Genomic DNA, 45,780 nt, shown 5'->3' on the forward strand with positions numbered 1-45,780 from the left:
GGCCGGGATCAGCTCCTTCGGGCTGACCGGCACCAACGTGCACGTGGTCGTCGAGCAGGCGCCGCCCGTGCCGTCGTCCGAGGGCGACGACCCGGGTGCCGCCGGACCCCACCTGGTCACGCTGTCGGCCAAGACGGCGGCCGCGCTGCGGCGCTGCTGCCGCCGCTGGGCCGGCTTCCTGCGCGAGACCACGCATCCGCTTCCGGTGGTGGCGCAGGTGCTCAACCGCGGCCGCGACGACCACGGCCACCGGCTGGCGTTCGTGGTGGACAGCACCGTTGAATTGGCCGACGCACTGGCCGACGCACTGGGCACGGCGAGCGTGCCGGACCGGCCGTCACCCCCGGCCAGGCCGGTGGTCCTGCTGTTCTCGGGCGAGGAAACCGCTGACTCGTCCACTGTGGACGCGGAAGTGTCCGCTCTGCACGCCCGGTACCGACAGCTCGCCTCGCTGGGTCTGCCCGCCGGCCGGTTCGTGGGCTGCGGCACCGGAAACCGGGTGATCGGCGTCGTCCGCGGCACGCTGACCCTGGCCGAAGCCAGGCAGGCCGGCGGCGCTGCGGAGCCCGGCCACGGCATCGACCCCGGCCGGCTGCGCGCCGCCGTCGCCGGCTTCGAGCGTGACGGCGCGGTCCTGGTCGAACTGGGCGCGGACGCCCGGCTGTCCGAGGCGATCCGCCCGCTGACCGACCTGCCCGTCGTCTCCTGCGGCGACGGAGCAGGACGGCGGTTCCTGCTGGAGCGGCTCGGCAGGCTCTACACCCTCGGCGCCGGCATCGACTGGGCACGCCACTACGCGGGCACCGCCCTGCCGCGCATCCCGGCGCCGACGTACCCCTTCGAGCCCGTCTCCTGCTGGTACCGCCCGGCCGCGGACACCCGCGGCACGGAACCCGCCACGGAACCCACTCCGGAATTCGCCCCGGAACTCACTCCGGAACCCGCCCGGCCCCGCACTGCCCCCGGTGCCGGCCACGCCGACGTCGAGCGCCGGCTGGCCGCCGTGTGGTCGCGGACGCTGAAGGTCCCGGACGTGGACCGCGACGCGGACTACTTCGCCCTGGGCGGCACGTCGATCGCCGGCATCACCGTGCTGCGGGGCATCGAGCGGGAGTTCGGGGTCGAGCTGGGCTTCACCGACCTCTACGAGCACCCCACGCTCGCGCGGCTGGCCGGGCGGATCCGCGAGCACCTGCCCGCGGCGGAACGCAGCCCCCTCCTGACGCCCATCACGCCGGTCCCCCGCGGCGGCGACCTGCCGCTGTCGTTCGGGCAGGAGCAGCTGTGGTACCTCGACCGGCTCGTCCCGCAGAGCCCGCTCTACAACATCCCGGTCGACCTGCGCTTCACCGGACCGCTGGACGTGGCCGCCCTCACCGGCGCGGTGCGGGACCTGGCCGGACGGCACGAGGTCCTGCGCAGCCGCCTGCCCAGCCGCGACGGCGAGCCCTTCGCCCTCGACTCGGCGCCGCCGCCCGGTCTGCCGGTCACCGATCTCAGCAGCCTGCCCGAAGCCGAGCGCACCCGGCGGGTCGCCGAACTGGTCACGGAGGCCGCGACCCGCCCGTTCGACCTGGCCTCCGGGCCGCTGTGGCGCAGCCGGCTGCTGACACTGGCCCCGGACGACCACGTGCTGCTGCTGACCTGGCACCACATCGTCTTCGACGGCTGGTCGCCGTCGATCTTCTTCCCCGAACTGGCCGAGCTGTACCAGGCCCGCCGCAGCGGCCGCCCGGACACGCTGGCGCCGCTGCCCATCCAGTACGCCGATTACGCGGCCTGGCAACGCGCCCGCTGGTCCAGCGCTTCGGGACCGGGGCTGGACTACTGGCGGCAGCGGCTCGCCGGGCTCCGGCGGGCCGAACTGCCGCTCGACCGTCCCCGGCCGCCGGTGCGCGAGTTCGACGGCGACTTCGTCGAGTTCACCGTGGACGCCGCGCTGGCCGAACAGGTCCGCGAGTTCGGCCGGCGTCACGGCGTCACGTCGTTCATCACCATGCTCGCCGCGCTGACCGCCCTGCTGCACCGCTGGGCGGGCTGGGAGGACGTGGCGATCGGCGTGGCGACGTCCGGGCGCAACCACCCCGACACCCAGGGCCTGATCGGCTACTTCAACAACGCGCTGCCCTTCCGCACCGAGGTCACCGGCGAGCTGTCGTTCACCGACCTCGTCGCCCGCTGCGCCCGCACCGCCGCCGGGGTGCTCGACCACGACATCCCGTTCGAGAAGATCGTCTCCGCGCTCGGCGGACGGCGGGACCCGGCCCGCCATCCCGTCTTCGACGTCGCCTACACCCACCAGAACGCCCCGTCCCAGGTCGCGGAGCTGCCCGGGCTGGACAGCGACCGGCAGTCCGGCGGCATCCTGTCCGGCGTCGCGCCCGGCACGGCGAAGTTCGACCTCACCCTCGGCGTCGTCGAGCAGGGGCACGGCGCCATGCACGGCTACGTCGAGTACGCCGTGGCGCTGTTCGACCGGAGTACCGCCACCGGGCTCGCCGGCCGCTTCACCGCCCTGCTGGCGGAGGTGCTGGCCGACCCCGGCCGCCGGCTCGGCCGGTCGCACCCGGTGCGGGCGCGTGCCGCCGCGGAGCCGGTGCCGTTCTGGCGCCGGGTCGCGCGGCACGCCACCGGACGCCCGCACCACCCGGCGGTCGTCGACGAGCACGGCAGCCTCACCTACCGCGAGCTCAACCGGCGGGCCAACCGGCTCGCCCGGCGGCTCGTGGCGGCCGGCGTCACCGGCGAAGTCCCGGTGCCCGTGCTCGCCCACCGCGACGCCGACCTGGTCACCGGCTGGCTGGCCGTGGCCAAGGCCGGCGGCGCCTTCGTCCCGGTCGACCCGGCCTCCCCGCGGCCCCGCGTCGACGCGATCCTGGCCGACATCGGCGCTTCCGCCGTCGTGCTCGGCCGGAGCGTCGACAGCGCGCCGGCGGGCGCGGAACCCTTCGTCGTCGACGCCGTCACCACCGAAGCCGACGACGAAGACCTGAACCCGGCCTTCGTCCCGCGCGCGCTGGCCTACGTCTGCTACACCTCCGGCTCGAGCGGCCGTCCCCATGGCTGCGCCACCGAGCACGGCCAGCTCGAAGGCGTCATCCGGTGGTACCGCGACGAGCTGGGGCTGACCGGCGCGGACCGGGTCCTGCAGGGCGCCTGGCCCAGCTTCGACACCACCATCATGGAGGTCTTCGCCGCCCTCGATCCCGGCGCCACCCTGCAGCTCGCCGACAGCGCGATCCGCGACCCCGGCCACCTGCTGGACTGGATGGCCGGGCACGGCACCACCGCGGCGTTCCTGCCGACCCCGCTGGCGGACGTGCTGCTCACCGAGGTCGACCCGCCCGCCGGGCTGCGGCTGCGGGTGCTCACCACCGGCGGCGACCAGCTGCGGGTGCGCCCCGGCCCACGGCTGCCGTTCCGGCTGCTGAACATGTACGGCCCCACGGAGTGCACGATCGTGGCGACCGCGGGCGACGTGGCGCCCGCGGCGGGCGGCGCGCTGCCGGACATCGGGGTGCCGATCAGCGACACCGTCGTGCACCTGCTCGACGCGGACGGCCGTCCCGTTCCCGACGGCGAGCTGGGCGAGATCCACATCGGCGGGGCCGTGGTCGGCCGCGGGTACCACGCACTGCCCGGACTGACCGCTTCCCGGTTCGTCGCCGACCCGTTCGCCGGACCGCCGGGGGCGCGCATGTACCGCACCGGCGACCTCGGGCGGCGCCTGCCCGGCGGGGCACTGGAGTTCCACGGGCGCGCCGACGACCAGGTGGAGATCCGCGGCTACCGCGTCGAACCGGCCGAAGTGGAGCAGGTGCTCAGGCGGCACCCGGCCGTCGCGGAAGCGCTGGTGGTCGGCGCGCCCACCGCCACCGGCGGCCACCGCCTGGTCGCCCACGTCGTGCCCCGCGGACCCGCCCCGGAGCCTGCCGAGGTGGCCGCGTGGGCCGCCGCCGCGCTCCCGGCCTACCTGGTGCCCGACCACGTGCTGGTCACCGGAAGCCTGCCCACCACCGTCAACGGCAAGCTGGACCGCAAACGCGCGCGGCAGGCCGTGGGCACGCTCCCGGCGCGGCCGGCCGGCCCGGCCGGCCGGCTCGGCGTGGCCGAGCAGGTCGTCGCCGGCCTCTGCGCCGAGCTGCTCGGCCTGGACGACGTCAGCCCGCAGGACAACTTCTTCGAGCTCGGCGGGGACTCCCTGCTGGGCATCCGCTTCGGCACGCGCGCGGCGAAGGCGGGTATCCGGTTCAGCCCCCAGGACCTGCTGCGTCACCGCACCCTGCGGGACCTGGTGGCCCAGTCCGCCCCGCCGGACCCGGCCACCGGCACGCCACCGGCCACGTCCGTGCCGCTGAGCCCGATCATGCACCAGTTCCTCGACGTCGTGCCCGGCTTCGTCCAGGCACACGTCCTGGAGGCCACCGGGGACCTGGATCACGGCACGCTGCGGACGGCCTTCCAGGAGCTGGCCGCGCTGCACGAGCCACTGCGCTTCCGCCTGCGGCACAACGCTTTCGGGCCGTACTTCGCCTGCGTCGCGGCGGAAGAGAACGAACTGCTCGACGTCCGGCCCCTGGCGGAGGAGGACGAGCACGCGGCCATCGAGCGCGGTTGCGCGGAGCTGAGCGCGGCCATCGACCTGGCGGCCGGGCCGGTGCTGCGCGCTCGGCTCTACGACCGGGGACCCGGCCGGGTCCCGCTGGTCCTGCTGGTCCTGCACCACTTCGTCTCCGACAGCATGTCCGCCGTGGTGCTGTTCGACGACCTGGACGCCGCCGTGCGCCGGTCACCCGGCGCCCCGCCGCCCGCCGGACGCCCACCGGCCTGGCGACAGTGGGCGGGGCACCTGCGGGCCATGGCCGGGTCAGACACGGCGGCGGCCGAGCTGCCCCACTGGACCGCCACCCTGCGGGCCGGCGCCTCGGCGCCGGTGCGCGAACCGGCCCGTGCCGGGGACGGCGGGTCGGTGCACCGGCAGGTCGCGATGCCGCCGGGCTTCGCCGGCGAGGAAGCGGCGATCTGCGCACTGGCGTGCGGAGTGGCCCGGTGGCAGCACACCTCGCAGGTCGCCGCGATGGTCGAAGGCGCCGCGACGCCGAACCCCTACCGGCCGGCCGAACGCGGCGCCACCGTCGGCTGGTACACGAGCCTGCACCCGGTGGTGCTGCCGGTCGATCCGGCCGGCGGCCCCGCGGCCAGCCTGCCCGCGGTGGCCGCCGCGCTCCGCGCCGTCCCGCACGACGGCGTCGGCTACGGCGTCCTGCGGCACCTGAGCCCCGCGTCGACGGCGACCACCGAGCTGCGGTCGCTGCCGGAACCGGCGATCATGCTCGGCCACCAGGGCAACGACGGCAGCGGGCTGGACTCGGGGCTCACCGCCTTCACCGTCCGCGGCGACCTCTATCCCGAACCGCCGCGGTCGGTCACCGACCGGTTTTCGCTGGTGCTGATCTCCGCCGTCCGGGAGGGCTGCCTGGCCGTGTCGGTCTTCTACGACGCCCGCTTCACCCGCGAGGAGATCGAAGTGCTGGCCGACGACGTGGCGGCGGCTTTCGCCGGCCTGGGTCAGTCGTGCCGGCCGTAGCGATCCGGGCGACCGGCTGGTGCCTGCCGGAACAGCGGATCGCCGTCGCCGATCTTCCCGAACTGCGCGAACTGTCCGAGCCGGAGCGGCAGTTCTGCGCGGAGCTGGGCATCGAGCGGGTCCCGGCCGACGACGAGGCGGACAGCCGCACCCTCGCGGTGCAGGCCGCGCGGCGGGCCTTGGCCCGGGCCGGCCTGACGGCGGCGGAGCTGGACGCCCTGATCCTCATCGAGCCCCGGGTGCCGGGAACGCTGCTGGCCTCCGACGTCACCGCGGTGCAGGCCGCGCTGGGCGCGACGCGCGCGTTGTCGTTCTCGGTGGGCGGTCTGGGCTGCGCGTCGATCGCCCCGGCCGTGCTGACCGCCCGCGGCCTGTTGTGCGCCGACGCCGGTCTTTCGACGGTGCTGGTGGCCCACGGCAGCAAGCCCCCGACGACCCGGCGCTACCGCCACCCGGTGACCGTGCAGGGCGACGGCGGCTTCGCGGCGGTCCTGTCCCGGCACGGACCCGTCCGCATCCTCGACGCGGTCCTGGAAACCGACGGCGACTACGCGGACCTGTTCCACGTCGACTACCGGGACGTGCCGGTCTCGCGCTGGCGCGAAGAATGCGCCGACGTCCCGAAGTACAGCTTCCGGCTGGCCCTGCACACCCGCGACCGGCTCCGCGCCATACACGGCCGTCTGCTCGAGCGCAGCGGCCTGCGCGAGCAGGACATCGCCGGCTACGTGTGCCAGAACCTCTCCCTCGCCACGCTGCGTTTCTACGAGGAAGCTCTCGGCGTGGCGATGGAAGACGCCTGCGCGCGGAACCTCCGGAGCCACGGCCACCTGGGTCCGGCGGACGCGGTGCTGAACCTGGACACGACCCTGGCCGCGAACCGCTGGCGAACCGGAGATCACGTGGTGTTGTTCACGGTCAGCCCCGTCGCCGCCTGGAGCGCAATGCTGGTCGAAGTCACCACCGGCGACGACATCCTCCTGTAGTGGCGGCGCCGGCGCGGGGCCATCAGGGGATCAGGACCGTCCTGATCCCCTGCTGGTCGAGATTCCAGACCTCCCGGACCTGTGCCAGCGGGACCCGCCGGACGTCGATCCGCAGGTCGCCACTTGCCACCAGGTCCATGACCTGACCGCGCAGACGGTCGAGTTCGGCCGCCGGAGGTGCGTTACCGGTGCCGAACCCGGCAATCTCCAGTCCGCTGCTGCGCAACAGGTCCGCCGAGAGGGAGACGTCGGCTCCGGCCGTCGAGCCGACCTGGACGAAGCGGGTGCAGGCGGACCTGAGCACCATGTCGGTGTGGCCCAGCGTGCTGATGAAGACCTCGGCCGGCCGGCCCCACAGGTAGTCCAGGACGACATCGAAGCTTCCTTCGGCGCGGAACGCCGCCCGCAGCTCGTCGTCGGGTCGGTCGAGTCGGATGGTCGCGTCCGCGCCGATGCCCGGAAGAGCGGCCAGGACACCGGCGTTGCGTCCGGCGGCGACGACCCGGCCGGCGCCGAGGCGTCGGGCAAGTTGCACTGCCATCCGGCCGGCGACTCCGGTCGCGCCGAGGACCAGCACTCGCTCGCCCGGCCGCAGCTTGGCCCGCCATTCCAGGGCGGCCCATGTCGACACGCCAGGGTTCTGGACCGCGGCGGCCAGGTCGTCGGCCAAGCCTTCCGGGATGGGCGTGCACAACGCGCGGTCCGCCACCGCCTGCTCGGCCATGGCGCCGCCCGGCGACCGGAACAGCACCCGGGTGCCGTCCGAGAACCTGCCCGCCGCGAGGGTGCCGCAGACCGCCGGGAGGTTCGCGGACGACGCGAAATGCGTACCCGCGGCGAGCATCCGGTCCAGGTTGGTCAGTGGGCAGGCCGTCACCTGCAGGACTTCCTGTCCCTCCCCCGGTTCCGGCTCGGGGACGTCCTCGAAGTGGGGGGCGTCCCCGGGCGCGTGCAGGACGGCAGCCTTCATGGTCGCTCCTGGGAAGTGTCGATGTACTCAGGCCAAGCCGGTTTCGGGGCCGTCCTTGAACAGGGTCTGCGGGTCGAGCGGCGCGCCGTAGGTGTAGTGCCGGTGCTCGCCCCATGGCTCGATATGGCTGCGTCCGAGGGAGTCGATGGTGACGTGCCGGGACGTGACGGGCCGGCCGGCGGCGCGGTCGGCGAGCCAGTCGGCGACGGCGAGGAACACGGCCGGGCCGAGCCTGCCTGCGGTGCGGGTGACCGGTGCGTGGTGCTCGCCGATGTAGAACAGCAGCTCCTTGGGACCGGAGACCTCGTTGAGGTGGTCGTAGGTGTCCACCGGGTCGCACAGCGGATCGTCCTCGCCCATGACGACCAGGTACGGCATGGAGATGCGCGCGCCGAGGCCGGCGACGGTCATGGTGGCCAGCTTCGCCTCGAGCTCCGCCACACTCGACGTGCCGGTCATGTACATGAAACGCTGCCGGAACGTGGGCGAATGGGTCGTGAGCATGGTGGCGTTACCCGGGTCGAAGCAGGTGAACATCACCGCGCACGCGCAGTAGCGCGGTTCGGCGGCCGCCATCTGGGTGGCCCAGAACGACCCCTGGCTGACCCCGCACAGCATGACCCGGCCGGGATCGATCTCCGGCCGAGCCGCGACGAGATCGTAGGCGGCGGTGCCGACCTGCCCGTAGTCGTCCGGGTCGTACCAGATCTCCCGCACCAGCGACGTGCCCTGTCCCGGGCCGTCGAAGGACAGCACCGCCATGCCCCGGCGGAGATAGCGGTCGGCGGACGCGAAGACGTTCATCTCCTTGAAACCGTCCATTCCGGACAGCATCACCACGCAGGGCAGCGAGCCGGGCCGGCCGGCCGATCCCGCCGGCAGGTGCAGCCAGCCGGCCAGCGACTGCTCCCCGTACGGGATCTCGACCGGTTCGACGTGGTGGTCCGCACCTGCGGTGTAGGCGGTGTAGCAGTCGGATTTCTTCTGTTCCAGCACGACGTTGAGTTCGGTGTTCGTGAAGATCGGCCACTGCGCGCCGCCGTAGAGGATCGCGGCGGTGAAGTAGTCGTCGCTCGCCGAAACGGGATGACCGGACCGCTGCTGCCCGGCGCCACGGCGTTCGAAGTGACGGGCGAGCTTGACCATCTCGCGGGTGAAGTCGTCCAGCTTGCGGATCGAATTCCGAAGACCGAGGACGGCGCCCTTGTGGTCCGCGCTGACCGGAGCGGAGAGGTAGTGCAACCGGTCCTGGTCCCATTCCGGGCCGAGCAGTTCGATGACCAGGTCCAGCAGCCACCGCTGATCGGCGAACCGGGGATCGCGGTGGGCCAGCGCGTGCGGATTCAGCGGCATGTGTCCTCACTCCAGTCCTTCAGTCCTCGGTGTTGACCGAGACGGCCCGATAGGGAAACTTCCGCTGCCACTTGCGGACGAACTGGGCGACGGGCGGGTGCGAGAGGTACTCGCGCAGTGAGTCCAGATCGGGGTATTTCATCTGCGCCATGTCCGTCGGGACGAATGCGGGGGCCACCTGGGTCGGCAGCGGGATGGCCGGCCTGTACACATAGGACTCGACCAGACCCGATCCCAGCGCCATCGCGCTGCCTTCGCGGAAGAACTCCGCGCGATCGGCCTCGGTCATCTGGTCGGGGAACGCGAAGAAGATCGTGTGCGTCACCATGTCGTCCTCGCCCACAGGTCGGCGACGAACAGGTGGTACGCCCCGGACTGCAGCACGATCATCAGGTCGAGCAGCTTCGCCTTGTCACCGGTGACCGCGAACTGCCCGGTCACGAACGCCGTGGCGGCGTGCAGTTCGCCGGACTGGAAGTCGACCAGGTCGCGGTAGGTGGCCGTGATGGTGAGGTCGCTGTCCTCGATCCAGCCGCGACTCACCTTGACGATGGTGCCCCTCTCGATCACCAAGGAGAAGCCCACGGTCGACTCGGGCGTGTCCGTCACCCGGAACTGGACCCGGACGTTGACGTGCGGGATCGGTTTCTGGTTCGCCGAGGCCAGGGTTTCCATCTCGGCCAGGTACTCCTCGGACAGGAACCGGACTCGGGTCTGTGCGGCGCCCATCACGCTTCCTCGGCCTTGGTGAATCGGATCGGAAGGGATTCGAGCTGGGGGAACGCCACCCGCGCCCGGTGGCGCAGCGGCTCGGTGATCTCCAGGCCGGTGAACCGGGTGAGCATCGCCGGGAAGACGACCTCGGCCTGCAGGTTGGCCAGCCGCCAGCCGAGGCAGAAGTGGATTCCCAGCCCGTAGGCCAGCGGCGCGGTGTCCTTGCGGGTCACGTCGAACCGATCCGGGTCGGGGAAGTGCTCCGGATCGCGGTTGGCCGCCGCGATCCACACCATGACCCGCGAGCCGGCCGGGATCTCGACGTCACCGAGCCGTACCGGCCCGGTCGTCGTCCGCGGGATCATGTGCGCCGAAGGGGCGTAGCGCAACACCTCGTTGATCGCTTGGCCGACCAGCCCCGGGTCCTTGCGCACCAGCTCCGCCTGGTCCGGGTGCTCGATGAACAGCCGGATGCCGTTGGTCATGAAGAACGTGGTGGTTTCGCTGCCCGCGGCGATGATCATGTGGCACATCTGGACGAGCTCGTAGAAGCTCAGGCGCTCACCGTCCTCGTCGACGGCGTCGATCAACGCCGACAGCAGGTCGTCCCGCCGCTCACGTTGCCGTTCGCGCACCAGCTCGCCGAAGTAGTCGTCCAGGAACACCGCCGCCTCATCGGCCGTGCGGAATTCGGAAGCGGTGATCCCCGGCTCGAACACCCGTTGGAAGTCACGGATCTTGTCACGGAGCAACGGAGCCTGTTCCTGCGGGACACCGACGAGATGGGCCATCACGCTGAGCGCGAGCGGGAAGCAGACGTCGTTGGAGAAGTCGCCGCCGCCCGCTTCGGCGAGCGGCGCGATGAGCTCGTCGAACCGCTGCTCGATGTAGACCCGGTGCTGCATCACCCGCTTCACCGTGAAGGCGCGGTTGACGATCCGGCGCAGCCGGGAGTGGTCGGGCGGGTTGGCCCACAACATGTTCGCGGCCAGCTTTCGCAGTGCCGGGTGCTGGTCCCACTGGCCGGCGAACCGACCGGCCATGTAGACCTGGATGTCCTTGTTGACCTCCTTGCTGCGCAGGAACTCCTCGACGTCGTCGTAGCGGGTGAGCACCCAGGTTCCCAGCGTGCTGCGGTGCACCGGGACGGCCTCGCGGAGCCGGTGGTAGCGCGAGTACGGGTCGGCCAGCCCCTCCGGGGAGAACAGGAGCTCCGCGAACGCCTCGTTCGCGGCGTGCTCGGCCGCAGCGTCCGGAGGGGCGATGTGGGTGGTCATCGACGACTCCTCGATCGTGTGTGTGCAGGCCGTGTCACGAGCCGGAAAAATCTGTCGAAGTTATTGATGACGTCCCGAATTAAAGCCGTACTCAAGCCCGGCTCGATGGTCGATCAATTCTCCGGATTCGTTTCCTGACGAGAGACGCTGTGCTAACTTCGAGGAACGTTCCTTTCTTTCACACCAGTATGGGAGATGCGCGGTGGAATCCCTGCTTCTGCGTAACGGGTTGGTCATTGACACCGAACCGGCACCAATCGCGCACCACAATTGCGACGTACTGATCGAAGACGGCCGTATCGCCGCAGTCGGCCCGAACCTGCCCGTCCCGGCCGGGACGACCCTGCTGGACGCGAGCCACAGCATCGTGCTGCCGGGATTCGTGGACACCCACCGCCACGTGTGGCAGGCCGTGCTGCGTTCCATCGCGGTGGACATGGATCTCCCGGAGTACTTCGCCCTCGTGCGCCAGCACCTCGGTCCCCGGTTCCGACCGGAGGACGTGCGTGCGGCGAACACGCTCGGCGCGCTGGAGTGCCTCGACGGAGGTGTGACCACCGTGCAGGACTTCGCCTACGCCCGCGCGGATCGCATCACGCCTGACGGCTACGTGGCCGGCGAGTCGGATTACGACTACGCCGAAGCGGCCTTCGACGGGTTGCGCACGGCCGGTGTCCGCGCGGTCTTCGGCTACCTGCTCACCCCGCAGGACACGGCCGCGGTCCGCCGGGCGCACGCCTTGTTCACCGCGGACAGCCCCCTGCTGACCATGGTGGCGGCCTCGCTCGGCCCGTCGAACCAGCACGCGGAGTCGATCGTCGCGGACTGGCGCCTGGCCGACGAGCTGGGCCTGTCGCTGGTGACGCACATCGGCAGCGGCCCGGTCAACGAACGGCCCGTCGAGCTGCTGCGCGAACACGGCCTGCTCCGCCCGGACATCCTGTACGTGCACGGCAACGACCTGTCCGACGACGAGCTGAAGATGATCGGCGATTCGGGTGCCGCGGTGTCCGTCACCCCCGCGGTGGAGGCCCGGCTGGGCCACGGCGGCCCGCTGATCGGCAGGCTGCGCACGGCCGGCGCGACCACCGCGCTCGGCGTGGACGTGGTCACCACGGTCGGCGGCGACATGTTCTCCGTGATGCGCGCCGCCCTGCTGAGCACGTACCTCGTCCCGGGCCCGCACGTGACCCCCGGCGACATCCTGCGCATGGCCACCTTGGACGGGGCGGTCGCGCTCGGCCTCGCCGACCGGGTCGGCTCGCTCAAGGTCGGCAAGCAGGCCGACATCGTGATGCTGCGGACCGACGACGTGAACCTGGCGTGCGCGCACGACCCCATCGGCGCCGTCGTCACGGCCGCGCACCCCGGCAACGTCGACACGGTGCTGGTGGCCGGCAAGGTGGTCAAGCAGAACGGCAAGCTGGTGGGCCATGACCTGACCGACGTGCGCGCCAACGCACTACAGGCCGCCGAGTACGTCACCGCCACCTCGGTTTCCACCGCTTGAGCGTCGCTCTAACAGAAGACGCCACAATTTGTTCATACCGACACCTGAGAAGCAGGAAAGAATGTCTCGGTCCGCGCAGCTCAATTCGGATGAGGCATTCGAGTGCCGGGCTGGATCGGCGCGGATCCGGCCCGGGCGCCCCGCCGACGATGGTTGACCGCGCTCCGCCATCAGCGCCGCCGGGTGCCGGCGACCGACGCGAAGGGATCTGCGCACATGTCCGCAAACGCAACCTTGAACCGGTTCACGGACTTCATGGTGGGGCCCGCGAGGTTCGCCAACCTGTTGAGCTGCTTCGAGCTTGGGCTGATCGACGTGCTCAGGAAATGTGGCGGCCAGACCGCGGTCCAGCTCAGTGAGACCGTCGGCGCCACACCGGACGCCGTGGAGCAGCTCCTGCTCCTGCTCGTGAAGGAAGGCTTCGTCGCCCAGGACGAAACGACCGGTGGTTACCGCCTCGACGCGCTCGCCGAGGTCGCCCCGGCCGATCTGCAGCGGGTGCTCACCCTGATGGACATGATCAAGATGACCATGCTCCGCCAGGTCTTCTACCTGACCGAAAGCGTGCAGACCGGAACCCTCGTCGGGCTGAGCGAGCTCTACGGGTTCCAAGGCGGCACGCTGTACGACGCCGTCGCCGTCCACCAGGACCTGCGGATGTCCTGGTCGACGTTGATGGACAACGTCACCGCCCACATCGACCCGTGGTTCTTCGAGAACATCTCGATCCCGGCCGGCGCGCGCGTGCTCGACGTCGCGGGCAACACGGGCCTCGGCGCGATCCTGACCCACAAGCTGAAGGGGTCGGACGGTCTGCACGTGACCACGTTCGACCTGCCCGAGAAGGAACAGGAAAGCCTGGCGAACTTCGCCTCGCACGGTCTGGAGGACCGGTGCTCGTTCGTCGGCGGCGACGTCTTCAAGACCCTCCCGACCGGCTACGACGTCGTGCTGATCAAACACTTCCTGGACATGTGGGACAAGACCGAGGTGCGCAAGATCCTGCGTGCGGTCCATGATTCGCTGAAGCCCGGCGGACAGGTCCACATCCTCGTGCCGGTGTACCCGGAGAACACCAGGGAATCCGCCTCCGTCGACATCGACTTCTTCCCCGCGTTCTTCCTCGGCTGCACCATGGGCCAAGGCGGCCCGCAGAAGCTGTCGACCTACCGCGGCCTGTTGCGGGAGTGCGGGTTCGAGGTCACCGGCACCGTCACCCAGGATCCCGCCAAACTGCTGCCGGGCACCTTCGTCGTCCACGGCATCCTCTCGGCGAAGAAGACGGCATGACCAGGCCCGTCCGTGCCGCCGCACACATCTGGCCCGGCGGTGCCCCGGACTACCGGACGTGGCGAGCGGCGGTGCTGCGGGCGGAGGAACTCGGCGCCGACATCGTCTTCGGGTACGACCACTTCCACAAGCCCGCGGTCCGCCGGACCGCCAACGGGATCGAGCTGGAGCCGGTTCAGCCGGATGTGCCGAACTTCGAGGCCTGGACCGCGCTGGCGTCCTGGGCCGAGATCACCACCACCGCCGAGATCGGGGTGCTGGTCACGGGGATCGGCTACCGCAACCCCGACCTGCTCGCTGACATGGCGCGCACGGTCGACTACATCAGCGGCGGCAGGCTGATCCTCGGCGTCGGCGCCGGCTGGTTCGAAAAGGACTATGCGGTCTACGGCTACGACTACGGGACGCTACGCTCGCGGATGGACCTGTTCGCCGAAGGCCTGCGGCGGATCGAGCACCGGCTGGCGAACCTGACACCGAAACCGTTGCGGCAGATCCCGATCCTCATCGGCGGTGCCGGAGAGCGGCGCACGCTCCCGCTCGTCGGCAGGCATGCCGACATCTGGCACAGCGGGCTGGACCGCGAGACCTTCCGCCGCAAGAACGACATCGTCAAGCAGCACGCGGCCGCGGCGGGGCGTGACGACAGCGTCATCGAGCGGGCCACCAACTGGACCACGGCCGGCCAAGCGGACGTCCTGCTGGCCGAGGGCATCACGTTGCACGTCACGGAACTCAAGCCCACGGACGAGGGCTACGACTTCACGACGCTGACCGGCCTGCTGGCGTGGCGGGACGCCAATCGGTAGCCGGCAGCAGGTCGAGGTTGAGGTCGACGACATCACAAGGATGGACGGGATGGAGTATCGGCAGCTGGGCAGGTCCGGAATCCGGGTGTCCGCCCTGTCCATGGGCGCACTGACGTTCGGCGGGCGCGGCGTGTTCGCCAAGGTGGGTACCACCGACCCGGCCGACGCGGCCCGTCAGGTCGACCAGGCGGTCGACGCCGGCGTCAACCTCTTCGACACCGCCGACGCCTACTCCGGTGGAGCGTCGGAGGAAATCCTCGGTCAGGCCCTGAAGGGGCGGTGGGACAGGGTGCTGATCGCCACGAAAGCGAGGATGCCGACCGGCGACGGACCCAACGACGCGGGCCTTTCGCGGCACCACCTGATCACCGCGTGCGAGGCGAGCCTGCGCCGGCTGGGCACCGATCACATCGACCTGTATCAGGTACACCAGTGGGACGGTGCGACGCCGCTCGAGGAAACCCTGTCCGCGCTGGACGATCTGGTGCGTGCGGGCAAGATCCGTTACGTGGGCTGTTCGAACTATTCCGGCTGGCACCTGATGAAAGCCCTGGCGACCGCCGACCGCCTCGGCGTGACCCGGTTCGCCGGCCAGCAGATCCACTATTCCCTGCAGGCCAGGGAGGCCGAGCACGAGCTCATCCCGGCGGCGGTGGACCAGGGCGTCGGTGTGCTGGTGTGGAGCCCGCTGGCGGGCGGGCTGCTGTCGGGCAAGTACCGGCGGGGGGAGCGGGCACCGGAGGGGTCGCGGCGGTTCGCCGGATGGGACGAACCACCGGTTCGCGACGAGCGGAAACTGTACGACATCGTCGATGTCCTGGTCCGGATCGCCGGTGATCGTGGCGTCTCGCCGGCCCAGGTCGCCCTTTCCTGGCTCCTGGGCAGGCCCGCCGTGACCTCGCTCGTGCTCGGCGCCCGAACCGGCGAACAGCTGGCGGACAACCTCCGCGCCACCGATCTCGTGCTCGCGGCGGACGAACGAGCCAGGCTCGACGAGGTGAGCGGTTCGCCGCTCCCCTACCCGTACTGGCACCAGGCGAAGCTGGCGAAAGACCGGCTCAGCCCGGCCGACGAAACGTTGCTCGGCCCCCAGACAGGAACTCGGTGAGGAGAAGGGCCATGACGAACGTGTCCGAAGCGGTGGAAACACCGTCCCTCTACGAACGTCTCGGCGGCGTCTTCGGGATCGCCGCCGTCATGGACGTTCTCGTCGACCGGCTCTTCGCGAACGTCTGGGCCAACCGCAATCCCTACGTCGCCGCGATGCACGAGCGCAACGGGCGTCCCGGGTTCAAGTTCATGGTCACCGCGTGGTCGGTCGAGCAGACCGGCGGCCCGAAATGCTACCCCGGCCGGGACATGCACTACGCCCATGTCGACATGATCGCGACCGAGCACGACTTCGACGTCGTGGCGTTGGAAATCGCCGCCACGCTGAGCTTCTGCGGCGTGGGTCTGCAGGAGCAGAAGGAATACCTGGAGATCATCGAGAGCTACCGGCGCGTAGTGCTGGATGCTCCGGCGAACGAGCAAGCGAAGCAAACGAAAGCAGCGGACCGAAAAGCCGGTTGAGAAGTCCCGACCACCGAGAGGAAGTCAGCAACGATGATCACCGAGGACCAGTACTTTCTTGGCTACCGGAGCGCGGAGTGGCAGCGGCTGCGGGAACAGGCGGAGGACTTCGAGCCCGAGGCGGCCTGGCTGTTCGACCAGTTCGGGAGGCTCGACGGCAAGAGCGTCGTGGAACTCGGCGTGGGACCCCGTGGCTGCCTGGACGAGCTGGCCGCACGGGTCGGGCCGGACGGAACCGTCATCGGCGTCGAGCGCGACGCGGAGTCGGTCGAGCTCGCGCGCAAGTTCGTGGTGGACCGCACGCTGGACAACGTCGACGTCCGGCACGGCGACGCGCGAGCGACCGGCCTTCCCGGCGACAGCTTCGACCTCGTCACCGAGCGGCTGATCCTGCACAACGTGCCGAGGCCTGAGGAGATCGTCGCCGAGGCGGTACGGCTGGCCCGCCCGGGAGGGTGGGTCGCGTTCCACGAAGGCGATCGGGTGGGGCAGGTGTGCGACCCGCCCGCCGAGTCGTGGGACCGGCTCATGGAGGTCACCCAGCGGTACGCGGACCGCAACCACATCAACGTGTTCATGGGCAGGCGGCTGCCCGGCCTGCTTCGCCGCGCGGGCCTCGTCGACGTCCGGGTTCGGCCCGTCCTCTACATCGACCACGAGGCCGGGCACCCGCGGCGTCTGGTCCTCGCCGACTTCGCCGAGAACCTGCGTGACCGGCTCATCGCGAGCGAGCTGATCACCCGGGAAGAGTTCGACGAGCTTCACGCGGCGCTGAGCCGCCACCTCGCCGATCCGGGCACCACCGTGGTCTCCCACCTGTACGTCCAGGCCTGGGGCCGCAAGCCCGAGTGATCGCGCCGTGGTCGAACGTCGAAACGGCGAGAGGAGCCACCACCATGACCACGTCGCTGGAGAATCTCTCCACCGAGACGCGAACGTTCGCACCACCGCCCGAGCTGGCCGCCGCGGCCAACGTCACGGCGGACACCTACGACGACGCCGCCGCCGACGCGCCGGCGTTCTGGGCACGGCAGGCAGAGCGGCTCACGTGGACGAAGAAATGGGATCAGGTCCTCGACTGGAGCAATCCGCCGTTCGCCAAGTGGTTCGTCGGCGGCGAGCTGAACATCGCCTACAACTGCGTGGACCGCCACGTCGAGGCGGGCAAGGGCGAAAGGGTCGCCATCCACTGGGAGGGCGAGCCCGGCGACACCCGGACGATCACGTATGCGGACCTGCTCAAGAGCGTCAGCCAGGCGGCGAACACGCTGACCGAGCTCGGCGTGACGGCCGGTGACCGGGTGGCGATCTACCTGCCGATGATCCCCGAGGCGGCAGTCGCGATGCTGGCCTGCGCCCGCATCGGCGCCGTGCACAGCGTCGTCTTCGGCGGGTACTCGGTGGACGCGCTCGCCACCCGGATCCAGGACGCGAGCGCGAAAGTCGTCATCACCGCGGATGGCGGCTACCGGCGCGGCAAACCGTCGGCGCTCAAACCCACCGTCGACGACGCCGTCGCACGGTGTCCGAGCGTCGAGCACGTGCTGGTCGTCCGCCGCACCGGCGAGGACGTCACCTGGGCCGAGAAGGACCTGTGGTGGCACGAGACCGTCGAGCGGGCGAACGACCGGCACGAGCCGCGGGCGTTCGACTCCGAGCATCCGCTCTTCATCCTCTACACCTCGGGCACGACCGGTAAGCCGAAGGGCATTCTGCACACCACCGGCGGCTACCTGACCCAGGTCTCCTACACCCACTGGTCCGTCTTCGACCTCAAAGCCGAAACCGACGTGCACTGGTGCGCGGCCGACATCGGCTGGGTCACCGGGCACTCGCACATCGTCTACGGTCCACTGTCGAACGGCGCGACCGAGGTCATGTACGAGGGTGCGCCGGACACCCCGCACCACGGCCGGTTCTGGGAGATCGTCGACAAGTACCAGGTCAGCATCCTGTACACCGCGCCCACCCTCATCCGCACCATGATGAAGTGGGGCGACGACATCCCGGCCGAGTACGACCTGTCGTCGCTACGCATCCTCGGCAGCGTCGGCGAGCCGATCAACCCCGAGGCCTGGATGTGGTACCGCGAGCACGTCGGCCACGACCGTACCCCGGTCGTCGACACGTGGTGGCAGACCGAGACCGGCGGGATGATGATCTCGCCGCTCCCCGGCGTGACCGCCACGAAGCCCGGCTCGGCGATGACGCCGCTGCCGGGCGTCTCCGCCGACGTGGTCGACGAGAAGGCCGAGTCGGTGCCGAACGGCGGCGGCGGCTTCCTCGTGCTACGCGAGCCGTGGCCCGCGATGCTGCGTACCATCTGGGGCGACGACCAACGCTTCGTCGACACTTACTGGTCCCGGTTCGGCGCCGGCGCCGGGGTCGGTGACGAATGGATCTACTTCGCCGGCGACGGCGCGAAACGGGACGAAGACGGCGCCCTGTGGCTGCTCGGCCGGGTCGACGACATCATGGTCATCTCCGGTCACAACATCTCCACCACCGAAGTCGAATCCGCACTGGTATCGCACCCTTCGGTCGCCGAGGCGGCCGTGGTGGGCGCGTCCGACCCGACCACCGGCCAGGCCATTGCCGCATTCGTCATCGCCCGCGGCAACGTGGACACCGCCGGCGGGACCGGGGACCAGCTCAAGGCCGACCTGCGCGACCACGTGGCCAAGACCCTCGGCCCCATCGCGAAACCCCGCCGGATCGTGTTCGTAGCCGAACTGCCCAAGACCCGCTCCGGCAAAATCATGCGGCGCCTGCTGAAGGACGTCGCCGAGAACCGCACGCTGGGCGACGTCAGCACGCTTCAGGATTCGGCGGTCATGGACCTGATCAAGGCGGGGTCCGGAACGGCGGAAGACTGAGCCCGGGGGCCTCGCCTCAGCGAGGCCCCCCGGCGACGGCCGTGGTGAAAGGGCCCCTTCCTCACGCTAGCGTGAGGAAGGGGCCCTTCGGCATTCTCGATCGGATCGTACTTCCAACGGCTATCGAAGGAGGGCCGATCGGTCACTTCCGGTCCGACCGGCCCTCCAGGCGTTGACGGCGCCATCACGACCGGCACGGGCCGCCGTGGTCACGCCTCGTCGACGATGGCGACCACCCGGGTCCAGCCCGCACCGAGCCCGGCGAGCTTGACCGGGAAACAGGCCACGGTGAAGCCGGCGGCTCCGGGAAGCGCGTCGAGGTTCGTCAGCTTTTCCAGTTGGCAGTACGGCTTCTCGCGGCCGTAGAGATGCGCGGGCCAGAGCACCCGGTTGTCCTGGTTTTCCCGGTAGTCGCCGAGCATCGAGGCGAACGGCCGGTCGAAACCCCAGGCGTCGATACCGATCACGTTGACCCCGCGCTCGACGAGGTAGGCCGTCGACTCTCGGGTCATCCCGGGATGGTCGGTGCGGTAGGCCTCGGACCCCCACAGCCGATCCGCCCCGGTCCACAGCAGGACGACGTTTCCCGGCTCGAGTTCGACCGGCGCCTTCGCCAGCGCGTCCTCGATGTCGGCCGCGGTGATCCCCACTCCGGGCGGGATGTGCCGCAGGTCGAGCCGGATGCCGGGGGCGAAGCACCAGTCCAGCGGGATCTCGTCGATGGCAGCCGCCGGACGTTCGCCGCTTCGCAGACCATAGTGCAGCGGCGCGTCCATGTGGGTGCCCGTGTGTGTGGTGAGCGTGACCGTCTCGTTGGAGATCGCCTCACCTTCCGGGAAGTCCTCCGGCCGCAGGCCCAGTGCGGCCGGCGCCGACTTGTGGTCGATGACCGAGACCTCGACCGGCGTGGCCTCGCTCGGGCCGTCCAGCACCGGAACGCTGAGGTCGATCAGGCGGCTCACGCCGGACTGCCGACGGCCTGCGCGCGCCGCTCGGACTCCTTGCGCACCGCGTCCAGGTCCGCGTCACTGTTGCGGTCCACGGCGGCCCGCAGCAACTCGGTGGCCTTTTCCCGGGACGGAACGGCTTCGGTCGGCCGAGCGGCGAAGTCGTGGGTGATGACGAGTTGGGTGCGTCCCTCGTCCAGCGGGAGCGCGCGCCACTCACCACCCATGAATTCGATCATGGGAGCGTTCTCCAGCTGCCGGTAGGCGATGACGCGGTGCTCGCGATCGATGTCACGGCGGGTCACCCAGCTCTGCACCTGCCCGCTCACGTCGACCACCAGCCGGGCGATCTGGTGGGTCTCGCTCTCCTCCAGGAGCGTCGACTCCCGGGTGGGCGGGAACAGGTCCGCGTACCCCTCGATGTCGGCCAGCACGGCGAAGACGACGTCCGCCGGCGCCTCGACGGTCACGGTGTGTTCGGTGTGGAACATGGTGTTCACCTTTCCGCCGCCCGGCGGCAGCATTTCCTCGTGGTTGGCGTACGCGGCCTCGTAGTTCAACTCCGCACGCCATTTGGCGATGAACTCGTGCACGGCGGGCATCTCGGAGAACTTCCGCAGAGTCGCCCCGTCTCGGCAGGAGAACTGCGCGATGTGGGTCGCGGTCATCCCCTTGGCGTGCTCGTCGATCGGAAACCGCACGTGCGGCCGCCAGCCGAAGGCCGATACCAGACCGGATTCGACCGTGATCTCGTGCAGCCCGTCGAAGAAGCTCCGGACCTTGTCCTCGCCGGCCTCCGGGGGAAACCGGTAGATGAGCGTGTGCACGATCATGGGACTTCCTTCGAAAGTGAACCGCACGGGGGAATGAGCCGACGCTATGAACGAGATCTGGAGCCGCTCTCAACCGGCACTGAACCTCGGGGACCGCAGAACGGGCTGATTTCTGGCGGCAAGCGGATTTTGTGAATCAGAAGGAGACCACGACGGCTTTAGCACGCGTTGAGATCGTCGCGGCACAGTCGCCTCAAGGTGTTCTGTCTGCACACTGTTCCATGATGCCGGGAGCGCGGATGCTTTCTGAGAACGACCTCATCGGAAGCTGGCGGCTGGCGGCCCATTACTACTTGGACGACGACGGATCCACCAGCGAGGGACCGATGGGTGACCAGGCGGATGGGCTGCTGATCTACCACGAGGACGGCTACATGGCGGCCAGTCTGATGCGCACCAACCTGTCGACGACCACGAACGGCACCCTGCCACCGCCCTACCTCGGGTCCAGGGACGACTACCTCGGTTACGCCGGTCGCTGGCACGTGCGCGACGACACCGTCGTGCACGAGGTCATCATCGGCTCGCACCATCGGGTGGTGCGGACCGAACAGGCCCGGCAGGCCCAGGTGGGCGAAGCCGGTCTGCGACTGACGCGCCGCCTCGACGGACCGCACGACTACGTCGTCATGGACTGGCGGCGCGCACGAGGTGTTGCCTCGTGAACCGCCGGGTCGTGATCACCGGAATGGGAGTTCGCGCACCGGGATCGCTGGGCAAAGAACAGTTCTGGGAAATGTTGTCCGCTGGGCGGACGGCGACCAGACGCATCTCTCTCTTCGACCCGGCGCCGTACCGGTCGCAGGTCGCCGCGGAGGTGGACTTCGACGCCGAGGCGGAAGGACTGAGCCCCCGGGAAGTCCGGCGGATGGACCGGGCGGCCCAGTTCGCGGTGGTGTGCGCCCGCGAGGCGCTCGCCGACAGCGGGATCGACCTCGTCGAACGTTCACCGCATCGGGTGGGGGTGAGCTTGGGCAGCGCGGTGGCGGCGGCGACCAGCCTCGAGCAGGAGTACCTCGTGCTGTCCGACTCGGGCCGCTCCTGGGAGATGTCGCCGGATCACCTGTCACCGCACATGTTCGACTACATGGTCCCGAGCAGCATGCCGGCCGAGGTCGCCTGGGCGGTCGGCGCGGAGGGCCCGGTCGCGATGGTGTCGGACGGCTGCACGTCCGGGATCGACGCCGTCGGGCACGCGGCCGCACTGATCCGGGAAGGCAGCGCGGACGTCGTGATCGCGGGCGCCACGGACACTCCGATCACGCCGATCGTGGTCGCCTGTTTCGACGCGATCAAGGCGACCACCACTTACAACGACGACCCGGCGCACGCTTCCCGGCCGTTCGACGGCACCCGCAACGGTTTCGTTCTCGCCGAAGGCGCGGCCATGTTCGTGCTGGAGGAGCTGACCTCGGCGGTGGCGCGGGGTGCGCGCGTCTACGGCGAAGTGAGTGGTTTCACCAATCGGTGCAACGCCTACCACATGACCGGCCTGAAGGCCGACGGCCGGGAAATGGCCGAGGCGATCCGGGTCGCTCTCGACCAGGCCCGGGCCAACCCCTCGGACATCGACTACATCAACGCGCACGGCTCAGGAACGAAGCAGAACGACCGGCACGAAACCGCCGCGTTCAAACGCAGTCTCGGCGACCACGCCTACCGGACGCCGGTCAGTTCGCTCAAGTCCATGGTCGGTCACTCCCTCGGCGCCATCGGCTCGGTGGAGATCGCCGCGTCGCTGCTGGCCATGGTGAACCACGTGGTGCCACCCACGGCGAACCTGCACGTCGCCGATCCGGAATGCGATCTGGACTACGTGCCGAACGTGGCTCGCGAACACCGGGTCGACACCGTGCTCACCGTGGGCAGTGGCTTCGGCGGCTTCCAAAGCGCCATGGTCCTCACTCGGCCGAAGCAGGCGAACGCATGAGCGTGATCACCGGGCTCGGCGTCGTTGCGCCGAACGGCATCGGCGTCAAGGCGTTCTGGGCCGCCACCCTGGCGGGCCGCAGCGGCATCGCTGTGCTGGACCGATTCGACACCACCGGGTACCCCGCGCGGCTGGCCGGGCTGGTCGGCACCGTCGACCCGGCCGAACACCTGCCCGCCAGGCTCCTCCCGCAGACCGACGTGTCGACCCGGCTGGCCCTGATCGCCGCCGAGGCCGCCCTGAACGACGCGGGCGTGGACACCGAGGCCATGTCCGAATACGACATGGGCATCGTCACGGCCAATGCCTCCGGTGGGTTCGAGTTCACCCACCGGGAGTTCAGGAAACTCTGGAGCCAGGGCCCGGAGCACGTCAGCGTGTACGAGTCCTTCGCCTGGTTCTATGCGGTGAACACCGGGCAGATCTCGATCAGGCACGGTATGCGCGGGCCGTCGACGGCACTGGTCGCCGAACAGGCGGGCGGCCTGGACGCCCTGGGCCACGCCAGGCGCACCGTCCGGGCGGGCACTCCGCTCGTGGTGTGCGGCGGCGTCGACTCCGCGTTCGACCCCTGGGGCTGGGCCGCCCACCTGGCCAGCGGCCGGGTCAGCCTCGTCCCGGACCCCGCCACCGCGTACCGGCCGTTCGACACACGGGCGGCCGGCTACCTTCCCGGTGAGGGCGGCGCCATCTGCGTGGTGGAGGACGTCGACGCCGCGCGGGTCCGTGGCGCCAGGGTGTACGGCGAGATCGCCGGCTACGCGGCCACTTTCGATCCGGCCCCGGACAGCGGACGGCCGCCAGGGCTGCGGCGGGCCGCGGAAGCCGCCCTGGCCGACGCGGGCGTCCTACCTCAGGACGTCGATGTGGTGTTCGCCGACGCGACGGGGGTGCCGGAATTGGATCGCTCCGAAGCGGAGGCGCTGCGCGGAATTTTCGGCGAGTTCGGGGTCCCGGTCACCTCTCCCAAAGCGCTGACCGGCCGGCTGCTGTCCGGCGGCGGGGTGCTCGACGTCGTCTGCGCCCTGATGAGCATCCGGGAAGACACCGTCCCACCGACCTTCGGCACCACCGAGGTACCGGCCGGCTACGGCATCGACCTCGTGCTCGGAGAGCCTCGCCGGATGCGGGTGGACACCGCGCTGGTGCTCGCCCGTGGCCGCTGGGGCTTCAACGCGGTCACCGTTATCCGCAACCACTGGAAGAGAGACTGACATGGCCATGAGCGTCGAAGACCTGCGTGACGTCATCATCAAGTGCGCGGGCGGCGATGCCGACGCTCTGCCCGTCGACCGGATGAGCGTCTCGTTCGAGGAGCTCGGATACGACTCGCTGGTTCTCATCGAGACCTCGGCCACGCTCAAACGGGAGTACGGCGTGGTCATTCCGGACGAGCAGCTCACCGAGCTGCGGACACCCGCGGAACTGCTCCTGCTGATCAACGACCAGCTCGCGCCCGCCGCCGTCGCGGGCCGGCCGGACACCGGTATCTGACTCGGACTGGGGACTGCGAATGGCTGTTGTGGCGAACACTTCATCAGGTGCCGGCGACGACCGGATCGCGCCGGTGACGACCCTGCGCGAACTCGCGTTGGCGGCGGCCGCGCCCGCCGCGCTGCGGGCCGCTGTCCGGATCGGCGTGGCCGAAGCGCTCGGGGACACGCCGGTCCCCGTGGACCAACTGGCGAAGAAGCTCGAGGTCGACGTGGGCGTGCTCGAACGCCTGCTGCGCAACCTGAGCTGCTACGGGATCTTCACGGACACCGCCGACGGCGTGGTACACACTCCGACGTCAGCGTTGCTGCACGAAGAGCACCCGCAGAGCCTCAAGTACTGGGTGCTGTGGGTGACCGAGCCGTGGACGTGGGAGCTGTGGCCACACCTCGAACACGCGGTGCGCCACGGTGGGCAGGGCCTGTTCGAGGACCTCCACGGCTCGGAGTTCTTCGCGCACCTGCACAGGGTGTGGCCGGAGTCGACCGAGGTGTTCAACCGGTCCCAGACCGAGCTGAGCCGGATCACGTCCGCGAGCATCGCGAACACGCTGAACCTGCGCGACGTCAAGACGATTGCCGACGTCGGTGGCGGCCGCGGCTACAACCTGGCCGTCCTGCTGGAAACGAACCCGCACCTGGAAGGGGTGCTGGTCGATCTCCCCGCGGTGGTGGCCAACCCGGATCCCCGGCTGCGCCCCGGTGGTGCACTCTCCTCGCGTGTCCGGGTGATGGCGGGTGACTGTCTCGAAGGGATTCCTGTCGAGGCGGACGTGTACCTGTTCAAGAGCATCCTCGAATGGGACGACGAGCGGACGGTCACCGCGTTGCGCAACGCCGTGGCGGCGGGGCGTCCCGGTGGCAAGGTGCTTGTCGTCACGAACCTCGTCGACGACAGCCCGGAAGTCCGCTACGCCACCGGGATCGATCTGCTGTTCCTGCTCAACACCAACGGCAAGCGACACACGATGAAGGGGATCACGCGGCTCGTCGAGCGGTCGGGCCTGCGCCTGGAGAGCGTCCGTCCGATCAAGCCGCTGCTCCATCTGGTCGAGGCATCCATCCCGCGATGACGGCAACGAAGAAGGGTTCGCCTGCTCTGTGACACAAAGCGGGCGAACCCTGTCTCGCCGGTCAGTCGCTGTTGAGGATCTCGCATTGCATCTGTCTCGCCTCACCGGAGGGCTCGAGCCCCAGGTCCTGATCGAGGATCCTGCGGAGCTGGTGGTAGGCACCCAGCGCCTCGCCACGGCGCCCGGACCGGTGCAACGCCTGCATGAGCCGGATGTGGAACGGCTCGTGCAGCCGGTGCGAGGCCACCAGCCGACGCAGTTCACCGACGAGTTCACCATGCCGGTTGTTGGCCAGATCGGCGTCGATCCGCGCGGACACGGCTTCCAGCCGCTGCTCCTCCAGGTACACCGACAGCCCCTTGAGAACGGGTCCCATGTCGACATCCGGAAGGATGGGGCCGCGCCAGAGCGCCAGCGACTGGCCGAGCAGTTCGGCGGCGTGGTCGGGCCTGCCGTGCCGCAGTGCGGCTCTGCCGCGCCCCATCAGCTCCTGGAACTGAAAGATGTCCACGTTCTCCGGCGGAACAGTCAGCAGATAGCCGCCGGGATGGGTGGTGAGCAGGGTGGCGCCGTTCGCGGAACGCAGACGCTCCCCGAACAGCTTGCGTAACTGGTAGACGTAGGTGTGCACAATGGTCTTGACGGAGCTGGGTGGATCGCTTGACCAGAGTTCGTCGATCAACTGGTCCGTGCTGACCGTTGTGTTCGCGTTCGCTGCCAGCATCGCCAGTACCTGACGCTGCTTCGCCGCGGTGATCTGCAATGAGCTGTGACGTACCCCGTCGGAGGTATAGGTCACCTTGAGTGGTCCCAGAAGGCCGATCCGAATCTGCTCGCTTCGCATAAGAGAGTCTCCGGTGAAAGCCGATACTACAAAGTTTTCCTTTCGGACAACATTGACCTGTGTCGCCGGCTGCGACCGGGACGCGCATATGCCGGTCTGCGTGAGCAGTTCTGAGAGACGGCCGCGATTTCTCGCCGAAATACTTCCGAATGAATCGCGACCTCGACGAACTGCTGCAACAGGTAATACCCTGGATGCGCTTCGCGTTCCGCGAGCCGAGCGCCCATCAGAGCATACGAATTTCGGTAATCACAAACCGACGACGGTTGTTCCACCCAGTCAACGCCCGCCCAGCCAACGTCCACCCGGTCCAGTGGACCGGGGGCACCTCCCCAGTTGCTAGTTGAATCGATTGGACTGCCAGTTGAACAGTCTACCCCAAGCTCGAGGTGCTTTGTCAATATCCAACCAGAGAGCAACCGTGTGACCCGGCACTTCGCTCGGGGTCGCGTACCCCTCCCCCGCGCGCGTCCTGAGCCGGCCGCGGCATCCGGATCCACATCCGGCCCGTGTCCGCAAAGTCCGAATTTTCCCGGGTAGCCCTGCCGCCGATACATCGGATTCGACTTCGTCCCGGGTGGTCGAGGTGTGATGCGGGGTCCGAACAACGATTATTCAGACTTGAGCGGCAGTTTAACTCCACGCGGCAACGTCCTCATGCGGCAGGACCGTCCGATCAGAAATGAGGAGTGCTGTGGGCGAGGCCGTTCGACTGGTTCACACCCCGTTCAATGACCAGGCCGAGGACGCCGTCATTCTGACGGATGCCATCATGCAGGACCAGGTCACCGTGATCAACGTGTTCAGTGTGCCGGTGGAGAACCGGGACGATTTCCTGCCCCGATGGAAAATCGGGGTCGGGGTCATGGCCGCACAGCCGGGATTCATCCAGGCGCAGATGTTCCGGTCGCTGGACCCGGCTGCCGAGTTCGGTTTCGTCACCGTGGCTCGTTGGGCCAGCGGAGCGGCGCTGGCCGAGGCGCGCAAGAACCCGGAGTGGCGGGCGTCCGTGCAGCGGCTGCTGGACAACGTGGGCGCGGCGCCGAAGCCGATGATCTACGAGACCGCGTTGGTCGTGAACTCCGGCGAGAAGCCGTGACGGCACTGGGCACGAGGGACCCGGCACGGGACGCGAGTGCCATCGCCGCTCGGTGACGCCGTACTGGCAGGTGAAAGACCCGACGAGATGACGGCGCCCTTGGCGAAGGAGATCGACATGGAGACACGACAGTTGGGCAAGGCCGGCCCTGTGGTTTCGGCGCTGGGCCTCGGCTGCCTGGGAATGTCCGACAACTACGGCCCCGCGGACGAGGCGGAGAGCGTGGCCACCATCCACGCGGCACTGGACGCCGGGATCACCCTGCTGGACACCGGCGACGTCTACGGCATGGGCCACAACGAACTGCTCATCCACGAGGCGCTGCGCTCCCACAACCGCGACGACGTGAAAATCAGCGTCAAGACCGGCGGGCTGCGCAAACCCGACGGCCACTGGAGCGGCTTCGACTGCCGTCCCGAGGCGCTCTGGAACTTCCTGTCCTACACGCTCAAGCGGCTGCGCACGGACTACGTCGACGTGTACCGGCCCGCTCGTGTCGACCCCAACGTGCCGATCGAGGAAACGGTCGGGGCGATGGCCGAAATGGTGCAGGCCGGGTACGTGCGGGCCATCGGCCTGTCCGAGGTCGGCGTCGAGACGCTGCGCCGCGCGCACGCGGTGCACCCGATCGCCGACCTGCAGATCGAGTACTCCGTCATCTCGCGGGGCATCGAGCGGTCCATCCTGGGGGCGTGCCGCGAACTCGGGGTGGCCATCACCGCCTACGGGGTGTTGTCGCGTGGGCTGCTGTCCGGGCACTGGACGCCGCAGCGGCGGACCACCGAACGGGATTTCCGCAGCCGGGCACCTCGTTTCCAGCCGGAGAACCTGCCCAAGAACCTCGAGCTCGTGGAGCGGTTGCGCCGTCTGGCCGAGAAGCGCGAGACCACCGTCGCCGCACTCGCGATCGCTTGGGTGGCCGCCCAGGGACCGGACATCATCCCGGTCATCGGCGCACGGACCCGCGCCCAGCTCGCCGAGTCGCTGGCTGCGGCCGACCTGAAGCTGGGACCCGGCGACCTGGCGGCCATCGAGCGTGCCGTGCCGGCCGACTCGGCTGCGGGAGGACGCTACGCCGACTGGCAGATCGCGTTCCTGGACAGTGAACGATGACCCGCGCGGAGGAGTCCGGGACGACGCCGGTCCCCGGACCGCAGCGGCCGGAACCGGCCGTGGCCGAGCACCGCCGAGACCGCGGCGGCGATCGGGTGACCGGAGCCGGGGCAGGCGAGCAACCGGGCCGTCCCGGCAAACACGGACCGGTGAGCTTCCGCCCCGATGTCCAAGCGCTGCGCGCGCTGGCGGTCTCGGTGACCATCGTGAACCACCTGTGGCCGAATTCGCCGCTCACCGGCGGCTATGTCGGTGTCGACGTGTTCTTCGTGATCTCCGGTTATCTGATCAGCTCCCAGCTGATCCGCGAGATCGACGGCACCGGGCACCTGCGGCTGGCGCAGTTCTACGCACGGCGGGTGCGCCGCCTGTTGCCGGCGGCGTTCCTGGTCCTGCTGTTCGTCGCGATCGCCGCGTACCTGTTCGTCCCCCGTCCACAGTGGACGGGCTACGGCCGCGAGATCACCGCCGGCGCCCTGTACTGGCAGAACTGGCTGGTCGCCACGAAACCCGCCGACCCCACCCTGTTCACCGCGTTGCAGCACTACTGGTCGCTGTCGGTCGAGGAACAGTTCTACCTGTGCTGGCCGTTGTTGCTGCTGGTCCTGTTCAAGATGCCGGCGAAGCTCCGGTTCACCGGGATCGCCGTCGTCGGGCTCGCTTCGCTCGCGTACAGCGTGTACCTCACCGGGGCCAACCAGTACATGGCCTACCTGATCACGCCGGTCCGGGTGTGGGAGCTCGCGCTCGGCGCGGTGGTCGCGATGGCCGGGACGAAGCTCGAGCTGCCCAGGATCGCGGCGAACCTGGCATCGCTGGCCGGCCTGGCCGCGATCGTGTTCGCCGTGCTGGTGTTCAACGACTACAGCGAGTTCCCCGGGGCGCTGGCCCTGGTCCCCGCGGTGGGCGCCGCTCTGGTCGTCGTGGGCGGCACGAACCCGCACCGGCAGTGGCACTCCCCGGTGACCTCGTCGGCTCCCGTGCAACTGATCGGCGATCTCAGCTATTCGCTGTACCTGTGGCACTGGCCGTTGATCGTGCTGACACCGTACGCCTTTCCCGCCGCCGTGGCCGGCGGGAAACTCTCCACCTCGGCGTCTCTCGCGATCGTGGCGGCGTCGTTGGTGCTGGCGTACCTGTCGAAACGGTTCGTCGAGGATCCGATCCGGTTCTGGCCGCCCCTGGTCCGCAATCTCCGGCTGACGTTCACCGGCATGGTCGCCGGCATCGTCGTCGTGTGCGCGGTGGCGAGCGGACTGCTCCTGGCCTGAATCCGTCGGAATGCGACGACAAGACCGGCGTGGGTGTCCCACGCCGGTCTCCGTCATGCGCGGGCGATCCGGGTCGTCAGTGCTTGTCCGCCATCCGCGTCGGCGCCCAGATCCGGTCCGCGTCACCGGCGGCGAGCCGCCCGCGGTACACGTCGATCTTGTGGTCGATGAGTTCGAGGTTCTCGCGCAACTCCGCGAGTCTGGCCAGCACCTCGGCGCGGTGGGCCTCCAGGAGGGCGAGGCGCGCGTCCTCGTTGCCGATCCCGGCCGCGACGAGCTCGGCATAGCGCCGGATCGTCTTGATGGGCATGCCGGTGGCGCGCAACTTGGTGCAGACGACGATCCATTCGATGTCGAGCTGGTGGTAGCGCCGCCTGCCGCTGTGGGTGCGATCGAGGGGCGTGACCACCAGCTGGGCGCGTTCGTAGTAGCGCAGGGTGTGTGCGCTGACCCCGGTGCGACGGGAGGCCTCGGCGATACTCACACCCTCCGGCGGGATGGCGGGAAGGGCCTCGGCTGCCGACTTGACTTCGAGCACGCTCTAAATTCTAGCATCGATGTCATGACTCATTCAACAGCGCCAGACACCAAGAGTGACGGGATCGGCCGGCGCCGGCGGTCCTTGGTGTTCGCGATCTGCTGCGTCGCGGTGATGGTCGCGATGATGGACATCTCCATCGTCAACATCGCGCTGCCGTCCATTCGCCGTGACCTGGACACCACGATCTCCGGCCTGCAGTGGACGGTCGACGCGTACACACTGGTACTGGCCAGCTTCGTGGTGCTGGCCGGGTCCATCGCCGACCGGGTCGGCCGTCGCCGGATCTTCCTGGTCGGCCTGACCCTGTTCGGGATCGGCTCCGTACTGTGCGGTCTCGCACCGAGCATCGAAGGGCTGGTCGCGGCCCGCGCGCTGCAGGCCGTCGGCGCCACGATGCTGACCCCGGTGGCATTGGCGATCATCACCACCACCTACCCCGACCCGGGCGAACGGGCCAAAGCCATCGGCACGTTCGGCTCGATCACCGGCCTGGCCCTGGCGGCGGGACCGATCCTGGGCGGCGTCCTGGTCGACAGCCTGAGCTGGCGCGCCATCTTCTGGATCAACGTGCCGATCCTGGCCGTCGCGATCCTCGGCACGGTGCTCTACGTACCCGAGTCCCGCGCCGCGAGGACACGCCGGTTCGACCCGGTCGGCCAGGTCCTGTCGATCGTGCTGCTGGGCAGCCTCGTCTACGCGATCATCGAATCCCGCTGGCTGGGCTGGACCTCGCCGGTCATCCTCGCCCTGCTCGCCGTCGCCGTGCTCAGCCTGCTGGGCATCCTGCTCTACGAACCGCGCCGGACCGACCCGTTGTTCGAGCTGCGCCTGTTCCGCAGCGCACCGTTCAGCGGAGCGCTGCTGATGGCCCTGCTCGCGTTGTGCGCCTTCCAGGGGTTCCTGTTCGTCACCACCCAATACCTGCAGGATGTACGAGGCCTGGCGGCGTTGGCGGCCGGGCTGTGCCTGCTCCCGGTCGGCGGCCTGATCGCGCTGCTCTCCCCGTTCGCGGGCAAGCTGGTCGCCTCGCGTGGTCCCCGGCTGCCCCTGGTGATCGCCGGCGCCGCACTCATACTGGGCGGCGCCGCATCACTCTGGCTCGAACCGGACACCCCGCTCGTCGCCGTGCTCGCGACCTACCTGCTGTTCGGTGCGTTCCTGGGTCTTGTCAACCCGCCGATCACCAACACGGCGGTCGCCGGGATGCCACGTTCGATGGCCGGTGTGGCCGCGTCGCTGATCTCCACCGGACGACAGACCGGCACCACGCTCGGCGTGGCGATCGCCGGCACCATCGTGGGCTCGTCCCTGGCCAACGGACGGCATGCCTACACGATCGCGGAACACGGCGTATGGTGGCTGATCCTGGTGCTCGGCATCGGCATCGTCGTCCTCGGGCTGGTAGCCAACGGGCGTTGGGCCAAGGGCACCGCCGAGCGCGCGGTGGAGCTGTTCGAGGAAGTCGACCGGGGCGCCGATGTCCGCCCGGCCGAGGTGCGCCGCTGACCCACCACCGGACGGCGGGCGCGGCACTCGATCCCTGCCGTCCGGTTCGCGGGAGAAGCGCGGCTTCGTGGCTCAGTCGTCTATCTCCGGCAGTCCTTGCAGCTTGCGGATCTCGTCCAGTACGGCGCGGACGGGTGCGAGGCTCTCCGGTGGCAGCCCGACGGCACGCAAAGCGATCGAGCGAACGCCGGCCTGGTGCAGCTCGTCCAGCATGGCAAGCTGCTTGACGGCCTGATCGGCGTGATCACGATCGAAGAAGTACGCCGTTGTCACGCCGAAGAACTTCGCGAGCGCTTCCAGCAGGTCGTAGGACGGCCGTTCACGTTTGCCGGTGCGCAGCGCCGACAGGTAGGCGCCACTGACCCGCAGCCCCGGGTTCCGCTTCTTGAGTTCCACGGCAACTTCGTCATTGGTCCAGGAACGTCCCTGTGGGCGGCTCGACCGGAACAACGAGTCTAGTTGCTCGGCGAGTACGGACTCGCCGTCATCGTGAACCATTTGCGGCCTTCATTTCGAGTGCGTACCAGGAGGTGGATCCTATCAACTGACAGTCCAACGATATGCCGTATATGTCACATTCGTCTAGTGCCGCGGTCACCGTTCGACTGGTCGGCCGCCGCCGGAAGGAGTCCAGCGTGTCGTCCCGCCCGATCGTACTGACCTGCGTCGCCGTCGCCGGTCTCGCGCTCCTGACCGGAGACGGGACAGGGGTCCCCTTCCCCGCACTAGAGGCCGCCATGGACGGGCTGGTCACGCAGGTGAGGCTGAGCGGCGGGTTCACCGTCGATCCACGCGACGGAACCCAGCCGGTCACCGGCTTCGTGGCGGCGACCGGTCGCGCGGGCGCCCTGGCAGAACCGGCCGTGACGTTCTTCGGCGGCCGCGGCACGTCCGTCCTGCGCCGCTACCTGTCCGACCACGCGGCCGAGCTGCGGATGTATCCGTCCCGCCTGCTCGGCGCCTACTACAACCGGCGGGGGCAACGGGTCGTGCTGAGCACGGTCGACGTGATCGACGACCGCACCACGGCGATCGCGCTGGGCGCGGCCCGCCGGCAGGTGACGATCTACGACCTGGCGTCCCGCCGGGAGATTCCGACCGGGTACTCCGCCGAAGACCCCGATCGCCGCCAACCCCGTCGGTAGGCGGCCACCTCGTCGGCGAGTTCGATCAGCCACGTGACGTCATCGTCAGGTCCACGGTCCCGAGCCGCCATCGGCGGACCGTCGTCACCAGCCCGCGCGACGGCCCCGGCGATCACGGCCGGCACGCCCTCGCTCGACCGGTCGTCCGTCCGCAGCCGCAGCGCGCGTAGTGCGTCGTGAACCTCGATGATCCTGCGGTGCAGCCAGAAACTCACGTCACGAAGCCGCAGTACATCGCCGAGCCACGTCCGCGACGGCCTCAGCGCGACCTCGGGCACCTGCTGGTGGAGCGTTCGCCACAGGGGATAGAGGCGACGGTAGGTGCGGTAGTCCCGAAGCCACCGCTTCGTCGCGGAAAGCCGCGGTCCCAGCACCGGCACCACCCAGCCGAGCAACTCGAGTAGCGCGCCGGCGTCACCCAAGGTCCACGCGACCGGTTCAAGCGCGCGCAAATCGAGGCCCATGGGCGCGGCGACCAGGTCGACGACCCGGATCGTGCCGTACATCAGGATGAGCACCCCACCGGCCGCCATGGTCAGCATGCCGCATCGCAGCCAGAAACGGTCGGCGATCTTCGCGAAACGCCGGCAGTGGTGCACCACGTCCGCCTGGCCGACGACACAGGCAAGGGCGTAGATCACGAGGTAGGGTGCTTGCCACAGCTTGTGGGCGTTCTCCAGATAGAAGTACTGAAACCGCTGGTTCCCCGGCGTGAAGACGAGATACGTTCCCACGTAGGCGACAAGAGCGAGAACCCAGCACGAGCACCGGCGGCGCATCTTGTGCCGAGCCAGTTCGGGCGAGTAGGTCCAGTGAACGAGGAGATACTGCTGGGCCGCGGTCAGGCCCAGCACGCAAACCCCGCTGAGCAGCCCGGCGGTTTGCGGTACGCCGGTCCACCCGTCGAGGCGCGCCGCGATCGGCGGCACCAACACCAGATAGCTCAGTGCCGACAGGCCGACGTAGAGGCAGAAGACCACCGTGGCGCGGTCCCGCCGGCCGCGTGCCACGCCGACCAGCTTGTACAGCAGGATGGCGCAACCGAACGCCAGACAGACCGTGCGCAGATCCGTCTTCACGAGCCGTCTCCGTCAGTGGAAAACGTTTTCTCCAGTCGAGCCAGCACCTCCTGGTCCTCTTCGGGCGGCGTCGGGCCGGATCGCTCCGGCCGTGCGTTCATCCGCCGCAGGATCACCGAGGCCATGATCTCGGCTTCCAGTTCATGCTCGTCGCCGTAGTCCGCGCGGTTGAGCATGTCCCGGACCAGACCGGGATCCAGGTTCGGGAAGACCAGCCGGGCGACGTTTCCGTCGATCGGGACGATGCCGGTGTGACCGCACATGATGTGCGCCAGTTCATGGGCGATGATGTGGTCCTGATGGGTCCTGCTGGTTTCCGCCTCGTAGGCGACGACGTCCATGGTGGGCAGTGTCAGCGAGAGCCCGGACGGTTGGTCGGCGCCCAAAGCCAGCGGAATGAGGTGGATCGGCCGTCCCCGGCGCCGGCTCAGCTCCTGGGCGACGGTGGTGATGGTGGAAGACGGCGGTAGCTGCCACTCGGCGAACCGGGATTCACAGTGCCTGAGCAGGCGCCTGATCTCCCGGGTCGTACCTGGGGTGCGCCGCCTCAGCAGCTTGATGACGGCCCGGGCATGGGTATACCTCACGTCGTTCCCCCAAACGATGGACGGTCGCCCTATGAAGCGCAATGGTCCCAAACCAGGTCAAGCTTGACAAGTACGCCCGAGGTTACGCCGCCCCAGCCGAGATCTGTGCGCTCTGGCCGAGCGGGTACCGCTCGAGCGGTTCGGTGGTCTTTCTTCTGGTCGTAGTGCTCCAGAATGTAGTCGACGATCTGGCGCGACCGTTGCGGTGCGGGCAAGGCCGGCGTAGCTCATGCCTGACTGTCCATTGTGGTATGACCGGTCACTGAACCGGTGTCTTGCGGGACACCCGAGGCACAAGCCTTTCGGCCGCCCACCTCCCCTGGTCGACTCCTCGCCGCCCGAACGGACGCAGCGAAGGAGACCCAGTGGACCAGTACCGAACGGAGCAGATGGAAGACGACGAGCCCCCGACAGGCGTACGCCTCGACGCCGGGCCAACCGCCACGCCCCGGCGGTCGCCCGCCGGCTGATCACCTGGCTCGCTCCCGGTGATCAGCTGGCCCCAACCGCGGGCTCTGCAAGTCCAATTCGCGTTCGGCGCGGTGGTGACATAGCCGTCCCGCCCGATACTGCCCCGGCCTGGTTACCGACACACCACGGCAACCACAGCGCGGACCGATCAGTTGCCGCTGCCGCTGCCGCCGTCGGCGATGGAACCGGACGCGCAGTTGTAGGGACTCGCCCCGGCCGCGCCGTGTCCGTCGCTGCCACCGTCCTCATCGCCGGCGTCGCCCTGGCTCGGCGACAAGATCGGCACGCCGATACCGTTGAGCGAGTCCTGGATCGGAACCTGCACGATGAGAACGTTGACTTCGAGACCGCAGACGCCCGGGGTGACGTTGACGTTGTGCAGAAGATCGGTGTTGTTCAAGTTGAGCAGACCGGCCTGGCTGCCGAAGCCGCCGCCGTGGTGGTGACCGGGCGGCGTGTCGGCGGACGCGACACCACCGGCGAGGAACGCACCCGCAGCCACCCCAGCCACGAGAAAACCGGCCTTCTTCACCATCACGTTTCTCCTCCACAACTCATCCAGCGAAAGACACGGGCAAAGGCAAGTACTTCGCCCACGCGACGGAACGCTATCCGGAAACCCCGGCTCGTCTCCATCCGTAGCCACCATCGAGTAGACCTCGAAGCCGCTGAACACGAAGCACGACCCCCATTCGAGTCAATCGCGCTCATCCACGTCCGTCCCGGCCACACCGCTGTAATGCTGTGTCCGCGGCATTGCCGGTGTGGGTGGCACCGAGATCGCGCCCATGCGAGCTTCCGCTCGTCGATCGCGATGGTCGCGGTCGCCCCGGCCAGGGCCGCGCCGGCGATCGCGGCGTCGCCGACACCGCCGCAGCCCAGCAGGCCTGCCAACGCGGGGCCCGCCACCGGATCGACCTTCGTGCACGGTCAACGTCATCTTCTGCGCCGCGTTGAACGTGTCGAAGCAGTACCGCGGTCAGCCAAGCTTGCACGCGCGGCGTCGCCCGCACACCGCACGCCAGTTCAGGCGACGTAGTCGCCGCGTTGCCCCGATTCGGCGCCCTCGCAAACGTTCTCCACCATGCCCGCCGCCTCAGGACGATCGCGTGCACCCGGCGAGCGAGCGCCGTGAGCAGCGTCTCGGCTTCGAGGCGGGCGAACATCAGAACTTCCTGACCCTCAGGGACGGAGACGTCGCCGATGCCGACCTCGATGGTCGTGGAGCGGAAGAACGTCTGCACCGGAGATTCCCAGCGCATTGCCTCGTCGAATGCGACTCTCACCAGGCCGGGGCTCTCGCGCAGCCGCTATTCCGGGTGGGTGGCGAACGCGTCAGCACAGCGGAAAGTGTGGTGGCGGCCCCAGTCCGACGGCTCCCGGGACCCGGGGCGTTCCGCGGCGACGAGGTCGTTCACGAGCCACCCGGTGTAGCGGCCGCTGCCGCGGGTGCCCGCCGGTGGCGCGACCCCGGCGGGCACCCGTTCCTCACACCGGGGCGACTATGTCTTCCGACAACGGCGCGATGGCGCCGATGATCGTCTCCGTGGTTTCTTCCGGCACCCCCGCGGACAAGAGGGAATCCGTCAGGTATTTGGCTACGAGGTCGAAGTGGTGCTGGGCGATGCCCCGGCCACGGTGGACGTCCTTCATGGTCCGCCCACGGTACTCGTCCGGACCGCCGAGGGCCGCCGTGAAGAATTCGACCTGCATCCCCTTCAGGCGCGACATGTTCGTCCCGCTGAAGAACGGGGCCAGCTCCGCGTCGGCCAGGACGCGTTCGTAGAAGTCGTCGACCACGGCCGCCAGCGCGTCCTGGCCGCCGATCTGCTCGTAGATGCTCGTCACGTCGCCTCCCGATCGTGGTGGTCACCGCAGTGACCAGAAAACCGCCGGGAGGTTTCTCGCGGGTAAGAACGCGATCAACCGCGCGTTAGGTGATTCTCACCGCGGCATTCGCGACCGGCCTCCTTCAGCAGCCGGGGAAAGCAGCGGCTCGGTGTCGTAGAGGAAGTCAGTAGGCAGGGCTCTTTCGCCCCTTCACGGGGATGCCGATGCTCGTGCTCCTCCATCGCCGGGCTGTCCATCGTCCACCTGGTAGGACGGATGCCCGTACGTGCCGCCCTGCATCGCGCTCGTGGCCGCTTCGCCATGGACGAGCAGCCGATCACGCGCTCGGCGCACTGGACGACCCACCGCAGTGCGGCATACACACCACATCCGCCACGCCCGGCACCCGCGCGACTCGGCGCTGCGCGCAGCCCATCGCCACGGCGGGGCGATGGGCGCGACGGAACGCGACCAGGTCCGGCCCGCGCGCCGGGGGCCGCTGCGGCCGGGCGGTCCTCAGGCGCGCGGCCCCTGCCGCCGGCCTACCGAGCGGCCGATGAAGTAGCCGAGCAGCAGACCGATGACCAATCCGATCGCTATGAAGAAGACCACCGTGGCCGCGGCGATTTTGCCGACGGTGCCGAGAAAGCCCTTAGCTTCGAGCTCCTGCGCTGTCACCAAGGCGTGGACGAGCAAGTGGTGTGTCATGATCCCAGAGTGGCACCAGGCACCGCGGCCTGCACAGCGGGAGACGGGCCGGCCGAGGCACGACGACACGGCGGCCCCTCGGCAGGTTCGGGGCCACGCCCTGCCGGGACCCCGACACCCGCGCCGCGCCCATCTCGGTGATCACACACCCGAGGCGTCATTCCGGCCCGAACCGATCGCGCAGCGGATCGGAGTGATCAATGCGTGCTCCCCCGACTCGCCTCAACGGACCGTGCGCTCCGCCGCGGAGCTGACGCGGAATTCCATGCTCACCGGCACCGTTTCCAGCTCGAGTGCCTGCCGAAGCCGGGGCAGGCCGTCGGTCGTCAGGCGGTCGCGGACCTGTCCCGGATCGCCGTCCTGAGACAGGGTCACCACCAGCGCCAGCGTCGGATCGTCGCGGGTTCCGGCCAGTGTGGCGCGCGCGTGGTGCACACCGGGGTAGGTCCTCAGTTCCTCGGTGAAGGGCGCGACCGCGGCGTCGGCGGACAGTTCGGTGCGGCCACGGTCCGGGTCGGTGTCGAAGCGCCACGTCCGCGTCGGCGGGCGGCGGGCCAGCTGGGCGAGCACCCAGCGCAGCACCAGCAACCCGACGAGCACGGCCGCCGTGGCGGTGACGTACAGCCCCCAGGTCGGTGGCCGGGTCGTTCCCGGCACCAGCGGCGAATCCGGATCGAGCAGCCGCAGCTGCCCGAAATGGGTCGCGAGCGCGAATCCGCCGGCGGCCAGCAAAACCAGCCCAAGCAGGCCGAGGACCGTGCGGTTGAGCCGCGCGGGGCGGTTGAGGTCGGTCATGCCGTCCTCCTGGGGGCGCGGACCCGCACCGCCACCGCTGGCCGGGTAGCCGGGCCGATCCGGTCGAGCCGGTCCGTGACCGCCGCGCGGACGGCGTCGGCCAGGCCGTCGGGCCGGGTCCGCGTGGTGGTGACCCGGACCTTCACCCGCCGCGAACGCAGCTTCACCCGGGCACCGGAGACACCGTCGACGCCGGCCACAGCCGCACGCAGGGCCGAGCGGTAGCTGCCGCGGGCGACGCCGGAGTGGAACGGGCCGTCCACCGGCAGCACGGTGGCGGCCCCGGGCATGACCGCGGCCAGCAGCAGAACCAAGCCGGCCACGGCGAGAAAACCGCCGGCGAGGGCGGGTTGCACGTCGGTCCACCGCAGGTTGTGCAGGGTGGCGGCGACGGTTTCGTAGCTGATCCACGGGCGTTCGCCGAGGATCAGCTGGACGGCGCTCACGCAGACGAGCACGCACGCGGCCAGCAACACGAGCGCGGTCAGCAGCGCCGGGACACTGCGGCGTGGTCGGCGTTTCATTCGACCCTCCGGCGCTGGGCAACGGTGGTGCGCAGGGCGGTGACGGTGATGTCGACGCGGGTCACGACGAGTCCGGTCAGTTCTTCGACGCGGCGCTCGAGGTGCTCGCGAGCGCGTTCCGTCGTGCGCGTGACGGAGGCGGGATAGGTGATCGAGAGGCGGATGTCCAGCGTCACCTCGCTGCCGGTGACGTGCGCGGTGACCCTGGCGGAGCGGTCGAGGTCTTCGGCGCCGAGGCTGACGCCGAGGAACCGGCCGGCGGTGCCGCCGACGTCGTCGAGTTCCCGTGCCGCGTGGGCGGCGAGGCGTTGCACCGCCTGCTCGGCGATGGTGAGCGTCCCGCGGTCCGGGGCGGTCAGCGTGGTGGTCATGGCGTTCAGCCCCGGTCGCGGCCGGACAGTTGCGACAAGTCGAGCTTCCCGTCGAGGACGCGGCCGACGAGGAAGCCGATCGCGCCGAGGACCGCGACGGCGGCGAAGGCGCCGAAGCCGCCGAAGGCGACGGCCAGGCCGAGGACGAGGCCGGTGAGCAGGCCGAGCTGGGTGGATGTCACGAGACCTTCTCCTTCAGTTGTTCGTGCGTAATGGGTGGTTCGACGATGTCCGCGACCACGACGTGCACCTCTCGCCCGGTGTCGCCCGCCGCGCTCCGTACGGCCGCGGCGAGCTCGGTGGCCACCAGGGGGTAGCGAGCGGTGACGGCGATGGTGACGTCTCCGTCGCGGACTCGGACGCCCGCGACCCGCTGCGGCGGAACAAGGGTGGCGATCTCCCCGAACCGGCCGCCGTGCAGGCCGGCCACGCCGGGCACGGCCAGCACGGCGGCGGCGATCCGGGCGGCGTCGGGCTCGGCGGTCACTGCACCCGGCCGGTGTCGGTGGGCTCGCCCTCCTCGTCGGAGGGCAGGTGCAGGTCGCCGACGTGGATGTTCACCTCGACCACTTGCAGGCCGGTCATCTGCTCGACCGCGGTGATCACGTTGCGGCGCACCGAGCGGGCCAGGTCGGCGATGGAGACGCCGTACTCGACGACCAGCTGCAGGTCGACGGCGGCCTGCGTCTCCCCGACCTCCACCGACACGCCTTGGCCCGCCGAAGCGGTCGCGCCCGGGATGCGCTCTCGGATCGCCGAGAAGGCCCGCACGGCACCACCACCGAGGGCGTGGACGCCGGGAACCTCACGGGTGGCCAGGCCGGCGATCTTCTGGACCACGACATCGGAAATCGACGTCGAGCCCTGGGCGCTGACCAGTGCGCCATCGGTCTTCGTGGCGGGCTGCGCCGAACTGGTCTGCGCGGGCACCTTGGCAGCGGCGGTCGTCATGGTTGTCTCCTTCGCACGGAACGGATATGCCTTGCGGTGGCGGAAGAAGCAGCCTTGTTGTTTCTTCCACACCGGATCGACACCCCGCTCGAGCGATCGTCACGACCCGATCGTGTGAAGCACACCACTTTGCACGACGGCGTTGTTCTCCACGCGAGAGAAGACCGCAGCCGCGTTGGGGGTCGGCAGGCCAACCCGGTTGCCGGCGCGGTGGAGCGTGTCGTCGACGAGCGACTGGGCCACGACGTGGAGCTTGGTGTTCGTGTGCTGGGACAATTCAACGAGCAACGCGAACGCCTCGTCTGGTGTGCAGCCCCGCTGTCCGATCGAAATGCCACATCGGCAGCGTCCCCGGTGTTGGCACGTCGTAACGCAGGTTGGCCGTCCCGCGCTTCCGGACGGGGTCAACCGGGTCATTGTTCGACGTGGATCAGCGAGGTCAGGCCGCTGAAGGCCAGCACCGGTTCGAGCACCGGGTTGATGATGAGGCTGAGCTGGCCGGCGTGGGCGAACAGGGCGTTGATCGCGCCGCTGTCGAGGTAGCCCACCGCGCGCAGGTCGACGATGAGGGGGCCGACGGCCGTGGCGTCGTCGAGGGCGCGGCTGAAGGCGGTGATGTTGCTGAGATCGATCTCCCCGGTCGCGATCAGCACGCGTTTTCCGTCGTGGCGACGGGACATTTCCAGAGCGAGCGGTGTCATGCAGTGATCCTCGCGTGCAGGTGGACGGTGGTGCCGCCGGTGGTCGGGTGCACGCTGACTTCGTTCACCAGTTCCCGCATCATGGTCATGCCGCGGCCGCGCCGGGAGTTCGCGGAGGGCTGCGGGGGCTGCCACGTCCCGGTGTCGGTGATGGTCACGTGCACCTGGTCGACGAAGGCGGCCGCGTTCAGCCGGATCGCACCTCCAGGGGTGTCCCGGTGGCCGTGTTCGATGGCGTTGGCCACGGCTTCGCCCGTGGCGACCAGGACGTTCTGGATCTGTTCCGTGTCCAGTCCGCATCGCTCGAGCCAGCCGCGCAGGGCCTGACGGGTGGGAGCCAGCTGCCCGGCGTCGGCCGGGAACCCGATCGCCAGCGGGCCGGGCTGGCGGTACAGGAGCACCGCGACGTCGTCCTCATAGCCGGCCGCTGGGGCCAGCTCCGTCATCAGCTTGTCGGCGAGTTCGTCCGGTGTCGCGGTGGTGCTGTTCTCGACCAGCTCGGCGACGCGGGCGATGCCCTCGTCGAGCGGGTGCCGTCGGCGTTCCACGAGACCGTCGGTGTAGAGCAGCAGGGTGCCGCGGGGCGGGATGACCACCCGGGCTTCGGGCCGGGTGTGGTCGGCGAGGATGCCCAGTGGGATGGAGTGGCCGTCCTCCAGCAGCTGCGTGGTGCGGTCGGCGTGGACCAGGACCGGGGGCGGGTGGCCCGCGCTGGAGTAGGTCAGTTCGCCGGTTTCGGGGGTGAGTACGGCGCAGAAGGCCGTGGTGCAGGTGGCGCCGGGCAGCCTGGCGGCGAATCGGTCCAGCGCGGCCAAGGCCGCGGCCGGGGTCGGGTGTTCGAGGAGCAGGGCGCGGCAGGCGCTGCGCACCTGTCCCATGACGGTGGCCGCCGCCAGGCCGTGCCCGACGCAGTCGCCGACGACGAGGGCAATCCGTCCGCCGTCGAGGTCCACCAGGTCGTACCAGTCACCGCCGACCTGCAGGGGACGGGTCGCCGGCTGGTACCGCACGGCGAAGCCACCCGGCAGCTGCTGCGGACCGAGGATGGCGTGCTGCAGCGCCAGCGCGGTCTCGCGCTGCTGGTCGTGCTGGTGGACGCGCGAGAGCCCCTGGCCGAGCCGTCCGGCGAGCACGGTCAGCAGCGTCTCGTCTTCGGAGGTGACCCGCCGTCGCTCGGCCAGCTCCAGCCACAGGACCAGGATCCCCGCGGGGTGTTGCAGGGCGATGCCGACGGCCTCGGGGTCACCCGTGATGGGAGTGAGCGGGTCACCTGCACGCAACGCCTCGATCGTCGCCCGCACTTCCGGCGCGAGCTCGTTCCACGGGATCGGCTCACCGGCGCACACCAGCTGCGGCTCTGCCCCCTCCGGGAACGTCACCGCCAGCGCGCGGCGTGCCTTCCACACGTGGCACAGCTCCTCGACCGACGCCGTCACCGCCTCGGTCACGGTGTCGGCTTGGGCGAGCTGCTGGTTGAGCGCCGCCAGCGCGGCTTGGCGCTGCACCGTGTAGTGCTCGGCGGTGACGTCGCGGAACGTCCCGACCGTGACCTGGCGGCCGGTTTCCGGATCGTCGACCCGGGTGAAGGTGGCCGTGACCCACACCCGGTGCCCGGCGCGGTGGATGACGGGAACGGTAAGGCTGCCATGGGGGTTGCCGAGCAGTGCGGCATACGCTTCGGTGGCCTGTTGGCGGGCGTCGGGATCGGTGGCTGCGTCGGGCCACCACGGGTGGCTCGGTTCGTACGGCAGGCCTTCCGGGCCGAACCCGAGGATGTCGGTGAAGGTCTTGTTGATCTCGATGACCGAGCCGTTCTCGTCGCAGACGAAGAACGCCTCCTGCAGCGAGTCCACCAGGGCGGTGCGCCAGCGGGCGTGGTGGTTGCGCAGGCGCGCGAGTTCGACGTTGGCCCGGACGCGGGCCAGCAGTTCGGCGGCGGCGAACGGCTTGACGAGGTAGTCATCGGCCCCGGCCTGCAGTCCTTCGATGGAAGCTTCCTGCCCGGCGCGGGCCGACAGCAGCAGGACCGGCACCGCGACGGTGCGGGCATCCCCGCGCAGCTCGCCCACCAGGGCGAGGCCGTCCAAGCCTGGCATCATCACGTCGCTGATCACCAGGTCCGGTGGATCGGTGCGGGCGATGTCGAGTGCCTGTCCGCCGTCGACGGCGGTGGTGACCCGGTAATCGGCGTCGGTCAGCAGGCGCGTCAGGTATTCGCGCATGTCGGCGTTGTCGTCAGCGACCAGGACTCGGGCGGGAACAGCAGCGCTGCTCCGCACCGGGCTCGCGGCGTCCCCCGTGCGAGTTCCTTCCGGCAGCCAACGCAGCGCTTCTTGGATGTACTGCTCGGCGGTGGCGGAGGTGGCGACGCTGGTCACGGCCGGTGCCAGGGCGTCGGCCGGGAGGTGGGTGGAGCCGAACGGTAGCCGGATGACGAATGCGGTGCCCGCGCCCTCGACGCTGTCAGCGGCGATGGTGCCACCGTGCAGCTCGACCAGCTCCCGGACCAGCGCCAGCCCGATGCCGCTGCCCTCGCCGGATCGGGCGCGGGTGTTCTCGATGCGGTGAAACCGCTCGAACAGGCGCGGCATCTCCGCGGCGGGAACGCCGACGCCGGTGTCGGCGACGGTGACGACCGCGCGATCGTCGTCGCGGCCGACGGTGACGGCGATGGACCCGTCGAAGGTGAACTTGAGCGCGTTGCTGAGGAGGTTGAACACCACCCGCTCCCACATGCCGCGGTCCAGGTGCACCGGCTCGCCCAAGGACGGGCAATCCACCCTGAACGTCAGCCCGGCCTTCTCGATGGCCGACCGGAACACGCTGGCGAGCTCGGCGGTGACCGCAGCCAGGTCAACCGGCTCGTACCTCGCCTGCATGCGGCCGGCTTCGATGCGGGAGAAGTCCAGCAGCGTGTTGACCAGCTTGCTCAGCCGGAGGCTGTTGCGGTGGACAACCTCGAGTTCCTCGCGGGCCCGCTGGTCCCCGTCGGCCCAGCGGCCACGCAATTCCTGGACCGGGCCGAGGATCAGGGTCAGGGGCGTGCGGAATTCGTGGCTGATGTTGGAGAAGAACGTGGTTTTCGCCTGGTCCAGCTCTGCCAGTTCTTCGGCGCGTCGCTGCTGGGCCTGGTAACTGCGGGCGCTGGCGATGCCCGCGGCGAGGTGCCCGGCCACCAGGTCGATGAACCCGCGGTAGCCGTCATCGAGTTCGCGGTACCGGTTCAACGCCGCCACCAGGAACCCGTACGGGGCGCTGCCCTGCTGCCGGAGCGGCACGACCAGCGCGTGCGTGGGTGGTTCCGGCCACGACCCGGCCGGCGGGTCCGGGAAGACCGCGCCGTCCAGCTCGACCAGCACCGACTCTCCCCCGGCGACGGTGTCGACCGGCCACGCGGTGGCTGGGGGCGCGGCCTCGATGCCGGTCGTCCCGGCGAGCACCGCGCCCGGACCGTCGAAGAGGTAGGTCAGGGTGAATGGGAGGTCACGCAGGTCCTGGCCGAGTTGCCGGCCGGCGAAGCCGAGCACCTGCTGTTCAGTCTGCACGACGCTCGGGTCCGAGCCGAGGTCTCGCAGCATCGCCATCCGGCGCTCGCCGATGACCCGCTCGGTTTCCTCGGTGACGACGCAGAGCATGCCGACCACCTGGCCCGTGTCGTCGCGCAGCGGGCTGTAGGAGAACGTGTGGTAGGTCTCCTCCGGGTAGCCGGAGCGCTCCAGGAACAGCAGCAGTGCTTCGTCCCAGGTGGCTTTGCCGGTGGCGAGCACCGTCTGGATCCGGGGGCCGATGTCGTCCCAGATCTCCGCCCACACCTCGCTCGCCGGCCGGCCCAGCGCCCACGGGTACTTGCGGCCCAACGTGTCCCGGCGGTAGGCGGCGTTGCAGAAGAACGTCAGCTCCGGGCCCCAGGCCATCCACATCGAAAACCGCGACGACAGCAGGATGCTCACGGCGGTCCGCAGGCTCTGCGGCCAGCTCGCCGGCGCCCCCAGCGGGGTCGACGTCCAGTCCACCCGGGCCAGGTCGCGTCCGATCTCGTCGTCGGCGGCGAACACCCCGGTCAACGGGCTGCCTCCAGCAGCTTCAGAGCGCACTCAGGACCTTTCATGCTCGCCTGCCCGGCGTCAGCCTTCTGCCGTGATCCGCTGCTCTCAGCACTCCACACGATGTGGTGTTCGGAGCCGGCCGCCCGCCGGATTGCCCGGGTGGAGATGGAGACGGCCCTGCCGGCCCTGCGTTTAGACCCGGCAGGGCCTAGACCCGAAGAAGCCCGTACGGGAGATCCGGATCCACGATCCCCTTACCCTCCTGTCGCGCACCGAAACACGAATCGCTCTCGGCGCTCGGTTCTGTCCCGGCGCACAGGTGTGACGGGCTCGTAGCGACCCGGCGCCCCGGCGGGTTACGTTGGTCGCTGCGATGGTTGAGAACGCAGCCGTCTTCCACAGCAACTCAGGGAGACCGGCATGGGCAATGATCAGGACTGGCAACGCGACAAGGAAACCTTCGTCGCCGACGGCGAACCCGCTCCCGGCCCCCTGGCCGAACAGTTCGCCCGGCTGACCCGCACCCTGGTCACCGCCCCGACCGTCGAAGACGTCCTCCAACGCGTCCTCGAAGCCACGACCGCGATGGTCCCCGCCGCCGACCTGGCCAGCTTCACCCTGCTCGACGCCGACGGCCACTTCCACACCCCCGCCGAGACCGACGAGGTCGCCACCGAGCTCGACCGGCTGCAGTACCGCTTCCGGGAAGGCCCCTGCGTCGAAGCCGCCGACCCCGGCGGCCCGGCGGTGGCAATCGCCCCGGACCTCGCGGCCGAGCCACGCTGGCCCCGGTGGGCCCCGGCCGCCACCCAACTCGGAATGGGATCCGTCCTGTCCACCGCGCTCATCACCGGACCCCCCACCGGCGAATCCAGCGGCGCCCTCAACGTCTACTCACGATCCCGGCACGGACTGGACACCGCCGACCGCGACGTCCTGCTGCTCCTGGCCACCCACGCCTCCCTCGCCCTGGCCACC

At 69.6% G+C, this 45,780-nt stretch carries 45 protein-coding genes and 1 pseudogene (1 of these 46 only partly in view); 20 read left to right on the top strand and 26 right to left on the bottom strand.

What is annotated here, in order from left to right; genetic code table 11:
• On the top strand, window positions 1-5,587 hold the 3' portion of the coding sequence (locus tag ACLJOU_RS14535; protein ID WP_410567497.1) for an amino acid adenylation domain-containing protein. Its footprint begins 1,202 nt before the window's first position; the window shows 5,587 of its 6,789 coding nt (coding positions 1,203-6,789); the start codon falls outside the window, past its left edge; its stop codon occupies window positions 5,585-5,587.
• The gene (locus tag ACLJOU_RS14540; protein ID WP_410567499.1) at window positions 5,575-6,573 is read left to right on the top strand and encodes a 3-oxoacyl-[acyl-carrier-protein] synthase III C-terminal domain-containing protein; all 999 of its coding nucleotides are present in this window, start codon (window positions 5,575-5,577) and stop codon (window positions 6,571-6,573) included. The genes ACLJOU_RS14535 and ACLJOU_RS14540 overlap by 13 nt, the downstream gene beginning before the upstream one ends.
• A 22-nt stretch (window positions 6,574-6,595) precedes the next feature.
• Here ACLJOU_RS14540 and ACLJOU_RS14545 read toward each other — a convergent pair whose 3' ends face one another.
• Genes ACLJOU_RS14545 through ACLJOU_RS14565 form a run of 5 tightly spaced genes read right to left on the bottom strand, consistent with a single transcriptional unit; the run spans window position 6,596 to window position 10,887 of the window.
• Window positions 6,596-7,543: a quinone oxidoreductase family protein gene (locus tag ACLJOU_RS14545; RefSeq protein ID WP_410567500.1), complete on the bottom strand. Its 948-nt coding sequence runs from the start codon at window positions 7,541-7,543 to the stop codon at window positions 6,596-6,598.
• A 27-nt stretch (window positions 7,544-7,570) separates the two neighbouring features.
• Window positions 7,571-8,896 (bottom strand): alpha/beta hydrolase family protein, encoded by a 1,326-nt coding sequence (locus ACLJOU_RS14550; RefSeq protein ID WP_410567502.1) that lies wholly within the window; start codon window positions 8,894-8,896, stop codon window positions 7,571-7,573.
• A 19-nt stretch (window positions 8,897-8,915) separates the two neighbouring features.
• Entirely contained in the window at window positions 8,916-9,221 is a 306-nt protein-coding gene (locus ACLJOU_RS14555) for a hypothetical protein (RefSeq protein ID WP_410567504.1), read from the bottom strand.
• Window positions 9,218-9,625, bottom strand: a complete 408-nt coding sequence (locus tag ACLJOU_RS14560) for an SCP2 sterol-binding domain-containing protein (protein WP_410567506.1) — start codon at window positions 9,623-9,625, stop codon at window positions 9,218-9,220. The genes ACLJOU_RS14555 and ACLJOU_RS14560 overlap by 4 nt, the downstream gene beginning before the upstream one ends.
• Entirely contained in the window at window positions 9,625-10,887 is a 1,263-nt protein-coding gene (locus ACLJOU_RS14565; protein ID WP_410567508.1) for a cytochrome P450, read from the bottom strand. The genes ACLJOU_RS14560 and ACLJOU_RS14565 overlap by 1 nt, the downstream gene beginning before the upstream one ends.
• A 202-nt stretch (window positions 10,888-11,089) precedes the next feature.
• Between ACLJOU_RS14565 and ACLJOU_RS14570 the strand changes: the two genes are divergently transcribed.
• The 7 genes from ACLJOU_RS14570 (at window position 11,090) to acs (ending at window position 18,944) form a co-directional block, all read left to right on the top strand.
• On the top strand, window positions 11,090-12,397 hold the full coding sequence (locus ACLJOU_RS14570; RefSeq protein ID WP_410567510.1) for an amidohydrolase family protein: 1,308 nt from the start codon (window positions 11,090-11,092) through the stop codon (window positions 12,395-12,397).
• Between the two features lie 216 nt (window positions 12,398-12,613).
• Window positions 12,614-13,687, top strand: coding sequence for a methyltransferase (locus tag ACLJOU_RS14575; RefSeq protein WP_410567512.1), 1,074 nt, complete (start codon window positions 12,614-12,616; stop codon window positions 13,685-13,687).
• Window positions 13,684-14,496 carry an LLM class F420-dependent oxidoreductase gene (locus tag ACLJOU_RS14580; protein WP_410567514.1) on the top strand — a complete coding sequence of 271 codons (813 nt, stop codon included), beginning with the start codon at window positions 13,684-13,686 and terminating at the stop codon, window positions 14,494-14,496. Before ACLJOU_RS14575 ends, ACLJOU_RS14580 begins: the two co-directional genes overlap by 4 nt.
• A gap of 49 nt (window positions 14,497-14,545) precedes the next feature.
• A complete protein-coding gene (locus tag ACLJOU_RS14585) occupies window positions 14,546-15,604 on the top strand; it encodes an aldo/keto reductase (RefSeq protein WP_410567516.1) in 1,059 nt (352 codons plus the stop codon).
• 11 nt (window positions 15,605-15,615) lie between these two features.
• On the top strand, window positions 15,616-16,068 hold the full coding sequence (locus ACLJOU_RS14590; RefSeq protein ID WP_410567518.1) for a group I truncated hemoglobin: 453 nt from the start codon (window positions 15,616-15,618) through the stop codon (window positions 16,066-16,068).
• A gap of 33 nt (window positions 16,069-16,101) precedes the next feature.
• Window positions 16,102-16,920 carry a methyltransferase domain-containing protein gene (locus ACLJOU_RS14595; protein ID WP_410567520.1) on the top strand — a complete coding sequence of 273 codons (819 nt, stop codon included), beginning with the start codon at window positions 16,102-16,104 and terminating at the stop codon, window positions 16,918-16,920.
• Window positions 16,921-16,964: 44 nt separating this feature from the next.
• Window positions 16,965-18,944: an acetate--CoA ligase gene (gene acs, locus ACLJOU_RS14600; RefSeq protein ID WP_410567522.1), complete on the top strand. Its 1,980-nt coding sequence runs from the start codon at window positions 16,965-16,967 to the stop codon at window positions 18,942-18,944.
• A gap of 209 nt (window positions 18,945-19,153) precedes the next feature.
• On the opposite strand, the gene ACLJOU_RS14605 is transcribed toward acs, so the two are convergent.
• Window positions 19,154-19,906 carry a cyclase family protein gene (locus ACLJOU_RS14605; protein WP_410567524.1) on the bottom strand — a complete coding sequence of 251 codons (753 nt, stop codon included), beginning with the start codon at window positions 19,904-19,906 and terminating at the stop codon, window positions 19,154-19,156.
• Window positions 19,903-20,724, bottom strand: coding sequence for an aromatase/cyclase (locus tag ACLJOU_RS14610; protein WP_410567526.1), 822 nt, complete (start codon window positions 20,722-20,724; stop codon window positions 19,903-19,905). The genes ACLJOU_RS14605 and ACLJOU_RS14610 overlap by 4 nt, the downstream gene beginning before the upstream one ends.
• A gap of 239 nt (window positions 20,725-20,963) precedes the next feature.
• Here ACLJOU_RS14610 and ACLJOU_RS14615 point away from each other — a divergent pair, with 239 nt between their 5' ends.
• The 5 genes from ACLJOU_RS14615 to ACLJOU_RS14635 are packed head-to-tail and all read left to right on the top strand — an operon-like array spanning window position 20,964 to window position 25,220.
• Window positions 20,964-21,389 carry a lipocalin-like domain-containing protein gene (locus tag ACLJOU_RS14615; RefSeq protein WP_410567528.1) on the top strand — a complete coding sequence of 142 codons (426 nt, stop codon included), beginning with the start codon at window positions 20,964-20,966 and terminating at the stop codon, window positions 21,387-21,389.
• On the top strand, window positions 21,386-22,654 hold the full coding sequence (locus ACLJOU_RS14620; RefSeq protein WP_410567530.1) for a beta-ketoacyl-[acyl-carrier-protein] synthase family protein: 1,269 nt from the start codon (window positions 21,386-21,388) through the stop codon (window positions 22,652-22,654). Before ACLJOU_RS14615 ends, ACLJOU_RS14620 begins: the two co-directional genes overlap by 4 nt.
• Window positions 22,651-23,868 (top strand): ketosynthase chain-length factor, encoded by a 1,218-nt coding sequence (locus ACLJOU_RS14625; protein ID WP_410567532.1) that lies wholly within the window; start codon window positions 22,651-22,653, stop codon window positions 23,866-23,868. The genes ACLJOU_RS14620 and ACLJOU_RS14625 overlap by 4 nt, the downstream gene beginning before the upstream one ends.
• Before the next feature lies 1 nt (window position 23,869).
• Window positions 23,870-24,148: an acyl carrier protein gene (locus tag ACLJOU_RS14630; RefSeq protein WP_410567534.1), complete on the top strand. Its 279-nt coding sequence runs from the start codon at window positions 23,870-23,872 to the stop codon at window positions 24,146-24,148.
• A gap of 19 nt (window positions 24,149-24,167) precedes the next feature.
• Window positions 24,168-25,220: a methyltransferase gene (locus ACLJOU_RS14635; protein WP_410567536.1), complete on the top strand. Its 1,053-nt coding sequence runs from the start codon at window positions 24,168-24,170 to the stop codon at window positions 25,218-25,220.
• 61 nt (window positions 25,221-25,281) lie between these two features.
• Here ACLJOU_RS14635 and ACLJOU_RS14640 read toward each other — a convergent pair whose 3' ends face one another.
• Window positions 25,282-26,064 (bottom strand): AfsR/SARP family transcriptional regulator, encoded by a 783-nt coding sequence (locus ACLJOU_RS14640; protein WP_410567537.1) that lies wholly within the window; start codon window positions 26,062-26,064, stop codon window positions 25,282-25,284.
• A 694-nt stretch (window positions 26,065-26,758) separates the two neighbouring features.
• Here ACLJOU_RS14640 and ACLJOU_RS14645 point away from each other — a divergent pair.
• The 3 genes from ACLJOU_RS14645 to ACLJOU_RS14655 all read left to right on the top strand — a co-directional run bounded on the left by ACLJOU_RS14645 (window position 26,759) and on the right by ACLJOU_RS14655 (window position 29,547).
• Window positions 26,759-27,163 (top strand): antibiotic biosynthesis monooxygenase family protein, encoded by a 405-nt coding sequence (locus tag ACLJOU_RS14645; RefSeq protein ID WP_410567539.1) that lies wholly within the window; start codon window positions 26,759-26,761, stop codon window positions 27,161-27,163.
• Window positions 27,164-27,280: 117 nt separating this feature from the next.
• The gene (locus ACLJOU_RS14650) at window positions 27,281-28,276 is read left to right on the top strand and encodes an aldo/keto reductase (protein WP_410567541.1); all 996 of its coding nucleotides are present in this window, start codon (window positions 27,281-27,283) and stop codon (window positions 28,274-28,276) included.
• A gap of 149 nt (window positions 28,277-28,425) precedes the next feature.
• The gene (locus ACLJOU_RS14655; RefSeq protein WP_410567543.1) at window positions 28,426-29,547 is read left to right on the top strand and encodes an acyltransferase family protein; all 1,122 of its coding nucleotides are present in this window, start codon (window positions 28,426-28,428) and stop codon (window positions 29,545-29,547) included.
• Between the two features lie 76 nt (window positions 29,548-29,623).
• Here the strand turns inward: ACLJOU_RS14655 and ACLJOU_RS14660 are convergent, their stop codons facing one another.
• Window positions 29,624-30,085: a MerR family transcriptional regulator gene (locus ACLJOU_RS14660; protein ID WP_410567545.1), complete on the bottom strand. Its 462-nt coding sequence runs from the start codon at window positions 30,083-30,085 to the stop codon at window positions 29,624-29,626.
• A gap of 24 nt (window positions 30,086-30,109) precedes the next feature.
• Between ACLJOU_RS14660 and ACLJOU_RS14665 the strand changes: the two genes are divergently transcribed.
• Window positions 30,110-31,594: an MFS transporter gene (locus ACLJOU_RS14665; RefSeq protein ID WP_410567546.1), complete on the top strand. Its 1,485-nt coding sequence runs from the start codon at window positions 30,110-30,112 to the stop codon at window positions 31,592-31,594.
• 72 nt (window positions 31,595-31,666) lie between these two features.
• Here ACLJOU_RS14665 and ACLJOU_RS14670 read toward each other — a convergent pair whose 3' ends face one another.
• Window positions 31,667-31,990 carry an XRE family transcriptional regulator gene (locus tag ACLJOU_RS14670; RefSeq protein ID WP_410567548.1) on the bottom strand — a complete coding sequence of 108 codons (324 nt, stop codon included), beginning with the start codon at window positions 31,988-31,990 and terminating at the stop codon, window positions 31,667-31,669.
• Window positions 31,991-32,229: 239 nt separating this feature from the next.
• On the opposite strand from ACLJOU_RS14670, the gene ACLJOU_RS14675 reads away from it, so the two are divergent.
• Window positions 32,230-32,739, top strand: a complete 510-nt coding sequence (locus ACLJOU_RS14675; protein WP_410567549.1) for a hypothetical protein — start codon at window positions 32,230-32,232, stop codon at window positions 32,737-32,739.
• Here ACLJOU_RS14675 and ACLJOU_RS14680 read toward each other — a convergent pair.
• The 16 genes and pseudogenes from ACLJOU_RS14680 to ACLJOU_RS14755 all read right to left on the bottom strand — a co-directional run bounded on the left by ACLJOU_RS14680 (window position 32,661) and on the right by ACLJOU_RS14755 (window position 44,811).
• Window positions 32,661-33,818 (bottom strand): MAB_1171c family putative transporter, encoded by a 1,158-nt coding sequence (locus ACLJOU_RS14680; RefSeq protein ID WP_410567551.1) that lies wholly within the window; start codon window positions 33,816-33,818, stop codon window positions 32,661-32,663. The genes ACLJOU_RS14675 and ACLJOU_RS14680 overlap by 79 nt on opposite strands.
• Window positions 33,815-34,159: a hypothetical protein gene (locus tag ACLJOU_RS14685; RefSeq protein ID WP_410567553.1), complete on the bottom strand. Its 345-nt coding sequence runs from the start codon at window positions 34,157-34,159 to the stop codon at window positions 33,815-33,817. Before ACLJOU_RS14685 ends, ACLJOU_RS14680 begins: the two co-directional genes overlap by 4 nt.
• A gap of 865 nt (window positions 34,160-35,024) precedes the next feature.
• A complete protein-coding gene (locus ACLJOU_RS14690) occupies window positions 35,025-35,411 on the bottom strand; it encodes a hypothetical protein (protein ID WP_410567554.1) in 387 nt (128 codons plus the stop codon).
• A gap of 208 nt (window positions 35,412-35,619) precedes the next feature.
• Window positions 35,620-35,974: pseudogene (locus ACLJOU_RS14695) on the bottom strand (S-(hydroxymethyl)mycothiol dehydrogenase); the annotation flags it as partial.
• A gap of 212 nt (window positions 35,975-36,186) precedes the next feature.
• The gene (locus ACLJOU_RS14700; protein WP_410567556.1) at window positions 36,187-36,357 is read right to left on the bottom strand and encodes a hypothetical protein; all 171 of its coding nucleotides are present in this window, start codon (window positions 36,355-36,357) and stop codon (window positions 36,187-36,189) included.
• A gap of 7 nt (window positions 36,358-36,364) precedes the next feature.
• Window positions 36,365-36,724, bottom strand: coding sequence for a group I truncated hemoglobin (locus ACLJOU_RS14705; RefSeq protein WP_410567558.1), 360 nt, complete (start codon window positions 36,722-36,724; stop codon window positions 36,365-36,367).
• Window positions 36,725-37,222: 498 nt separating this feature from the next.
• Complete coding sequence (locus ACLJOU_RS14710) at window positions 37,223-37,414, bottom strand: hypothetical protein (protein WP_410567560.1); 192 nt, start codon at window positions 37,412-37,414, stop codon at window positions 37,223-37,225.
• Between the two features lie 222 nt (window positions 37,415-37,636).
• A complete protein-coding gene (locus ACLJOU_RS14715; protein WP_410567562.1) occupies window positions 37,637-38,209 on the bottom strand; it encodes an alkaline shock response membrane anchor protein AmaP in 573 nt (190 codons plus the stop codon).
• The gene (locus ACLJOU_RS14720) at window positions 38,206-38,733 is read right to left on the bottom strand and encodes a DUF6286 domain-containing protein (protein WP_410567564.1); all 528 of its coding nucleotides are present in this window, start codon (window positions 38,731-38,733) and stop codon (window positions 38,206-38,208) included. The genes ACLJOU_RS14715 and ACLJOU_RS14720 overlap by 4 nt, the downstream gene beginning before the upstream one ends.
• The gene (locus ACLJOU_RS14725; protein WP_410567566.1) at window positions 38,730-39,104 is read right to left on the bottom strand and encodes an Asp23/Gls24 family envelope stress response protein; all 375 of its coding nucleotides are present in this window, start codon (window positions 39,102-39,104) and stop codon (window positions 38,730-38,732) included. The genes ACLJOU_RS14720 and ACLJOU_RS14725 overlap by 4 nt, the downstream gene beginning before the upstream one ends.
• A 5-nt stretch (window positions 39,105-39,109) precedes the next feature.
• On the bottom strand, window positions 39,110-39,286 hold the full coding sequence (locus ACLJOU_RS14730) for a hypothetical protein (RefSeq protein WP_410567568.1): 177 nt from the start codon (window positions 39,284-39,286) through the stop codon (window positions 39,110-39,112).
• A complete protein-coding gene (locus tag ACLJOU_RS14735) occupies window positions 39,283-39,591 on the bottom strand; it encodes a hypothetical protein (protein WP_410567570.1) in 309 nt (102 codons plus the stop codon). Before ACLJOU_RS14735 ends, ACLJOU_RS14730 begins: the two co-directional genes overlap by 4 nt.
• Window positions 39,588-40,055, bottom strand: a complete 468-nt coding sequence (locus ACLJOU_RS14740; RefSeq protein ID WP_410567572.1) for an Asp23/Gls24 family envelope stress response protein — start codon at window positions 40,053-40,055, stop codon at window positions 39,588-39,590. The genes ACLJOU_RS14735 and ACLJOU_RS14740 overlap by 4 nt, the downstream gene beginning before the upstream one ends.
• Before the next feature lie 99 nt (window positions 40,056-40,154).
• Window positions 40,155-40,472, bottom strand: a complete 318-nt coding sequence (locus tag ACLJOU_RS14745; protein ID WP_410567574.1) for an ANTAR domain-containing protein — start codon at window positions 40,470-40,472, stop codon at window positions 40,155-40,157.
• Entirely contained in the window at window positions 40,469-40,756 is a 288-nt protein-coding gene (locus ACLJOU_RS14750; RefSeq protein WP_410567576.1) for an STAS domain-containing protein, read from the bottom strand. The genes ACLJOU_RS14745 and ACLJOU_RS14750 overlap by 4 nt, the downstream gene beginning before the upstream one ends.
• Complete coding sequence (locus tag ACLJOU_RS14755; protein WP_410567600.1) at window positions 40,753-44,811, bottom strand: SpoIIE family protein phosphatase; 4,059 nt, start codon at window positions 44,809-44,811, stop codon at window positions 40,753-40,755. The genes ACLJOU_RS14750 and ACLJOU_RS14755 overlap by 4 nt, the downstream gene beginning before the upstream one ends.
• A gap of 516 nt (window positions 44,812-45,327) precedes the next feature.
• Here ACLJOU_RS14755 and ACLJOU_RS14760 point away from each other — a divergent pair.
• Window positions 45,328-45,780: GAF domain-containing protein (locus ACLJOU_RS14760; protein ID WP_410567602.1), on the top strand; the 453-nt coding region annotated here is incomplete at its 3' end.

This window comes from Amycolatopsis sp. cmx-4-61 (assembly GCF_046548775.1).
In the GTDB taxonomy this organism is placed as follows: domain Bacteria; phylum Actinomycetota; class Actinomycetes; order Mycobacteriales; family Pseudonocardiaceae; genus Amycolatopsis.

What these genes read in the sequence shown, in the direction of transcription:
- acs (WP_410567522.1), top strand. Translation starts at nt 16,965, where the DNA reads ATGACCACGTCGCTGGAGAATCTCTCCACCGAGACGCGAACGTTCGCA.
- ACLJOU_RS14690 (WP_410567554.1), bottom strand. Translation starts at nt 35,411, where the DNA reads ATGGTGAAGAAGGCCGGTTTTCTCGTGGCTGGGGTGGCTGCGGGTGCG.
- ACLJOU_RS14575 (WP_410567512.1), top strand. Translation starts at nt 12,614, where the DNA reads ATGTCCGCAAACGCAACCTTGAACCGGTTCACGGACTTCATGGTGGGG.
- ACLJOU_RS14665 (WP_410567546.1), top strand. Translation starts at nt 30,110, where the DNA reads ATGACTCATTCAACAGCGCCAGACACCAAGAGTGACGGGATCGGCCGG.
- ACLJOU_RS14595 (WP_410567520.1), top strand. Translation starts at nt 16,102, where the DNA reads ATGATCACCGAGGACCAGTACTTTCTTGGCTACCGGAGCGCGGAGTGG.
- ACLJOU_RS14635 (WP_410567536.1), top strand. Translation starts at nt 24,168, where the DNA reads ATGGCTGTTGTGGCGAACACTTCATCAGGTGCCGGCGACGACCGGATC.
- ACLJOU_RS14565 (WP_410567508.1), bottom strand. Translation starts at nt 10,887, where the DNA reads ATGACCACCCACATCGCCCCTCCGGACGCTGCGGCCGAGCACGCCGCG.
- ACLJOU_RS14725 (WP_410567566.1), bottom strand. Translation starts at nt 39,104, where the DNA reads ATGACCACCACGCTGACCGCCCCGGACCGCGGGACGCTCACCATCGCC.
- ACLJOU_RS14715 (WP_410567562.1), bottom strand. Translation starts at nt 38,209, where the DNA reads ATGACCGACCTCAACCGCCCCGCGCGGCTCAACCGCACGGTCCTCGGC.
- ACLJOU_RS14640 (WP_410567537.1), bottom strand. Translation starts at nt 26,064, where the DNA reads ATGCGAAGCGAGCAGATTCGGATCGGCCTTCTGGGACCACTCAAGGTG.
- ACLJOU_RS14590 (WP_410567518.1), top strand. Translation starts at nt 15,616, where the DNA reads ATGACGAACGTGTCCGAAGCGGTGGAAACACCGTCCCTCTACGAACGT.
- ACLJOU_RS14745 (WP_410567574.1), bottom strand. Translation starts at nt 40,472, where the DNA reads ATGACCCGGTTGACCCCGTCCGGAAGCGCGGGACGGCCAACCTGCGTT.
- ACLJOU_RS14650 (WP_410567541.1), top strand. Translation starts at nt 27,281, where the DNA reads ATGGAGACACGACAGTTGGGCAAGGCCGGCCCTGTGGTTTCGGCGCTG.
- ACLJOU_RS14615 (WP_410567528.1), top strand. Translation starts at nt 20,964, where the DNA reads ATGCTTTCTGAGAACGACCTCATCGGAAGCTGGCGGCTGGCGGCCCAT.
- ACLJOU_RS14580 (WP_410567514.1), top strand. Translation starts at nt 13,684, where the DNA reads ATGACCAGGCCCGTCCGTGCCGCCGCACACATCTGGCCCGGCGGTGCC.
- ACLJOU_RS14750 (WP_410567576.1), bottom strand. Translation starts at nt 40,756, where the DNA reads ATGACACCGCTCGCTCTGGAAATGTCCCGTCGCCACGACGGAAAACGC.
- ACLJOU_RS14740 (WP_410567572.1), bottom strand. Translation starts at nt 40,055, where the DNA reads ATGACGACCGCCGCTGCCAAGGTGCCCGCGCAGACCAGTTCGGCGCAG.
- ACLJOU_RS14545 (WP_410567500.1), bottom strand. Translation starts at nt 7,543, where the DNA reads ATGAAGGCTGCCGTCCTGCACGCGCCCGGGGACGCCCCCCACTTCGAG.
- ACLJOU_RS14610 (WP_410567526.1), bottom strand. Translation starts at nt 20,724, where the DNA reads ATGATCGTGCACACGCTCATCTACCGGTTTCCCCCGGAGGCCGGCGAG.
- ACLJOU_RS14710 (WP_410567560.1), bottom strand. Translation starts at nt 37,414, where the DNA reads ATGACACACCACTTGCTCGTCCACGCCTTGGTGACAGCGCAGGAGCTC.
- ACLJOU_RS14625 (WP_410567532.1), top strand. Translation starts at nt 22,651, where the DNA reads ATGAGCGTGATCACCGGGCTCGGCGTCGTTGCGCCGAACGGCATCGGC.
- ACLJOU_RS14685 (WP_410567553.1), bottom strand. Translation starts at nt 34,159, where the DNA reads ATGGACGTCGTCGCCTACGAGGCGGAAACCAGCAGGACCCATCAGGAC.
- ACLJOU_RS14550 (WP_410567502.1), bottom strand. Translation starts at nt 8,896, where the DNA reads ATGCCGCTGAATCCGCACGCGCTGGCCCACCGCGATCCCCGGTTCGCC.
- ACLJOU_RS14720 (WP_410567564.1), bottom strand. Translation starts at nt 38,733, where the DNA reads ATGAAACGCCGACCACGCCGCAGTGTCCCGGCGCTGCTGACCGCGCTC.
- ACLJOU_RS14585 (WP_410567516.1), top strand. Translation starts at nt 14,546, where the DNA reads ATGGAGTATCGGCAGCTGGGCAGGTCCGGAATCCGGGTGTCCGCCCTG.
- ACLJOU_RS14560 (WP_410567506.1), bottom strand. Translation starts at nt 9,625, where the DNA reads ATGGGCGCCGCACAGACCCGAGTCCGGTTCCTGTCCGAGGAGTACCTG.
- ACLJOU_RS14630 (WP_410567534.1), top strand. Translation starts at nt 23,870, where the DNA reads ATGGCCATGAGCGTCGAAGACCTGCGTGACGTCATCATCAAGTGCGCG.